We start from the raw sequence: 54,378 nt of genomic DNA, 5'->3' as shown, positions 1-54,378 counted from the left end.
CGCGTCCCTCGGCGGCGAAGGAAGTGTTCGCCATCAAGGCCATGCTGCGATGCACCAGATCCAGCTGCTGCACCAGAAAGCGGTTGTGGCTGGCCAGATGGATCTGCTTGTGGAACCGCTTGTTGGCCCGCGACAACGCCTTGGGATCGCCCCCCAGCAGCGCCCGGTCATCCGCCACCATGCCCTTCAGCACCCGCACCTCCTCGGGCGTCGCGTGCCGGGCTGCCAGCCTTGCCGCCAGACCCTCCAGTTCAGTCCTGACCGTATAAAGCTCCGCCAGCTGGTTGTGATCCAGCGACGCCACGATCAGGCTGCGCCCGTCGCGGGTCAGCATCGCCTGCGTCTCAAGCCGTTGTAATGCCTCGCGAACCGGCGTGCGGGAAACCCCCAGCCGTTCCGCCAGCTCGCTTTCCACCAGCCGGTCGCCGGGCTTGTAGACCCCGGCCTCGATCGCTTCCATCAGCAGCGTATAGGCGTCTTTCTGCACCGTACCGTCCCCCTTGCGCGGGGCGGACCCTAGCGCGCGCGCCGCCTTTCGATCAACCCTTCCCAATGCCGCAGCCCCGCACTACACCGGTCCCCATGCCGAAACAGGATTTCACCCACGTCACCACCTGGGTCTTCGACCTCGACAACACGCTCTATCCGCCGCACATGCGGCTCTTCGACCAGATCGAGGTCCGGATGACCGATTGGGTCATGCAGGCGCTGCAGGTCGACCGCGCGCGCGCCGACCATCTGCGCGCCTATTACTGGGCAACCTACGGCACCACGCTCGCCGGCCTCATGCGTGAACACAACGTCGACCCCGGCCCCTACCTGACCGACGTCCACGACATCGACTTCTCGGTCCTCTCGCCCGACCCCGACCTTGCCCGCAGCATCGCCGCCCTGCCCGGCCGCAAGATCATCTACACCAACGCCTGCGCGCCCTATGCCAAGAAAGTCCTTGCCGCGCGGGGGCTTGCAGGTCTTTTCGATGCGATCTACGGCGTCGAGCACGCCGAATTCCACCCCAAGCCCGACGCCCAGGCCTTCGCCACGGTCTTCGCGACCGACGGTCTGAACCCCAAGGCCGCCGCGATGTTCGAGGACGATGCCCGCAACCTTGCGGTGCCGCATACGCTGGGGATGAAGACCGTCCATGTTGCGCCCCGGCCCCAGCCCGCGGACCACATCCACCACCACACCGACGACCTTGCCGCCTTCCTCGCCCGTCTTGTGGGGTGACACTCCGCCGCATCGCCCCGGCGCGCCATTGCCCTAAATGACCGGCATCCCCTGCGCGAGGCCGCCGATGACCACCACCACCCTTCCCGCCCCCAGTCCCCTTGGCCGCCTTGTCCGCGCCATCCCGATCGTCGGCCGGGTCATCCGCGATGTCGAACGCGAGGTCGACAGCGTCTACTACCTCCTCACCATCTTCGTGACCGCCGTCGTCCTGGCCGTCCAGACCTGGGGCCTGCCCGCCCTTGTCCTGACCGCACTCGCGCTTGTCCCGGTGATGTTCATCCTCCTCGTCATCCTCGCGCGGCCCTGAGACGTCCTGCCCTCTGGTCCCGGCCCGCACCCCGCCCTATGCTGGAGTCCGGAGGCCCGACGATGCGCGAAACCACCGACATCCTGATTTCCGGCGGCGGAGTCGCCGGGCTGACCACCGCTTGTGCCCTCGGCTCGGCCGGGTTCCGGGTGATCTGCGTCGACCCCGCGCCCCCCGTGACGGAGGGCGAGGCCGAGGGCGCCGACCTGCGCACCACCGCCTTCCTGCAGCCGTCGATCCCTGTCCTTGAAGCCGCCGGCCTCTGGTCGCGCCTTGAACCCCATGCCGCCGCCTTGCAAATCATGCGGATCATCGACGCGGGCGGCCCGGATCCCGTCGCGCGCCTCACCAGGGATTTCGACGCCGCCGATATTTCCGAGGCGCCCTTCGGCTGGAACCTGCCCAACTGGCTTCTTCGCCGCGAGATGGTGGCCCGCATCGCCGAACTGCCCAACGTCGACTTCCGCCCCGGCACAGGTTTCGCCCGGATGCTGGCGCGCGAGACGGAAGCGCTCGTCACCCTTACCGACGGCAGCCAGATCGCGGCTAAACTGGTGATCGGCGCCGATGGCCGCGCCTCACCGGTGCGCGAAGCCCTTGGCATCGCAGCGAAAACCATCCGCTACGGCCAGAAGGCTCTGGCCTTCGCCGTGACGCATGATATCCCGCACGGCAATGTCTCGACCGAGGTGCACCGCAAGGGCGGCCCCTTCACGCTGGTGCCGCTGCCCGACCGCGATAGCAGGCCTGCCTCCGCCGTGGTCTGGATGGAGACCGGCCCGGAAATCGCCCGCCTCGCCGCCCTGCCCGTGCCGGAGTTCGAGGCCGAGATGACCGCCCGCTCCTCCGGTATCCTCGGCCCGCTGACGCTGCTGACCCGCCGTTCGGTCTGGCCGATCATCAGCCAGATCGCCGACCGGATGTCCGGGCCCCGAACCGTGCTGATGGCCGAGGCCGCGCATGTCGTTCCGCCCATCGGCGCGCAGGGGCTGAACATGTCGCTGGCCGACCTTGCCGCGCTTCTCGACCTGACCGAACGGCACCGTCAGGATCCCGGCGCCCGCTCCGTGACCGAGACCTTCCACTGCAGCCGCCACCTGGACGTGCAGGCCCGCGTGACCGGGATCGACATCCTGAATCGTGCGTCGATGGCCGAGACGCCGATGCTGCGCGATCTCAGGGCACGCGGGCTGGAGGCGCTCTATTCGACGCGCGCGGTGCGGCAGATGCTGATGCGGGCGGGGCTTGGGGTCGGGCGCAACGACACATCGCCTCCGTCCCGGGCCTGACCCGGGACCTCCCGATCCGACAGCATAAGCCCAAGAATTTTCTGGAAAATTCTTGGGCTGCCACGGAGTACCCCGTTTCCAGGAACCGTCATTCCGCCTTCACAACACCGCATCTACCGCGCGCTTAAGCCGCGCGACGGTCCCCTCCACATCCTTCAGCTTGTCCAGCCCGAAGAGCCCCAGCCGGAAGGTGCGGAACTCCGGCCCCTCGCCCACCTGCAACGGCACGCCCGCCGCAATCTGCAATCCCTCGGCGCGGAACTTCGCCCCGTTCTGCACCTCGGGGTCGGTGGTGTAGCTCACCACCACCCCCGGCGCCTGGAAGCCCTCGGCAGCGACCGACGGAACGCCCTTCGCCGCCAGCAGCGCCCGGACCGCCCGACCAAGCGCCCATTGCGCGGCCTTGGCCTCGGCAAAGCCCATGTCCCTGGTCTCGACCATCGCGTCGCGGAAGCCCAGGATCGCATCGGTCGGCATCGTCGCGTGATAGGCATGGCCGCCCTTCTCATAGGCCTCCATGATCGCGCGCCATTTCTTCAGGTCCAGCGCGAAACTGTTCGAGCTCGTCTCCGCCAGCCGCGCCTCGGCGGCCGGGGACAGTACCACCACCCCAGCAGCGGGAGAGGCGGACCAGCCCTTCTGCGGCGCCGAGATCAGCACATCCACGCCGGTGGCGCCCATATCGACCCAGACGCAGCCACTAGCGATGCAGTCCAGCACCATCAGCGCGCCGACCTCATGCGCCGCCGCCGCCATCTGGGTGATGTAGTCATCCGGCAGGATGATCCCAGACGAAGTCTCGACATGCGGCGCGAAGACGGCATCCGGCTTCACCTCGCGAATCTTCGCCACCACGTCTTCGATGGGCGGCGGCGCGTAAGGCGCGCGGGCATCGTTCCCCGCCTGTCGGGCCATGATCACGGTCGTCTCCGCCGCGAACCCGCCCGCCTCGAAGATCTGCGTCCAGCGATAGCTGAACCAGCCGTTCCGCACGATCAGCGCCCGGCCGGTCCCGAACTGCCGCGCCACCGCCTCCATCGCATAGGTCCCGCCCCCCGGCACCAGCGCCACCGCGCTGCCCCCGTAGACTTCCTTCAGCAGGCCCGAGACATCGCGCATCACCCCCTGGAACCGCGCCGACATGTGGTTCAGCGAGCGGTCGGTGAACACCACCGAGAATTCCTGCAACCCCTCGGGGTCGATATGCGCGTGCGGCAAAGTCATCTGGGCCTCCCTTTTCCCGCAAGCCTAGCCGCAGCGCGGAGGGGGAGCAATCCTGCCCAAGCACGTCCGGGTTACCCCAGCGGCCCCGGTCGCCGCTCCTCGGTCAGGAGCACGTTCGCCTCGACGTTGCCCACCCCCGGAAGCGTCATGATCCTGCGGCGCAAGACCCGCTCGAAATCGGCGATGTCGCGGGCCACCACCCGCAGGCGATAGTCGAAAAGCCCCAGCACGTGCTGCACCACCTGCACTTCCGGGATCGCCTGCACCGCCCGCTCGAAATCCTCCAGGCTGACCCGCCCCTTGGTTGCCAGCTTCACCCCCAGGAAGACCGTCACCCCGAAGCCCAGCTTCTCGCGGTCCACCTCGACGGCAAGCCCCTTCAGCACCCCCGCCTCGGTCAGCCGCCGGACCCGCCGCCAGGCCGCCGGCTGCGACAGGCCCAGCCGCCGCCCCAGTTCCCCTGCCGAAAGCGTCCCCTCCGCCGACAGCGCCCGCAGGATCGCCCGGTCCAGGTCATCGAGGTCGATCACAGCGGTAGCCCCCCCGTCTCCTTGATGGTAGCGACCAGCATCAGCGCCTCGACCTCGGCGATATGCGGCAGGGTCAGGATCCGGTCGCGGTAGATGCCGGTCCAATGGCCCATGTCGCGCGCGATGACGTTCAGCCGCACGTCGACCCGGCCGAGGAAGGTCTCGATCCCGATCACCTCCGGCACCTCGCGCGCGGCCTGGATGAATTCGTCGAAGGCGCGCGGCTCGGTCTTGTCCAGCGTGAAGCGCAGGCTGACCTCCACCGCGTAGCCCAGGGCCCGCCAGTCGATCACCGCCCCTTCCGCCCGGATCACCCCCCCTTCGCGCAGCCGGTCCAGCCGCCGCCAGAGCGTGGCCCCCGTCACCCCCGCCCGCTCGGCCAAAACCGCACGCTCCAGCCCTGGCTCGGCCAGCCAGTGCCGCAGGATGCGGCGGTCGGTATCGTCGATCTGCATGAAAATCTCACGAATAGCCGTCTATAAGAATGATCCTTCGCACAACGCGTCAATATCGTCAAAGATTGCACGGTCCTTGCGCCACAAATCCCTATCGTGCCGTCATCAACAGCAAGGAGACGCCAAATGCGCGTTTACTACGACCGCGACTGCGATGTGAACCTGATCAAGGACAAGAAGGTCGCCATCCTCGGCTATGGCAGCCAGGGCCATGCCCATGCGCTGAACCTGCGCGATTCGGGGGCGAAGAACCTGGTCGTGGCGCTGCGCGAAGGCTCGCCTTCCGCCAAGAAGGCCGAGGCCGAGGGCCTGAAGGTGATGGGCATCGCCGAGGCCGCCAAATGGGCCGACCTGATCATGTTCACCATGCCCGACGAGCTGCAGGCCGCGACCTACAAGCAATATGTCCACGACAACCTGCGCGAAGGCGCGGCGATCGCCTTCGCCCACGGCCTGAACGTGCACTTCGGCCTGATCGAGCCGAAACCCGGCGTCGATGTGATCATGATGGCGCCGAAAGGCCCCGGCCATACCGTGCGCGGCGAATACACCAAGGGCGGCGGCGTGCCCTGCCTCGTGGCCGTGCATCAGGATGCGACCGGCAAGGCGATGGAAATCGGCCTCTCCTATTGCTCGGCCATCGGCGGCGGCCGCTCGGGCATCATCGAGACCAACTTCCGCCAGGAATGCGAAACCGACCTCTTCGGCGAACAGGCCGTGCTCTGCGGCGGTCTGGTCGAACTGATCCGCATGGGCTTCGAAACCCTGGTCGAAGCCGGCTACGAGCCGGAAATGGCCTATTTCGAATGCCTGCACGAGGTGAAGCTGATCGTGGACCTGATCTACGAAGGCGGCATCGCCAACATGAACTACTCGATCTCGAACACCGCGGAATACGGCGAATACGTCTCCGGCCCGCGCATCCTGCCCTATGACGAGACCAAGGCCCGGATGAAAGCCGTGCTGCGCGACATCCAGACCGGCAAGTTCGTGCGTGATTTCATGCAGGAGAACGCCGTCGGCCAGCCCTTCTTCAAGGCGACCCGCCGGATCAACGACGAGCACCAGATCGAAAAGGTCGGCGAGAAGCTGCGCGCCATGATGCCCTGGATTTCCAAGGGCAAGATGGTCGACAAGTCGCGGAACTGACCGGAACGGTGCGTGAAACCACGCACCCTACCTAGATGAAAAGGGCCGGGAGACACCTCCCGGCCCTTCCCCGTCCAGCCTTTCACATTTGCCCAAATATCCCCGCCGGAGGCATCTTGTCTTGCGCCGATCCGCGCACCGCTGATGGTAGCAGGGTGGGCCCCGCCTGAGGGGGCAGCCCTGCCGCTTGACAACGCGCCCTCCGCCGCGCCACCCCTGACGGGCAAGAAGGAAGGGCCCATGACCACGCTTCTGATACTGATGCCCACCGGCGGGCAGATCGACACCCCCGCGGTCCACAGCCTCTTGGGCCTCACCCAGGCCCTGCCGCGCCGCGGCATCCCCTTCGCGCTCAAGACCTATGAATGGTCCGACCTCGTCATCTCGCGCAATTACCTCATGTCCTGCTTCCTGGCGGACAAGAGATTCACCCATGCGCTCCTCCTCGACAGTGACATGAGCTATCAGCCGCAGATCTTCTTCGACCTCCTCGCCTTCGACGCCGATTTCACCTGCGCCCCCTATCCGCAGCGCCGGATGCGCTGGTCCGCCTTCCGCGCCCTCATCGAACGCGAGGCTGCAAAACCGCCGGAGGATCGCGCCCCGACCGACCGGCTCCTCGCCGAATCTTTGCGCTACAACATCCCCCAGGTCTTCGAGCCCGGCCAACCCTGGCCCCATGAGATGCGGGACGGCTTCCGCAAGGTCCCCGGCGCGGGCACCGGCTTCATGCTGATCCGCCGCGCCGTCCCCGAGCGCATGGTCGAGAGCGGCGTCGCGAAACCCGTCCCGGATTTCAACGGCCCCGGCTACCCCGGCGCGGATTTCCACGATTTCTTCAGCCATCTGCGCGGCCGCGGTGGCGCGGTCCTGCATGGCGAGGACACCAGCTTCTGCCGCCGCTGGATCGAGGGCTGCGGCGGCGAGATCTGGTGTCATGAGACGGCAAGGATCACCCACCACGGCGACCTCGCCTATCCGGGCGACTTCGCGCTGGCCCCGAAGCCGCGCGGATAGCAAAGGCGCGTCGCAGACTTCGTTGCTCCTTGCAGCCGGGGGCCGTCGGGCGCCGAGGAGAAGACGAAGTCGCACGACGAGGGCAGACGCCGGCCCCGCCCTTACCCCCCGACCGCCACCCGCAGCGCCCCCAGCGCCTCGCCGGGCCAGCGGCTGGTGTCGGCCGGCCAGACATGCGGCTCGGCCTCGCCCTCGACATGCCAGGCAGCAAAGACCCCTTGGGTCGCCGGGTGCAGGTAGAGGAGCGCCCAGTCCGTCTCGCAGCTGTATTTCAGGCAGGCCTGCCCCAGATAGCCCTCGGCGGTCAGCCCGCCCGAGCCCAGGTCGGAAATCCGTTCGGCAAAGCCCGCGTAGTCCGCCCCAAGGCCCGCCTGCAGCGCCTGCAACACCGGGGCGAGCTTCATCGCCTCGACCGGATGCGCCTGCGCCAGACGCGGAACCGCCTCCCAGCCCTCCGCGGCATCGGCACCGAAGGCTTTCGGCGTGCCCTGTGCCAGACCGCCTGCCGGGGTCCAGACCCAGACCTCGCCCGGCTCGGACGGCAGGGGTTCGGTCGAGAACACCAGCGCCTCGGGTTGCACCTCAAGCGTGAATTCGCGGCAGCTGTCGACCGGGCCGTAAAGCGCCGCGGCCGCGCCTTCGGGCAGCGCCAGAACGAAAGGCGCCGCGCCGCAGGCATTGCCGCCCGACCCGGCGACGCCGGTCACGACCGCGACCCCGCCCAGGGTCTGCACCGCCTCGTCAAGGTAGATCACCCCGTTCTCGTGCAGGACTTCGCCATCGACCACCAGACCCGCGCTGCCCATGCCGTCGTCCTTGACAACAACCTGATGTCCCGCGACCGTCAGGTCCTGCGCCAGCGCCGTCGTGCCCCAGAGGGCGACCAGAACGCCCGCCACACCCGCCAGATTCCGCATCGCACACCTCGCTTCCTGTCCTGTCCGGGGCGCAGAATGCCCCCGTCGCACGACCCTGCGCCAGAGCGGAAAGCCTGACCCCTCGGCCCCGGCACTGGTTAACTCCGCATTAATGCGGCCAGGCAACCCTTTGGAAACATTGATCTTGCATATCTGCCCGCGCGTGGGCAGCCCTGTCAGACCGCCGCCTCCACCGCCCCCACGATCTCATCCACCACCGCGGCCAGCAAGGCCTCGTCCTCGCATTCCGCCATGACCCGGATCAGCGGCTCGGTTCCCGATTTCCGGATCAGAATGCGCCCCTGTCCCTCGATCCGCTGCTCGCTGGCCCGGATCACCTCCTGCACCGCCTCGACCTCCAGAGGCCGCGCCCCGGCCGAGAAACGGACGTTCTTCAGAAGCTGCGGGACCGTCTCGAAGGACCGGGTCAGCTCCGACGCCGGTCTGCCCGTCCGCACCAGTTCGGCTAGGAACTGCAGCCCCGCGACCAGCCCGTCGCCGGTCGTGGCATAGTCGGTCATCACGATATGCCCCGACTGTTCGCCGCCAAGGTTGAACCCGCCCTCGCGCATCCGCTCCACCACATAGCGGTCGCCGACCGCCGTCCGCTCCAGCCGCAGGCCCCGGCCTTGCAGGAACCGCTCCAGCCCCAGGTTCGACATCACCGTCGCCACCAGCGCGCCGCCGGACAGCCGCCCCTCCTCGGCCCACCGCGCCGCGAGGAGCGCCATGATCTGGTCGCCATCGGCCACCCGGCCCGCCTCGTCCAGGATCATGATCCGGTCGGCATCGCCATCCAGGCTGATCCCTACATGCGCGCCATGGGCCACCACCGCCTCGGCGGCGGTCTCGGTATGGGTCGATCCGCAGCGGTCGTTGATGTTGGTGCCGTTCGGCGCGACGCCGACCGGGATCACCTCTGCCCCGAGTTCCCACAGCACCTCGGGCGCGCACCTGTAGGCGGCCCCGTTGGCGCAGTCGATCACCACCTTCAGCCCGTCCAGCCGCAAGCCATTGGGGAAGCTGGTCTTGACGAATTCCTGATACCGCCCCCGCCCGTCCTCGATCCGTTTGGCCCGGCCGATGTTTTCCGGCTTCGCGGGCGTGATCTCGCCCTCCACCATCGCCTCGATCTCGGCCTCGGCGGCGTCGGACAGCTTGAACCCGTCCGGGCCGAAGAACTTGATCCCGTTGTCCTGGTGCGGGTTGTGGCTGGCCGAGATCATCACCCCCACATCCGCCCGCATCGAGCGGGTCAGATAGCCCACCGCCGGGGTCGGCACCGGGCCGAGCAGGAGCACGTTCATCCCGGTCGAGGTGAAGCCTGCGGTCAGCGCGTTTTCCAGCATGTAGCCGGACAGCCGCGTGTCCTTGCCGATCACCACCCGGTGCGCGGCTGAACCGTCCCGGCGGAAATAGCGCCCCGCCGCCGCGCCCAGCTTCAGGGCCAGCTCCGCCGTCATCGGCCAGCTGTTCGCCCGGCCGCGCACGCCATCGGTGCCGAAAAGCTTGCGGGTCATGCCCTGTCCTCCAGATGATCGGTGTTCAGCGCCTGCCACAGGCGCAGCGCCTGGCGGGTTTCGGCCACGTCATGAACGCGGATGACCTGCACCCCCTGCGCCACCCCTTGCAACGCCGTGGCGATGGAGCCCGGCGCACGGTCCTCGGGCCGGTCTGCCCCACCGATGGACCCGATGAAGCGCTTGCGCGAGGTGCCGAGCAGGATCGGGCAGCCGAGCCCGTGGAAAAGCGACAGGCCCCGCAGGAGCGTCAGGTTATGCGCCTGCGTCTTCCCGAAGCCGATGCCTGGGTCGAGCATGATGTGGGCGCGGCCGATCCCCAAAGCCTCGGCCCGCGCCAGCCGGGCAGCGAGCGCGTCGTAGACATCCAGCAGCACGTCGGCATAGCGCGGGTCGTCCTGCATCGTCGCAGGGACGCCCTGCGCATGCATCAGGATCACCGGCACGTTCGCCTGCGCCACCAGGGGGCCAAGCGTTGGGTCGAAGTCGAAGGCGGAAACGTCGTTGACGAGGGTGGCCCCTGCCTCCAAAGCCGCTTCCGCGACCGGGGCCTTGCGCGTGTCGATGGAAATGGGAGCGGTCTGGCCGCCCTCGCGCAGGGCGCGGATGACCGGGGCGGTGCGGGCGATCTCTTCCTCGACCGGGACCTCTGCCGCGCCGGGGCGGGTGCTTTCGCCGCCGATGTCGATGACCTCGGCCCCGAGCGCCATCGCACGGGCCTGCGCGACTGCGGCCTCGGCCGCGAAGAAATGGCCGCCGTCCGAGAAACTATCGGGCGTCACGTTCAGGATGCCCATCAGCCTGGGCCGGTCCAGCGCCAGCCCGGCGAAGGCGGCACGGGGGGCGGTCAGCCGATGCAACACCGGCGCGGGAAGCTCGGAGGCGGCGATGATCCGGCCCGCAGCGGCGCGGGACAGGACCTCGACCCGGTCGAACCAGCACCAGCCTCCGGCCAGCGTCAGCGCACCCGGGGGCCGGGCGGGATCGGTCATCGCGATCGGGCGGAAATACTCCATGGCCTTGGGAGTGGCCGATGCCAAACCGCTTGGCAAGGGGGAAGCCTCACGCCCGCCGCACCGGGACGCGGCTTCCCGCCGGGACTGCAACCTCGCCGTGAACAACCAGCGCCGTGGCCGACATTGTTTCCGCGAGCCACAGAGCGAGGCCCACCGGATCGCTGCCCTTCGGCCCGTCCACTGCATCCAGCACCAGTTTCGAGGGTGCCCAGACCACCGATTGCCCGCGCTTGATCGCCCAGTCGATCTCGGTCCGCGTCGCCACCACCACGCAGCGCGGGTCGCGGGCGGCAAGGGTCCAGGCGTTCTGCTCCATCGCGAGAAGATCGACCCGGCGTTGGGTCGGCTTGTGCCCCGTCACCGGACGCGGCAGGTCGGGCAGGCCCACGGTCAGGATCAGCGGCAGCCCTTCGGCCAGAAGCGCGTCGAGCCGGGTGGAGAGATCGGCGGCATGGATCGTCGCGTTGTCCAGGTAGACGACCAGCGGATGAACCGATTCCATCCCCTCGTCGCCTGCCTTCTGCACCGGATGTTCGGCGCGCGAACGGACGATCTCCACCCCCAAGGAATAGGGGCCGACATCCAGCTTCTCGATCCGGATGAAGATGCGCATGGCGGCGGGTTCGGCCAGGATGCGCTCGGCCACCCGTTCGGCCAGCGTCTCCAGCAGGTTCAGCCGTTCCGCCGCCAGTTCGGCCGCGATGGATTCGGTGATCCGGTCGTAGCTGAGGATGCGGTCGACGTCATCCTCCAGCGGCTCGGTCACGGGGCGGACCTCGACCACGACGTTGAAGCGCAGGCGCTGCTTGTGGCCGCGTTCCTTCTGGAAAGCGCCGATATCGGCCTCGACCACATGGTCGCGCAGGCTGATCCGGTCGCGCGGCGCCGCCCCAGCGGAAGCCTCTGCCCGGTCTTCGGGATGGGCGAAGGCCAATTCGATATCGGACATGATGGCCTCCCTGACGGCTTCGCCCCTCATAGCATGCGGGACAGGCGGGCCAAGAGAGAAGGCGCCAGGGAAATGCTGATAGGCGACATCAACCCTTGGGCTGGCGGTAGAAGAGATGCGAGCCGATCGAGGCGGTCCGGGCGAAACGCTTCGACCAGCTGGGCCGGACGCCCCTTGTGTGGAAATGCGTCGCCCCGTCGGTCAGCAGGCGCGGCGCGCCGTCCAGCATGGCCCGTGCGATGCGACCGGCAAGATCGGCGGCGTCCTTCTCGCGCATCTTGGTGGTGCCCCGGCAGACGTAGGAAAACTGGCATCCGCCGCCGCCGCGCTGCTTGACCACGCCGCAGACCGTGCGGGGGTAAAGCGGGCTGTCGACGCGGTTCAGGATCACCTCCGCCACCGCGACCTGGCCCTCCAGGCTTTCGCCGCGCGCCTCGAAATACAACGCTTCGGTCAGGCATTCCCACTGCGCGTCGCCCGTAGGCTCCGGGCGCGACATCAGCCAGTCCTCGGTGATGCCGTCGGTCAGGGCGATGGCGGGCAAGGGGCCGTTCAGATCGGGCACGGGCAGGCGCTTCAACTCGGGCGCATAGCTGGCGGGGGTCGGAGTCAGGCCGAACATGCCGTTCGCCCAGCTGGTATCTGCCGCAGCGGTAGTGGCTGCCAGCGCCATCGCCAGCGCGAGGGTCGCAAGGTCGCGTTTCATTCTGCTCTTCCGTCTTTGGTTTCCCGGCGGAAGTCTCCCCGCCTTGGCAAGCAGCGGCGAGGTAGGGGAACCGGCGGCAGGGGTCTACCGCTGTTGCAGAATTGTCACGAAAATGAGGTGGGTTTCGGCGAAATCTCGCCGAAAAATCGGGAAAATCTCTTAAGATTTTGTTGCAACTAACTGTTTCTAAATATCTTTCTTCCTGTCGTTGAGCGCGAGGTGCGCAGCCGCCAGCCGCGCCATCGGCACCCGGTAGGGCGAGCAGGAGACATAGTCGAACCCAGCGCGGCGGCAGAAGTCGATGGATTCCGGGTTGCCGCCATGCTCGCCGCAGATCGACAGGGTCAGGTCAGCCCTTGTCTTGCGGCCCCGGTCGGCGCCGATGTGCAGAAGCTCGCCCACCCCGTCGACGTCGAGGATATGGAACGGATCCTCGGGGAAGACGCCCTGCCGGACATAGGTGTTCATGAAGCGCCCGGCATCGTCGCGTGACAGGCCATAGGTCATCTGCGTCAGGTCGTTGGTGCCAAAAGACAGGAAGGCCGCATGCTGGGCGATCTCTCCGGCCCGGAGCGCGGCGCGGGGGGTTTCCACCATGACGCCCAGCTTGTAGTCGAAGCCCGCCCCCGCCTTGGTGCGGACCATGGCGGCCACCGCGTCGATCCGGGTCTTGACCAGTTCGACCTCGCGGCGGGCGGAGACGAGCGGGATCATGATCTCCGGCACCACGGGGGCGCCACGGCGGGCGGATTCCAGCGTCGCCTCGAAGATCGCCTGGGCCTGCATGTCGTAGATTTCCGGAAGGACCACCCCCAGACGCACCCCGCGCATGCCCAGCATCGGGTTGACCTCGGTCAGGGCCTCGGCGCGGCGGGTGACTTCGGACAGCGGCCGGTCCAAAGCCTCGGCCAGACCCCGCAGCCCCTCGCGGTCCTGCGGCAGGAATTCGTGCAGGGGCGGATCGAACAGGCGGATGCAGACCGGCAGGCCCTGCATGATCTCGAAAAGCTGCACGAAATCCGCCCGCTGCATCGGCAGAAGGCGGGCCAGCGCCGCCGCGCGGTCGCCGGGGCTGTCGGCGAAGATCATCTCGCGCATGACGACCAGACGGTCCTCGTCGAAGAACATGTGCTCGGTGCGGCAGAGGCCGATGCCCTGCGCCTCGAACTTCCGCGCGGTTTCGGCATCGGCAGGGGTGTCGGCATTGGCCCGGATGCCGATGTCGCGCACCTCGTCGGCCCAGGCCAGGAGACGGCGGAAGCTGTCGTCCAGCGCGGGCGGCAGCATCTCGGCCGCGCCAGCCAGCGCCTCGCCCTTGGAGCCGTCCAGTGTCACCATGTCGCCCTCGCGGAAGACGCGGCCATCCGCGGTGGTCAGCTTGCCGTCCCGCGCATCGAGCCGCAGCTCGGACGCGCCCACGACGCAAGGCAGCCCCAGCCCGCGCGCGATCACCGCCGCATGGGAGGTCACGCCGCCGCGCTCGGTCAGCACCGCCGCCGCCGAATGCATTCCCCGGATGTCTTCGGGCGCGGTTTCCCGGCGGACAAGGATGCAGGCCTCGCCCCGCGCCGCCGCCGCCTGTGCCGCGGTGGAGGAGAAGACCAGGATTCCCGTCGCCGCGCCGGGTGAGGCGGCGATCCCCCGGGCGATCACGTCGCGCGGCCCGCGCGGGTCGACCTGGTGGTGCAGAAGCTCGGACAGCGCGCGCGGTTCCACGCGCAGCACCGCCTCGTCGCGCGGGATGACGCCGTCCTCGGCCAGCGCGACTGCGATCCGCAAGCCCGCACGGGCCGAGCGTTGCACCTTCACCGCGTCCAGCACCGCCAGCCGGCCATCCTCGATGGTGAACTCGACCTGCATCTCCTCGCGCAGGCGGCTGCGGCAGGTGGCGCCGAACTCCACCAGTTTCTCGAATATCTCGGGCGCCGCATCCTCCAGCGACGGGCCTCGCGGGTCGCGGGTCAGATACAAGGCCTCGGTCGTCTTCAGCGCATCGCGGCCCTGGGACTGACCCAGATAGCGCCCGGTGATCTGCGGCTGGCCCGTGACCGGATCGACGAACTGGATCACGCCGGACCCGCTGATCCCCTGCCCGATCCCCTGCGCCATCTCCTGCACGACAAGCCCCAGCGCCGCCTCTTCCGGGGCACCCTTGGCCTGGCGGAGGAGCCGGGCCGAGGTTCCTTCCCAGGCGCGCGCCATGGACCGGAGCACTTCCGACAACTGCCGCGCGGGGTCCTGCGGGAAGGGTTCGTCGGTCTCGACCTCGTATTCGCGCAAGGCCTCGCGCAGCGCGCCCGGCCCCGGCTTCAGCCCGTCGAACACGTCGGGGTCCAGCCGCGCGACATGGATCGCATAGGCCTGAACGAAGCGGAGGTAGAGCGCATCCGCCGCCGCCTCGCCATGCGTCTCGGCCAGCCTTGCATGGCGCTTGGCGTTGAGCCCGATGTTCAGGATCGTCGCCGGGCCGCCCCAATCGGGGTTTTCCGGCGAGGGGCGGACGGAAATCAGCGGCCCGTCGCCGAAATGGTCAAGGATGCCCGCCGCGTCCACCCCATGCCCCGCCGCGATGGCGCGGACCGTGGTGGCGGAAAGAGCCACGGATTTCGGCACCGGCAGGTCAAGCCGCACCAGCCGCTGCAGGCATTTCGCCCGCCAGCCATGGCTTGCCGTCGCGATCTGCGCCGAAGGCGTGATCTGGACGAATTCCGCGATGGGGTCGTGTTTCTGCACTGCAGCACCTGATGTTCCGCTGCAGAATACGCCGAAAGACCCGTCGCGCAAGCGCGACATTGGGCGTCGGTGATGAATCTTTGGGCGCTATCAGCCCTCGATGCGGGTCAGATCGGCAACGCCGGAACAGATGCTGCGGATGCGGTGCAGAAGGTTCAGCCGGTTCCGCCGCACGATCTGGTTGTCGGAGTTCACCTGCACGGCGGTAAAGAAGGCGTCGATCGGCGCGCGGAGCGCGGCCATCGCGGCCATGGCGCGGGGGAAATCCTCCGCCGCCATCGCCGGCCCGATCTCGGCCTCGGCGGTGTCGAGCGCCGCGAAAAGGGCGCGTTCCTCGTCGGTCTCGGCGAACTTCGGGTCGGCGCCGAAGGAATATTCGACGCCATCCTTCGCCTCGGCCTGCGCCAGGATATTGGCGGCCCGCTTGTAGCCCTGGATCAGGTTCGCCCCGTCCTCGGTCTTCATCACCCCCGCCAGCGCCTCGGCGCGCTTGACCAGCAGCGTGAGGTCGTCGTTGCCCGGCATGGCGAGACAGGCGTCGATGATGTCGTGCCGGATGCCCTGGTCCTTGAGGTAGACCTTGAGGCGGTCGTGGAAGAAGGAGAGGAGGTCGGCGGGAGCATTGAGCATGACCAGAAGCTCGCTACTTGGAGTCGAGTCATCCCTAGGCATTTCTGCACTCATCTTTGCCGCCATAGCGGAACGGAAGTTCTCGATAGCAGGCTTAGCCGGGTCTAAGTCTTGGATTCTCAAGTGACGAGACATGCCAACGAGCAGCAGTTTCCAAAGAGAAAAGCCGCTCCCATTCCCCAGCACCAGCCGGATCACCCCCAGCGCCGCCCGCCGCAAGGCAAACGGGTCCTTCGACCCCGTCGGCTTCTCATCACTCGCCCAGAACCCGGTCAGCGTGTCAATCTTGTCGGCGAGCGCCACGGCGACCGAGACCGGCTCGGTCGGCACCCCGTCGCTCTCGCCCTTCGGCCGCCAGTGGTCCCGCGCCGCATCCGCCACCGCCGGTTTTTCCCCCGCCTCCATCGCGTAATACCGGCCCATCACGCCCTGCAATTCGGGGAACTCGCCGACCATCGCCGACCGCAGGTCCAGCTTCGCCAGCCGCGCGGCGCGTTCGGCGTCCTCGGCATCGGCCCCGACCAGGGGCGCGATCTCGCGGGCCAGCGCCGCGATCCGGTCGATCCGCTCCGCCTGGCTCCCGAGCTTGTTGTGGAAGGTCACGGATTTCAGCCCCTCGGCCCAGTCGTCCATGCCCGCCTTTGCCACCCGCAGGTCGTTCTCCCAGAAGAACTTCGCGTCCGACAGCCGCGCCGCGAGCACCTTCTGGTTGCCCTTCAGGATCACCTCGCCACCATCCGCCGCCTCGATGTTGGCGACCGTCACGAAGCCCTCGATCCGCCCGCTCTTTGGGTTCTGCACTGAGAAGAACTTCTGATGCTCCTTCATCGAGGTCTGCAGCACCTCCGGCGGCAGGCCGAGGAACTGCTCCGCGATCCGGCCCATCAGCGGCACCGGCCATTCCACCAGCCCCGCGACCTCGGTGAGGAGACCTGCGTCGGGAACCACCTCCATCCCCGCCGCGAAGGCCAGGTTCTGCGCCCCCTGCCAGATCGCCGCCTCGCGTTCGGCGGTGTCCAGCATCACCTTGGCCCGCTTCAGCTTCACCGCATAATCGTCGAAGCCGGTGACGGTGAAGCGCCCGTTGCCCATGAACCGATGCCCCTCGGTCACGTTGCCCGCGACGATCCCGTCCACCGAAAGCGGCACCACATGCGCGCCGCCCTCATCCGACAACAGGCAAAGGATCGACTGCAAGGGCCGCACCCAGCGCAAGCTGCCCGACCCCCAGCGCATCGACTTCGGCCAGGGGAAGGCGCGGATCGTGGCTTCTAGCACCTCGGCCACGATCTCAGCCGCCGCACGGCCGGGCTTTTCGATCACCGCATAGAAGGTCTCGCCCTTCTTCTCCGCCCGCCGCTCCAGCTGGTCCAGCGTCAGGCCGGTAGACCGCAGGAACCCCTCCACCGCCTGCGCGGGGGCGCTGGTCGACGGCCCCTTGCGTTCCTCGCGCACCGCGCGGCTCTCGCTGGTCAGCCCCTCCACCGACAGCACCAGCCGCCGTGGGGTGGAAAACGCCCCGGCAGAGGCATAGGTCAGCCCGGCCTCGACCAGCCCGTCCGTCACCAGCTTCCGCAGGTCCTCGCGCGCGCGGGCCTGCATCCGGGCCGGGATTTCCTCGGAGAAGAGTTCGATCAGAAGGTCGGGCATCGTGGGCTTCCTGAAGTCAGATCCAGTCGAGGTTGACGCGGGTCGGCGGGTAGGCTTCGGCAATGGCAGATCGCAGCGCGGCAAAGCGGGGGCGCAGGTCCTTGAACTTGCGCTCATGCGTCTCGGCGACGGTCAGCTGGACATGGTCGAAAAGCCGCTGGTCCAGCAGGGCCGTCAGAAGGTCCAGCTCGGCGCCCTCGATGTCCATCTTGACGAAGGCCACGCGCCCGTGATCGGCGACAAGGCCGCGCAGAAAGGCGGGGAAGTCGACCAGCGCGACGTCGATCCCGGCGCCTTCGGCGATGTTGTGGCCGCCTGTGACGACCGTGCTCTTCACCGAGGCGAGGTCGGGGTTCGCCTCCCAGTTCGCCGCACGCATCAGGCGGATGCTGCCCGCGACCGGGCCGACCGCAGCGGCATGGACCTGCACGTTGGGCGCCTCGGCGAAGCGTTCGGTCAGCTTGGCCACGTTGTAGGGATCCGGCTCGAAGGCATGGACTGTGGCACCGCTTGCCGCCAGCAGCGCCGTCACATCGCCTCGGTTCGCCCCGCAATCCACCGCCACATCGCCCGGCTGCAGCATCGAGGCGACGCCCTGCAAAAGCCCCTCGGCCCGCGCATGGCGCAGGTCGCGCTGGTGGCGGCGCTTGAGCTTCTTGAGGGGATCCTCGGCCTCGGCCACGGGGTCAGTCCTTGAATTCGGCGTTCAGCTGCTGCCAGGCATAGGCGCGGCCATCGGCAAAGACCGCGACTACCCGGTCGACGCCCGGATGGATGTCGGGCTCGGAGAGGAAAGCCAGCGCCTCGCCGGTCTCCAGCGCCTTGCCGATAGCGGCGGCGTCGAAACAGTCGAAGCCCGAGGGCGCGACCAGCGGCTCGGCGCCGGGGTAGTCCTTGTAGGTCTCGGTCAGCGTTGCCAGCGTCAGCGGCGTGGTGAAACAGGCGCGGAACTTGATGGGCGAGCTGTCGGCATCAATGCCCTGAATCCCCTCGGCGATGATCGCCTCGGGCTGGCCGCCCACCAGCGGCACCAGCCGGATTTCCGCGCCGGGCCGGAAGGCGACCGGCGTGTAATAGGCGCGCTCGGCGGTATACCACAGGAAGCCGCCGGCGATGGCCGCAACGATCACGATGGCCCCCACGATGGCTTTCCCTGCGTTGATCGGGCCCGCATTCACGCGTCCATCCCCGCCTCGGTCAGCCGGAAGGCATCGGCGCATTTCTTCGCCAAGGCCCGGACGCGGCCGATATAGGCCTGGCGTTCGGTGACGGAAATCACCCCCCGCGCGTCGAGGAGGTTGAAGAGATGGCTGGCCTTGATCGTCTGGTCATAGGCCGGATGCGCCATGATGATCCGCTTGCCGGACTTCGGGTCCTGCGGCTCGAAGGCGAGGAGACGCTCGCATTCGGCCTCGGCGTCCTGGAAATGTCGGAACAGCATTTCCGTGGTCGCCCCGTCGAAGTTGTGGCGGGAGTATTCCTCTTCCGTCTGGCGGAAGATGTCGCCATAGGTCAGCGGGATCGGGCTCTGCGGGTCGTTGAAGGCCATGTCCATCACATGGTCCACACCCATCACATACATCGCCAGCCGTTCCAGCCCATAGGTCAGCTCGCCCGAGACCGGCTTGCAGTCATGCCCGCCGACCTGCTGGAAATAGGTGAACTGGCTGACCTCCATCCCGTCGCACCAGACCTCCCACCCCAGGCCCCAGGCGCCGAGGGTGGGGCTTTCCCAGTCATCCTCGACGAAGCGGATGTCGTGCAGGCCAAGGTCGATGCCGATGGCGGCGAGCGAGCCGAGGTAGAGGTCCTGAAGGTTCGCCGGCGAGGGTTTGATGATCACCTGGTACTGGTAATAGTGCTGCAGCCGGTTCGGGTTCTCGCCATAGCGCCCGTCGGTCGGGCGGCGCGAGGGCTGGACATAGGCCGCGGCCCAAGGCTTCGACCCCAAGGACCGCAGCGTGGTGGCCGGGTGGAAGGTGCCCGCGCCCACTTCCATGTCATAGGGCTGCAGAACTGCGCAGCCCTGCGCCGCCCAGTAGTTCTGCAGCCGCAGGATGATTTCCTGAAAGCTTTTCGGCGTGGGGCTGGCGTCGGACATCGGTGGCCTCTGGCGGCGGCGGAACTCGCGCCTTCCCTATTCCCTGGGGGCCAGAGGGTCAATTCCGGAAAGAACCGGCGGAAACGTGACCGGTTTCGCCTTGCCGCCGCGCACGCACAGACTAATGTCGCGCGAACCGCTTCCGCCTTTCAGGACCTCTTCATGTTCAGACCCGTTGCCCTGCTTGCCCTGCTTCTCTCCGGCCTTTTCCTTTTGAACCCGCAGGCAGGCGCGGCCCAGGATGGCACCGCATGGGTGCAGGTCGAGGCGCTTCCCGATCTCGCCAGCGCACAGGACAGGGCGCAGGCCTATGCCTCGCTCTTCCCCGAAACCGCCGGGTTCCGGCTGCGGTCCGGCTGGTTCGGCATCGCCCTCGGCCCCTACCCCGCCGACGAGGCGGCGGTCCGCCTCAATGCCCTGAAGCGTGAGGGCCAGATTCCAGCGGACAGTTTCATCGCCTATTCCCGCGACTATGGTGACCAGTTCTGGCCCGAAGGCGGTGCCGCCGTCGCCCCCGAGGCGCCCGAGGCCGTGGCCACCGTCGAACCGGACCCCGTCATCGAACCCGAACCCACCGAAGCCCCGGACGAGACCAAAGCCGAGGCGCGCGACAGCGAGGCGATCCTGCTGCCCGAGGACCGCAAGGACCTGCAGACCGCGCTGCAATGGTTCGGCTTCTACACCGGCGGCATCGACGGCGCGTTCGGCCCCGGCACCCGCAACTCCATGGCGGCCTGGCAGGAAGCGCAGGCGCTGGAGCCGACCGGCATCCTGACCACCCGCCAGCGCCGCGCGCTGCTCGACGCCTGGAAGGGCGAGCGCGCCGCCTTCGGCTTCTCCGAGGTGGAAGAGCGCGAATCCGGCATCAGCGTCACCCTGCCGCTGGGCCTGGTCGAGTTCGACCATTACGAACCGCCCTTCGTCCACTACCGCGCCAAGACGCCAGACGCGCCCCGCATCCTGCTGATCTCGCAGCCCGGCGACCAGGCCGCGCTTTACGGGCTTTACGATGTGCTGCAGACACTGGAATCCGTGCCGCTGGAAGGCGCGCGCGACCGCGGCGACCGCAGCTTCCGCATCCGCGGCACCAGCGCCACCGCCGACACCACTGTCTTCGCCGCGCTGAAAGGCGACCGGATCAAGGGCTGGATGCTGATCTCCACCCCCGGAAACGAGGCGCGGGACGCCCGCATCCTGCAGGTGCTTGAGCAAAGCTTCAAGCCGGACGGGGACAGCGTGCTCGACCCCGGCATGGTCGCCATGGATGCAGGCACCAAGGCGGGGCTCCTCTCCGGCCTCGAAGTCAGGAAGCCGAAGTTCAGCCGCACCGGCTTTTTCGTCTCGCCCCAGGGCGCGGTGCTGACCACGGTCGAGGCGGTCGCGTCCTGTGGCCGCATCACCATCGACCGCGCGACCGATGCCAGCGTCAGCCTTTCCGACGCCGCCTCGGGCCTCGCGCTTCTTACCCCGAAATCCCCGCTTTCCCCACGTGCCGTGGCCGGTTTCGCCACCAGCCCCGCGCGGCCCGGCAGCGAAGTGACCGTGCCCGGCTATTCCTACGAAGACCGCCTGCCCGCGCCCACCCTGACCTTCGGCACGCTTGACGAGCTTGCCGGGCTGAACGGCGAGGCGGGGCTGAACCGGCTTTCCCTGCAATCCCTGCCCGGCGATGCCGGTGGCGCGGTGCTGGACACGTCGGGCTCGGTTCTGGGGATGCTGCTGCCGGCTGCGTCCGAAGGTGGCAAACAACTGCCCGCAGGCGTGGTCTTCGCGCTTCCGGCGGCCGAGATCGCCCGCCTTCTCACCCCCACCGGCGTCGCCCCGTTGCCCGCGACCAATACCAGCGCGCTCTCGCCCGCGGCGCTGGCCGACACCGCGATGGGAATGACCGCGCTGGTCTCCTGCTGGGAGTAATCAGGGATAAGCCCAAGAATTTTCTAGAAAATTCTTGGGCTTGCCGTGCCTGCCAAAGCCCCTATCGCCGCCAGAAGCTGGGCAGCACCAGCACCAGGATCGTGAGCAGGCCAAGGCGGCCAGCAACATGCAGAGCGACATGATCGCGATGGCGCCGGGCGGGAAGTCGACGAAGGTGCCGGTCCGCTCGACCAGCGGGCCGAAGCCGTAGCCGACATTGGCCAGCGCGGTCCAGACCGCGAAAAGCGCCGACATGGAATCGACGCCCAGAAGCGTCATCGCCACGCTCATCACCCCCAGGATCAGGATGTAGCCCGAGACGAAGAGGATCAGCGCGTTCAACACATCCTCGCCCACCGTCCGTCCGTCATAGCGGATCGGTTCGACGCTTGACGGGTTGCCGATCCGCCGCACCTCGCGCCGCACCACCGCCAGCACGAGCTGCACCCGGAACACCGTCAGCCCCGCCCCGGATGACCCCGAGCAGCCGCCGACGATCCCGATCACGAAGGCCACCACCAGCATGAAGCCGCCCCAGGTCGGGAAGGATCCGGTAAAGAACCCGCTCGACGACATGATCGAGGTCAGGTTGAACAGCGCCTCGCGGAAGACCGGCTCTACCGGGTCGCCGGTGGTCCAGACCCGCCAGGCGGTGACGGACAGGACCGCATAGGCCAGCCAGCGGACATAGGCGCGCGCCTGGCTGTCGCGCCACAAAGCCTGGGGCGCCCCGCTCATCATCTGCGCGTAGCGGATATAGGGCAGGCTGCCCAGGATCATGAACAGCGCGCCGAAATACTCGCCCGACCCCGCATACTTGTTGAACGAGTCATCCGAGGGCGAAAACCCTCCGGTGGCGATGGTGGAAAACCCGTTCACCACCGCATCCAGCGTCTCCATGCCGATGGCGGCATAGACCGCGATGCACAGGACCGTCAGGCCGACATAGACGCCGAGAAGCTGCATCGCGATATCGGCGGCGCGCGGCAGGGCCTTGCCGAAGGTGTCGAAACCCTCGGTGCGGAAGAACTGCATCCCCCCCACCCGCATCAGCGGCAGGAAGATCATCGCGATGAAGGCGATGCCAAGGCCCCCCAGCCAGTTGAGCATCCCCCGCCACAGGTTCATCCCCGCAGGCAGGTCGTCCAGCCCGTAGATGACGGTGGAGCCAGTGGTGGTGATCCCCGAGACCGCCTCGAAATAGGCGTTGTTGAGCGTGAGCCCCGGCTCGCCGATCCAGAACGGCAGGGCGGCGAAGAAGGGCACCAGGAACCAGATGCCCGCGGTCAGCAGATAGGCCTGCCGCGTATCCAGCGGCTTTCCCAGCGCATTGCCGGTCGACAGCGTCAGCCCGCCGCCGACCACACCGGTCAGCGCCGCCGAGGCGAAAAAGTCATAGCCGTTCTCCAGCCCCGCGCGCCAGTCGATGATGGCCGGGGCCAGCATCAGGATCGCCAGCACGATCAGGATGCGGCCGATGACATAGGCGACGGGGCGGAAGTCAACCATGGTCGGGCATGGCTACGCGGCCCCGCGTCCGCCGTCAATCCGGGCCGTCAGCGCCCCGTCACCGGCCGTGGATCAGCGTCTGGAAGAGATGCGGGTCGAGGCTCGTCCCGGCAAAGGTCTCGCCCTCGGTCAGAAGGCTGATCGCATCATGGCTGTGCAGGCTTTCCTGATGGCTTGCGACCACCCGGAAATCGCCGATCCGCGCGTCGGACCGCAAAGCCTCGCAGAAGAGCCGCGCCGCATCCTCGACGAAGATCGGGTTCGCGGCGTTCAGTTCCGCAAAGGCCTGCTCGTCCTCGCGCTTCACCATGACCTGCGTCTCGGTGACGACCGCGCCACGGGCCAGTTCGATCAGGTCCTCGAAGGCCATCTCGCCCGCCAGCACCACCGACAGCCGCGCGACCGAGCGCTGCGAATGCGGCGTCGCCAGTTGCCCCCGCGTGGCGCGGGCATGCTCCGACAGTTCCAGGCTGCAGGGGCAGGTCGAGGAATAGACGTAATCCAGATGCACGATCCGCGTGCGGACCCCGGCCTGTTCCACCAGTTCCAGCGCGATATCGTAGTACTGCCAGCCTGCCAGGCCCGAGCGCAGCGATTGAAGCTGCATCGGGAACGACAGCCGCATCTGGATGCGCGCGTCGAAGGAACCGAGGTCGGCCTTGTAATCGTCCAGCGCCGCCTCGATCACCCCGAAGGAGAATTCCTTCTCGGCATGGGCATAGAAGGACCGCATGATGCGGCTCATGTTGATGCCCTTCTTCTCGGCCTCCAGGCTGACCGTGCCGGTCACGCTGGTTTCCAAGACCAGCGCCGCACCCTCGCGGGTGGCATAGCGGATCGGCAGGCGGAAGTTGGAAATCCCGACATGCTGGATGCGCGACTTCGCGCCCCGGATCAGGCTGGACGGCCCGTTCTGAAGGTCGGGCATCGACGCGCGATAGGCCTCATCGGCGCGGAACGTATTGGGGTAGACGCGCGAAAGCGCTGGATAGCCCTGCCCCGGCACCAGCCAGCCCACCGCCGAATCCAGCCGCGAGATGTCCTCGTCCGAGGATTTGCCCGCCCATTGCCGCAGCACGGCCAGCGCCGCCTCTGCCTCTTCCCGCGTGGGAAGCCGGTCGATCTCGGGGGTATGGATGTTCATCGGGCTGGTCCTTTCGGTTCAGGCGGGCCATGGCCGCGCCGTCAATTTCCGGAATCTTCTACGTGAGGGGCCCGCCGCCGGATCACCCTGGTCCGGGGCAGGTCTCCATCACATAGGCATTCCGCCGCCCAAAGCAAGCGGCGATTGCGACGGTCACGCGACCGAAAGCGCCCGCGTCAGGTCGGCGATCAGGTCGTCCGCATCCTCCAGCCCCAGCGACAGCCGGATCAGGCCGGGGGTGATTCCCAGGATGTCCTTCTGATCCTGCGGCAGCCGCTGATGGGTCGTCGTCGCCGGATGGGTGGCGATGGTCTTGGCGTCGCCGAGGTTGTTCGAGATTTTCACGATCTCCAGCGCATTCATGAAACGGAAAGCCGCCTCCTTGCCGCCCGCCACCTCGAACGTGACCAGAGTGCCGCCCGACCCCATCTGCGCCATGGCCAGCGCGTGCTGCGGGTGGCTGGCGAGCCCCGGATAGATCACTTTCGACACGTTGGGGGTTCCGGACAGGGCTTTCGCCACTGTCAGCGCCGCATCCGCCATGGCCCGGCAGCGCAGGTCCAGCGTCGCCATGCCGTTCAGGTGCATCCAGGCGGTGAACGGGCTCATGCTGCCGCCGGTGTGCTTCATATAGGGTTCTAGCACCTTGCGCACGAATTCCTTCGTGCCGCAGACCACGCCCCCCAGCGCCCTGCCCTGGCCGTCGACATGCTTGGTGGTCGAATAGACCACCACATCCGCCCCTTGCTCCACCGCGCGGCTGAAGATCGGGGTGGCGAAAACGTTGTCGCAGATCACCAGCGCCCCCGCCGCATGGGCGATCTCGCTGACGCCGCGGATGTCCACCAGCTCCAGTGTCGGGTTCGACATGGATTCGAAGAACACCGCCTTTGTCCCCGGTGTGACGGCCTTGCGCCACTGGTCGAGGTCCGCGCCATCCACGAACGTCACCTTCACGCCGAAGCGCTGCAGCACCTCCTCCAGCACATAAAGACAGGACCCGAACAGCGCGCGGGAGGACACCACGTGGTCCCCCACCCTGAGGCACGACATCAGCGCGCCCGAGACCGCCGCCATCCCGCTGGCGGTGGCAAAAGCGTCCTCCGTCCCCTCCAGCGCGGCGATGCGCTCCTCGAACATCCGCGTCGTCGGGTTGCCGTAGCGGGCATAGATGAACTCGTCCTCGCCCGCCTTGACGAAACGCGCTTCCGCCGCCTCGGCGGTCGGATAGACGAAGCCCTGCGTCAGGAAGATCGCCTCGGCCATCTCGCCATACTGGCTGCGGCGGGTGCCTTCGTGCACCAGTTGCGTGCGGGTCTTCCAGTCCTTCGACGACATCGCGGGCCTCCCGGCCAATAAAAAACCCCGGCCCAAATCAGAGGTGCCGGGGCTGATGCCCTTCACCTCTTTAGCGGCTTGTTTAACGTGGCCCGCAATCCGGTAACAAATCGCCACGAAGGCCTGAATACGCCCGGTGCGGGGGACGGTCAACCCGCCATCGGCCCGCCTGTCACGCATCCGTCACCCGCCTGTCACGGCAGCGTTGCCGCGCCGCAGCATCCTCGCGGCAACAGGCAGCAGACCCCGAGCCGGCCATGACCGACGACCCCCGCCCGATCCGAGCCGATGTCGGCCCCGACGGCCTGCGGTTCGACCGCGACCGGCTGGCAAGGAAGCTCGATCTCCTTCCTCCCGACGCGCCCGTCGTGGTGATGATCCACGGCTGGCGCTACGCCCCGGGCTTCGCCCGCGATTGCCCGCACGGCTCGATCCTCTCGCTGGACCCGGCACCGCAAGACCGCCGTGCCGTCAGCTGGCCGCGTCACCTGGGACTCGACGGCAGGACCGGCCTTGGCATCGCCCTGGGCTGGAATGCGAAATGCGACCCGTGGCGCGCGCACCGTCGCGCCCTCGCCTGCGGTCCCGCCCTGGCCGAGATCGCCGAGACCGTCCACCGGCAAAGCGGCCGTCCCTGCCAGGTCTTCGCGCATTCCATGGGCGTGCGCGTCGCCCTGGCCGCCCTCCCGTACCTTCCCGCCGGGCGGATCAGCCGGATGATCCTGCTCGCGGCCGCCGAGACCCGGGGCCGGGCGCTGGCGGCGCTCGACACGCCCGCGGGCCGGACCGCCGAGTTCGTCAACGTCACCACGCGCGAGAACGATCTCTTCGACGCCGGTTTCGAATGGGGCATCCATCTGGGCCTGCGCACCTCGATCGGCCAGGGCCTGGGGCGGACCCGGGCCAACTGGCACGATCTGTGGATCGACCAGCCGCAAAGCCTGCGGTCGCTTGCCGCGCTCGGCCATCCGCTGCCCGACCTGCCACGCCGGATCTGCCATTGGTCGCCCTATCTGCGCCCCGGCACCATCGCGCTCTACCGGGCGCTCATTGACGGGCGGCTTTCGGCCCTGAACCTGCCGCGCCCCACGCCGTCGCGGCGCTGGTCCCGGCTGATCCTCGGCACCTGGGGCTTTCCTGTCGCACCCGGCCTGCCGCCCGATCTCGGCCCCATGGGCCGCACTTGATTTTTCCGGTCAGGTCATCGACGCTTCCCGCGATTGCCCGACCTTGCCGCAGGCCCCCATGCGCCCCTTTCTCTTCGTCCTAGCCGCCCTGATTCCCGCCGCCGCAGAGGCCCAGACCTGCGATGACCGCGGTCAGGATTATGCGGCCCGGATCGCGCTTTGTAATCAGGCCTTCGAGGCCGCCGAAACATCCGAGGCCGCCGCCCAGGCCCTGTCGCTCAAGGGCGAGGCGCAGCGGATGCTGGGCCAGTTCGACGAGGCCGCGGCCACCCTGCAACAGGCGCTTGGCTACACCCCGGAAAACGCCTGGGTCTGGGTCGAGCTCGGCAATGTCCGCTACGACCAGGGCGACAATGCCGGGGCTCTGGCGCATTACTCCGCCGCGCTGGCGGTCGACGACTACGTCGACGCCTGGGCCAACCGGGCCGAAAGCTGGTGGCAGTTCAACGCCGGCCAGCGCTGCTCCGACGACGCTGACAATGCGCTGCGCATCGACCCGCAATATGCCTATGCCAACGAGATCAAGGGCCGCTGCCTGATCGACCTTGGCCGGGCGGAAGAGGCGCTGTCCTATTTCGACACCGCGATCTCGCTGATCCCCGGCTACCAGAACGCCTATCGCAACAAGCTGGCCGCGCTGGCCGCCCTTGGGCGCTACCAAGACCTGGTCGCCGTCGCCGACGAGGCGCTCAAACCCGGCACCATCCCCGATTCCAACCCTGCGATCGAGGAGGATATCCTCGCCCGCCGTCTTCTGGCACTTGGCGAATATGCGCCCCCCGCGACGGTGGCCGCCGAGGCCGAGGCGCTTCTCAAGCGCTATCCGCAGAACCTCGCCGCGGTCAACATGCAGGGCGCGGCCCTTCTGGCCGATGGCAAGCCGGAAGAGGCCGACCGCGTGACCCAGATCCTGCGCCAGAATCCGAACGGCGCGCGGATGGACGCCACCTACCACGACACCCTCGCGCGGATCGACGCCGCCCTGGGCCGGATGGAGGACGCCTACACCAACTTCGAGACCGCCCTGAACCTCGACCCCGCGCTGTCGAAGACCTATGCCCGCAAGCTGTCGGAGCTGGGCTTCCTGCCCCTGTCGAACGCCCCCTCCGGGGTGCTGACCGCGCTCCGGCGCTGCATCGACGTGAAGAAGGCCGCCTGCGTCATCACGAAATGACAAGGGCGCCCTTGCGGGCGCCCGGAACGGTCAGGTTCACAGCCTCAGGCCGGGTTCGTCAGGCTTCGTGGCCAGCATCCAGGTTGATCACCGTCAGCACCATGGCGCGCAGCACCGTGTGGCCGATGATCGGCAGCACCGCCCAGAACAGCAGCCAGTGCGAAGGCTCCATCACGCGGATCATGGTTTCGTTCAGGAGGAGGAAGCCCGCGTTGTAGACCACCATCATCTTGGTCAGGTTCGGCAGGTGCTCGGCCATCTCGGCATCCGGCCAGAAGCTTGCGGCGGTCGAGACGCGTTTGTTCAGCACATCCTGCAGGAAGACGCCCGCGATCACCACATAGAACGCGCTCTGCATCCGCTGGCACCACAGCGGATCGTCGACCAGCGCCACGACCAAGAGCGGTATGCCCGCGAAGAGCAGGGCAAAGACCACCGCCTGCGCCACCGAATAGCGGGTCAGCATCCGCCGCACCATGCCCTCGAAGCCCATCCCGACCCGCACCGCCAGCGCCAGCAGGAAAGCCGTCGCGAAAGCCTGGCCGTGCTGATCGGGGCCCAGAAGCACCGACAGCACCGGATAACCGATCAGAAGCACCGCGCCCGGCAGGTATAGCGCCCGCGACAGCGGCGGCAGATCCTGGAACAGGCTGAGGAAGAGGCGGAGAAGATCGGATGGGCTGCGGTACATCGGTGAACCCCCTTGAAGCTCACCCTGAGGTTTAGCCACGCATCAAGGCAGAGCTGGGGCAGAACCCGGACCGGGAGGGGGCATTCCTGTGCAGCCTGTCAGGATTCGTCCTTCGGCTCTTCCAGGAAGTAGCGTTGCAGCGCCATGAAGTTGGCCATCAGGAACAGAAACAATGCCCCAGGCATCGCGAAGGTTTCAAGCTTGACCCAAAGCTCGGTCGACTGGGTGCGCCAGATCACCTCGTTCGCCACCGCCAGCGCGGCGAACATCAGCATCAAGCGCCGGGTCAGGATCATCCAACCCTCTGCTTTCATGGGCAAAGCATCGGCCATCACCCATTGCAGAAGGCTGCGCCCTCGCAAAAGCCCCGCCCCCAGGATCACCGCGAAAGTGCCGTAGACGATGGTGGTCTTCATCTTGAAGAACCGCTCGTCGTTAAACCAGGCGGTCAGACCGCCGAAGAAGATCACGATGACCGCGATGAAGATCTGCATCCGGCTGATCGTTCCTGTCAACAACCACAGGATGAGCGTTGCAACCAGAAGCAACGGAACCAGGATCAGTGCCGCCACAATGAAGCCAGAATACTCGGTCGCCCCCAGGGTGAAGGACTCGTCCTTGATCCGCATGTAGATCAGGAAGAAGACCAGGGTCGGCCCCAGCTCCAGCACCTGCTTGAGAATCGGGTTGATCTTCCGCCCCGCCATCGCCTACCCCGCCCGTTCCATGATCATCCTGCCCGCCGCAGGCGGCGCCATCAGCCCCGCCCGCACGGACGCCGCCTTCTCGCCCGGAACCGGCCGGCGGATCAAGGCGGCAAATACGGTCGAGCCCTCGCGCGGGACCGCCATGGGTGCAAAGCCTCCGCTCACGGGGTCAGACCCGGCGTCCAACTTGCCCCGATCCCTGACCCGGCGAAGACCCGCGCCAGGGCAGCAGGTCCCATCGGGTCCTCCGCCAGCGCCAGAAGCCCCAGCCGTGCCGCGCCGATCCCGTCCTCCGAGGCGAAGTCCAGCACCAGCCGGCCCCGCCCCTGCGGCAGTGCCGCGACGAACCGCTCCAGCGCCTCCGCCGTATCCTGCGGCAGGCTGTCCCCCGGCATCGCGTCGATCAGCCCCGACAGCAGGTCCCGCGCGGCCAGCACTGCCCTGGTGCCCTCTGCCTCCGGCTCAAGTTGCGCGCCCATCGCCTCCATGACCGGACGCAGGGTCCGTCCGTCGTTCTTCCACTCCAGATGCAGCCCCGTCACCCGCCCGGTCAGCAGCGAGGCCGCCGACACCCCGGCCCCCGCGATCTCGGCCGACAGGGCCAGCTCCGCTCCGCCAGACAGCAGCAGATGGCCGTCCTGCACCAGCAACCGGTCTGCCGCATCCTCCCTGCGGATCGACACCTGCATATCCGACGTCTGCAGACGCAGGAAATCCCGCAGCCAGGGCGCCGTCTTCCGGTCGTTCAGCGATGGCGCGACCCGCAGCCCCTTTCCCTCGACCTCCAGCGCCATCAGGCTGCCTTCCGCCATCTCGCCCCTGATCCGCAGCGTCTGAAGCGTGATCCGGGGCGCGCTTTCCCCTTCCAGCCGCACGCCATCCACGACGCACCAGCCCTCGGCCACCGGCGCAGGCGCGGTGCTCAGACGCAGGCCGAACGTGTCTTGCACCGCCCTGGCCAGCGCATCGCATCCCGCAGGCTCCGCCCCGACCGGACCGGCCAGCAGCGCCAGGAGAGCCACGAGTCTAAGGCACATCGGCATGGGTCCATCCGACATCGACCGTCACGCCCTGAAAAAGCGGCGCCGCCTCGGCCAGCGTCTCGGGCATTCCCGTCACCGCATAGCCCCCGAACCGCACGGGCCCAAGGCCCGGCTTTGCCCGCAGCGACACCGACAGATCGCCCGACGGATTCGGCAGTTCCGCCACCAGCGCCCGCAGCGCGTCCTTGCTGGCGTCCGAAACGCTCGTCGCCGGCAGGTCGCCCACCATCGCCGCCAGATCCGCCCGGATCGCCGCGGCGGCAGCCTCCATATCGCCCTCGGATGGCAGGACCACCGGCCCCAACGTCATCAGCACATACCATTCAAAAAGCCCGTGCGTGGTGATCCGCAGATCCGCATCGGTCAGTGCGAAACCCGCCAGCGACATCTGCATCGCGCCGGTCGAGGACAGGTCCACCCCCGTCACAACAGCCGAGGCTTCCACCGCATTCTCGCCGGGAAAGTCGATGCTCAATCCCTTCAGCCGCAGCACCTTCGCCCCCGCATCCCAGGCCAGCGCAACCTCTGCGTCGATCCGGTTCGGCCGGGCCTGCGCCGCGAACAGCCAGTCCATCTGCGCATTTCCGGTCTGGACCACCAGCCGCAACCCCTCGACCGCGACCTCCAGCCCCTCCGGCATCGAAGACCCGTCCGCGATCCAGCCCAGCGCCGCGCCGCGGAACCGCAGCCGGTCCATGTGCCAGTCCGGCACATACGGGCGCTCGACATCCACCACCGGCACCTCGACGACACACCAGTCGCCCTCCTGCGCCACGCCCGTCGCCGTCAGCGTGCCGAAACCGCCCAGCCCCTCCGACAGCTTTGCCCAGACCGCATCGCACAAGCCCGGTCCCGCCTCCACCGGCCCCGCCAGCAGCAACGCCAGAGCGCCTGTGCGGATCACTCCCCGGCCCCGACCAGCGCGCGGGCGAATTCCTCCGGATCGAAGGGCGCAAGGTCGTCGATCTGCTCGCCCACGCCGATGGCATGGATCGGCAAGCCAAACTTGTCGGCCAGCGCGACCAGCACGCCCCCCTTCGCGGTGCCGTCCAGCTTGGTCATGACCAGCCCCGAGACATCGGCGATCTTGCGGAAGATATCCACCTGCGTCACCGCGTTCTGCCCGGTGGTCGCGTCCAGCACCAGCAAAGTATTGTGCGGCGCCGTCGGATCGACCTTGCGGATCACCCGCACGATCTTCGCCAGTTCTTCCATCAGGTCCTGCCGGTTCTGCAACCGCCCCGCCGTGTCGATCATCAGAAGATCCGCCCCTTCGGCCCGCGCCTTGGTCAGCGCATCGAAGGCCAGGCTCGCGGGGTCCGACCCCTCGGGCGCGGTCAGCACCGGCACCCCCGCGCGCTTGCCCCAGATCTGCAACTGCTCGACCGCCGCCGCCCGGAAGGTGTCGCCCGCCGCGATCACCACCTGCTTGCCCGCCGCCTTGAACTGGCTGGCCAGCTTGCCGATGGTCGTCGTCTTGCCCGACCCGTTCACCCCCACCACCAGCACCACCTGCGGCTTCTGGGGATACAAGGGCATCGGCCGCGCCACCGGCTCCATGATCCGCGTGACCTCCGCCGCCAGCGCCTGCCGCAATTCGGCCGTGGAGACCTTTCGCCCGAACCGTCCCTCGGCGATGTTCGCCGTCACCCGCACTGCCGTGTCCACGCCCATGTCGGCCTGGATCAGCAGTTCCTCCAGGCTTTCCAGCATGGCGTCGTCCAGCACCCGCCGGGGCTCCTCGCTCCGGCCCATCAGCCGCCCGAAAAGCCCCGGCTTCTCCGCCGCGGGCTTCGGCTCGACAGGTTTCGGCGCGGCAGGCTCCCGCAGAGCGGGCTCCGGCACCTTTGCGACGGGCTCGGGGGCGGCCTCGGCCAGCGGCGCGACCGCCTCCGCGGGGCTCTCGGGCTCGGGCAGCGCGGCCTCCGCCCCCTCGGCCACCAGCGCCTCCAGCCCCTCGCCGATCTTGTCCGACGACCGGAACATCCGGTCCTTGAGCTTCTTGAAGAACGACATGGGCGGCACCCTAGGCTGGTTTCCCTTCACCTAGTCGCTTTGTCCCTGCATGGAAAGGCCATCAGCCCGTAGCCGCACCCCAGAACGCCAGCGCCCCCCAGCCGATCAGCGCCTGCCCGGCCCAATAGGCGGGCCACAGCGCCAGCGCCAGCCCGCGCCGCACGACCGGATCGCGGACGACGAAGATCTGCACCGCCAGCATCAGGTCCGACAGGATGAAGAGCGCCGCCCCCGACCGCAGCACCCCCTGCCCCTGAACCGCGGGCAACAGCACCGCCGCCACCCCCATCAGCCCGATCAGCGCCACATAGCCCCGCACCGGCCCGCGCAGGGCCCCCGTGCGCGGGGCGAGCCAGACCTCGGTCGACACGAGAAGCCCCACCAGACCCGCCAGCGCCAGCGCCTCGCCGGGGGAAACCCCGTCGAACCCCCGCTCGCCCGACCGCAACAGGAACCCGCCCGCATAGGCCAGATGACCCAGCCCGAAGGCCCCGACCCCCGCCAGGAAGGCCCGCTCCCCCTTCAGCGCCAGGCACAGATCGCCCAGCGCCCCCAGCGCAAGGCCCAGCGGCACCAGCCAGAACCAGCCCCCGCCGCCCTGCCCCGCCAGTGCCAGCGCGAGGAGTCCGGTTGAACCCGTCTTGACCGCCGCCGCCACCGGCCCCTTCTCCTCCCGCGCCGCGAACCGCAGCCCGTAGAGCACCGCCACCACCAGCGCCAGGCCCGCCAGCACGCCGCTTCCCCATGCCATCCCGCCCATCTCCCCGATGCCCCCGTCAAGCCGAGCGTGCCTCCGGCCCCGCCTGCCGACAAGCCCTCGTCCCGATTTCGCGAGTTCTCCTTCTGCCTTCATCCCCCTCCCATGGGAATGTCTGCTCCCCCTCGCGACGAAACGCCCTGTGTGGCGAAGAGCCCCACCTGCATCCCCAAAAGACCAACGCCCCGCGCCCGCTCACCGCCACCCCGACCCCTTCGCGACGAGAAGACGCAGTCGCACGAGGAGCCGCCCCGCGACACAAAACTCGGTTGCACCCCGCGCGATTTCCCCGAAAGCTGCCCGCACGCCCTTCAACCGGACCGCCTGCCCTGACCCGCCGCCCCCTCCCCCTCGCCGCCTTCGCCGCGGCCTCGCTTTTGCCGCTGGCCCTCCTCGCCCTCGGCCTCGCCCTCGGCGGCCCCTGGCTCTGGGCCGCCTTCCTCTACATGTCGCTCCTGACCCTCCTCCTCGACCAGCTCATCCCTCTCGTCCCCGGCCAGTCCGACGGCAGCGAGTTTCCCGTTGCCGACCTCCTGCTCCTCACCATCGGCCTCGGCGCCCTCGCGCTCCTCCCCGCTGCCACCTGGGCCATCGCCGGGCCTTCCGGCCTTTCCCCCGGCCAGCGCCTCCTCGCCTTTCTCGCCACCGGCTTCTGGCTCGGCCAGGTCGTCCATCCCGCCGCGCATGAGCTGATCCACCGCCCGAACCGCAACCTCTTCCGCCTGGGCGCCACGGTCTACGCGGCCCTCCTCTTCGGCCAGCACACCAGCGCGCATCGCCTCGTTCACCACCGCGCCGTCGCCACGCCAGAGGACCCGAACACCGCCCGCAGCGGAGAAAGCTTCTACCGCTTCGCCCGCCGCGCCTGGGCCGGCAGCTTCCGGCAGGGCGCCCGCGCCGAAACCGCCCTCCGCGCGGGCCGGTCCGGCCTGCATCCTTACATCTTCTACCTCGCCGTCAGCGCCGCCGCCCTGACCCTCGCCACCTTCATCGCGGGCCTTCCCGGCCTCCTCGCCTGGACCGGCCTCGCGCTTCACGCCCAAAGCCAGATCCTCCTTTCCGACTATGTCCAGCACTACGGCCTGACCCGCGCCCGCTTGCCCGACGGCAGATACGAGCCCGTCGGCCCCCGCCACAGCTGGAACACCGCGCACTGGTTCACCTCGGCGATGATGCTGAACGCCCCCCGCCATTCCGACCACCACCTGCATCCCTCGCGCCCCTTCCCCGCGCTCCGCCTGCCGGACGAGGCGCCCCGCCTGCCCTGGCCGCTCCCCTTCGCCTGCGCCATGGCGCTTGCCCCCCGGCTCTGGCGCCGGGCCATGGCGCCGCATCTCGCGCGCTGGCGGGAATCCGGACCTGCGGACACGGCGGCTTGACTGGCCAATCCCGCGCCGCTCTGGCACTCTCGCCCCAATTCCAACGGAGCTCCCGATGCGTACCCTGCTTCTCGCCCTGGTCCTTGCCGCCACGCCGGCGCTTGCCGAAACCCCGCTCGATGCCGAGGGTTTCGATAAGGCCACCAGGGGCGCGACCCTCACCTACGACTATGGCAACGGCCTCTTCGGCACCGAGGAATATCTCGACGGCCGCCGCGTCCGCTGGGCTTTCGAGGGCGATCTCTGCATCTATGGCGTCTGGTACCAGAAGGGCGACCAGATCTGCTTCGACTACGAAAACGACAACACCCCCGCCTGCTGGCTGTATTTCCTGGAAGACGGCAAGATCCGCGGCCGCTACATGGGCGAGGGCGGCGGCTGGGAAATCCTCGAATCCTCCCGCGATGGCGGCCCCCTGCCCTGTGCCGGGCCCGACGTGGGCGTCTGATCCCTTGCGCGCGGCCCTTTCCCTTGGCCTGATGGTGACCGGCCCCGCGCTGGCCGAACCGCCGATGACGGCGGCGGAATTCGCTGCCCATGTCGGCACCGATACGATCACTTACGGTTACGCCACCGGCATCGTCGGTATCGCCGACTACGGCCCCGACCAGACGCTTGTCTGGCGCTATGAAGGCGGTGCCTGCATGAAGGGTCGCTATCATCAGTCGGGCGACGCCCTCTGCTTCAGCTTCGAGGCTCAAGAACTCTCGCCCTGCTGGCATTTCGGGCTGCAATCCGGCCGCCTCTACGGCGTGACCATAAACCTCCCCGTCCGTGACCGTATCTTCGAGATCGGCCGCTCCGACCGCCCGCTCGACTGCTCCGACAACGAGACGGGCGTGTGACCCATGCGGACCGTGGCGATCATCACCCTCCTCCTCGCCGCCCCGGCGCTGGCCCAGACCCCGATGACGGGCGCAGAGTTCGACGCCTACGTCACCGGCAAGACCATGGGCTACTTCGCCGACGGCCAGGCCTTCGGACGCGAGGTCTACCTGCCCGGCCGCAAGGTCCGCTGGGCCTATACGGCCGACGAATGCAAGCTCGGCCACTGGTTCGCCGAAGGCGGGAACATCTGCTTCCTCTACGACGGCGACCCCGAGCCGAAATGCTGGACCATCTGGCCCGATGGCGAGGGGCTCGCCGCCAGCTACATGACCGATGCCCCCGGCGTCGCCCCCCGCACCGTGCGCGAGACGACCGAACCCCTGTCCTGTGCCGGCCCCGATGTGGGAGTGTGACCTGATGCGCCCGATCCTTGCCTTCCTGCTTTGCGTCAGCTCCGCCTTCGCCGAGACCCCGATCTCGGCCCAGGATTTCGAGGCCCATGTCACCGGCAAGACCCTGACCTACCGGCAATTCGACAGCCTCTTCGGGATCGAGGAATACCTTCCCGGCCGCAAGGTCCGCTGGAGCACGGCGCCGAACCAGTGCCTCTATGGCAGCTGGTATCCGCAAGGCGACGACATCTGCTTCGTCTACGAATACGACCCCACCCCCGCCTGCTGGACCTTCTGGCTAAAGGACGGTGCCTTGGTCGCCCTCTCCGTGGACGGCCTGCCCGGCGAGGAACTGCATGAGGTCGACGCCGGAACCCAGGGCCTGCCCTGTCCCGGCCCGGACGTGGGGGCCTGATGCTGCGCAGCCTCCTCTGCCTCGCCTGCCTCGTCCCGGCGGCCCATGCGGAAACCCCGATGACCGCCGCCGAATTCGAGGCCTGGTCCACCGGCAGGACGCTCGACTACGCCGCCGACGGCGCGCGCTGGGGCAGCGAGATGCATCTGGCGAACCGCGCCACAATCGACGCCGACGAGGGCGGGGTCTGCCGGTCGGGCCACTGGTATCCGCAGGGCGACGACATCTGCTTCGTCTACGAATTCAACCCCGGCCCCTATTGCTGGCGCTTCCTGAAGGAGGGCGATCAGGTGATCGCCGAATTCGTGGGCGAGGCCTTCGCCGAGCATATCACCGTCACCCTCTCCGACGCGCCGATCCCCTGCACCCCGGAAGTGGGGGTCTGACATGCGCGCCCTCCTCGCCCTCCTGCTCTCCGCCACCCCCGTCCTTGCCGAACCCGTCCTCACCGCCGACGAATTCGACACCCTCACCCGGGGCCGCATCATGACCTGGTCCGAATTCGGCGCGGTCTACGGGGTGGAGCAGTACCTGCCGGGCCGCAAGGTGCGCTGGACGGTCCTCGGCGACGATTGCAAGACCGGCCACTGGTATCAGGACGGCGCCGCGATCTGCTTCCAGTACGAAGACGACATCGACCCCGACTGCTGGGAGATCACCCGCTCGGGCGCCGATCTCCTCGCCCGCTATACCACCGACCCGCCGGGCACCGAGCCGGTGATCGTGGCCGAGACGACCGAACCCCTCGCGTGTTTCGGGCCAGAGGTCGGCGTCTGATGCGCAGGCTGGCCCTTCTCCTGACGTTTCTCCCCGGCCTCGCTTTCGCCGAAAGCACCGCCCCTCAACCTGCCGATCCCCCGATGACCGCCGAAGCCTTCGAGCGCTTCGTTCAGGGCCGCACCATGGACACTCACAACCAGACCGGGCGCTACGGGGTGGAAACCTTCCTCCCCGGCCGCCGCGCGATCTGGCGCGATGCCGAGCAATGCCTGGAAGGCAGCTGGCGTCCGCAGGGCGACCTGATCTGCTTCGACTACCGGGGCATCGACACCCCCTTCTGCTGGACCTACCACGACCACGGCGGCTGGCTGATGGCCTGGCTCGACGGCGACCTCTCGGGCGAGGCGATCATGCTGTATCCGGCGCAGGAGGTCGTGACCTGCGAGGGGTATTTCGGCGTCTGACGCGCAGTCGGGGCCGGCTGGTCACCCCATGCCCATGTGATTGTTCTCCTCGCAGGACAGCTCCCAGACCCGCAGCTCCAGCCGTCGGAGGCCCGACCGCACGAAAGGGTCGGATCGGGCGATGGCCTCGGCCTCTGCTGCGGTTTCCGCGCGCAGGATGACCATGCCGCCCGACCCGTCCGCGAAGGGGCCTGCCAGTTCCAGCGACCCCGCAGCCTGCAGGGACCGCAGCCAGGCCACATGGGCCCGGATCGCCTCGATGTCGGCCGTCCTTCCGGGGACGGGATGCAAGAACACGACGTATCGGGTGAATTCGCTCATATGCTTCCGTAGGGTGCGTGCTCGCACGCACCATCCTTTCACCACCGCATCAGAACAGGCTCCCCTGCCCGCTCTCTCCCTCGCCCTTCGCGCGCTTTCCGGCCCGGCCTCCGACCAGAAGCCGCCCATCCCGGAACTCGATCTCCAGCGCCAAGGCCTTCTCGGCCGCCGCCTTCGAGGTGACGACTGCCCCATCCCCCCGCACGACGGCGTAGCCCCGCTTCAGGGTGGCCGCATAGCCCAGCGTCGCCCGCGTCCGGTCCAACGCCTCCAGCCGGTCATTGAGCCGCGCCAGCCGTGCGCGGGGCGCCGCCTCCAGCCGGTCGGAAAGCGTGGCGAGCCGCCCCCGTCCCTCAGCCGTCCGCCGCGCCGCATCGCCCAGCATCCGCACCAGCGCCGGGGCCAATCGCGCCGCCAGCGCCTCCAGCCGCTCCCCCCGCCGCTCCAGCCGCTGCAGGACCGCCCGTCCCAGCCGCTCCGTGCGCGAGGTCAAAAGGTCCGCCTGCCGCGCCAGCCCGGCCCGCAGCGCCTGCGGCTGCAACCGCCCCGCCAGCCGGTCGAACTCCCGGTGCTTCTTCGCCACCGCCAGCCCCAGCCCCGCCGAAAGCCGCAGCGCCCCCGCATCCAGACGTTGCCGGGGGGTCGCGACCAGCGTCTCCACCCGGGGCAGCGCGCGGCTCAAGTCCCGCAGCCGCTGGCGCCGTTGCACCACCCCCTGCCCGATCCCGCGCACAAGCCGCGCCCCCAGCGCTTCCAGCGCCGCCAGAAGGTCCAGTCGCACCGGCACCGCCAGTTCCGCAGCCGCCGTAGGGGTCGGCGCGCGCAAGTCGGCGGCATGATCGATCAGCGTGGTGTCGGTCTCGTGCCCCACGGCGCTGATCAACGGGATCGCCGACCCCGCCGCCGCCCGCACGACCACCTCTTCGTTGAACCCCCACAGGTCCTCCAGCGACCCGCCGCCCCGCGCGACGATCAGCACGTCGGGCCGCGGGATCGGTCCGCCTTCGGGCAGCGCGTTGAACCCCCGGATCGCCGCCGCCACCTGCGCCGCGCAATCCTGCCCCTGCACCGCCACCGGCCAGACCAGCACATGCCGGGGGAAACGGTCGCGCAAGCGATGCAGGATGTCCCGGATCACCGCGCCACTGGGGGAGGTCACCACCCCGATCACCCGCGGCAGATAGGGGATCGGCTTCTTCCGCGCCGCATCGAACAGCCCCTCGGCCTGCAACGCCGCGCGGCGCTTCTCCAGCATCGCCATCAGGGCGCCCGCCCCCGCCGGGGCCACGTCCTCGACGATCAGCTGGTACTTCGACTGGCCGGGAAAGGTGGTCATCCGCCCGGTGGCGACGATCTCCATCCCTTCCTCCGGCCGGACCTGCATCCGTGCCGCCTGCCCCTTCCAGGCGATCGCCGCCAAAGAGGCGCGGTCGTCCTTGAGGTCGAAGTAGAGGTGCCCCGACGAGGGCCGCGACACCCGCCCCACCTCGCCCCGCACCCGGACAAGGCCGAACTCCCCCTCGATCACCCGCTTCACCGCGCCGGAGAGTTCCGAGACGGTGAATTCCGGCTGGTTGCCCTGCGGGGCGGGATCGTCGATCAGGTCCATGGCCCATTGATGCCCCGGCGCGGGCCGGGTTGCAACACGGGGGGCCGAGGGCGCGGTGGCTTCAACGGAAAGGACCGGTTAAACTTCGGTTAACAGGTGAGTCACGCTCCCGCCGAAAGGTCCGCGCCATGTTCCGCAGCCCTGCCCTTCCCGCGATCCTTGCGGCGCTTCCGGCCCTTGCCGCGCCCGCATCGGCCCAGGACTGCGACCCGAACTATTCCGGAAAATGCGTCCCCATCGCCTCGGACGTCGACTGCGCCGGGGGCAGCGGCAACGGGCCTGCCTATGTCGATGGGCCGGTCTATGTCGTCGGCAGCGACATCTACGGGCTGGATCGGGACGGCGACGGGATAGCCTGCGACAGATAGCCCCGCGGCTCAGTCGCCGCTGTCGCCCCCGATGCCATCGGGCCCGCCCTGCCCCGGCGGAAGCGGTGGAAGCGGGCCGTGCTTCCGGCGATACACCGCATAGCTTCCGACAATCATCGCCGCGCCGATCCCCGCCAGCCACAGGGGGCCCATGCCGATTCCCCAGGCAACCACCGCCATCCCCGCCGCCTCGGTCAGCCTGACCAGAGGCGACGGCTTCGGCCGGCCCGACGTGCCGGCGCCCAGCGTCACGGTGACATCCGGTTCCATGCTTGCCTCCCACACGCGCGCATCCTAAGAGGCCTTCACCTTCAGGCCAAGCGGGGGCGCGTCCATGAACATTCTGATCCTCGGGTCCGGCGGACGGGAACATGCGCTCGCCTGGGCGGTCAAGCAGAACCCGAAATGCGACCGGCTTATCGTCGCCCCGGGCAATGCCGGCATCGCCATGCTGGCGGAATGCGCCGACCTCGACATCCTCGACGGCGCCTCGGTGGTGACGTTCTGCGAAGAGAATGCCGTCGACTTCGTCATCGTCGGCCCCGAGGCCCCCCTTGCCGCCGGGGTCGCCGACGCCTGCCGCGCCGCGGGGATCCTGACCTTCGGCCCCTCCGCCGCCGCCGCGAAGCTCGAGGCCTCCAAGGCCTTCACCAAGGACATCTGCGACGCCTGCGGTGCCCCCACCGCGGCCTGGGCCCGCTTCACCGAAGCCGCCCCCGCCCGCGCCTATGTGAAGGCGCAAGGTGCGCCCATCGTCGTCAAGGCCGACGGCCTCGCCGCCGGAAAGGGCGTCGTCGTCGCGATGACCGAGGCCGAGGCGCTGGACGCCATCGACGACATGTTCGGCGGCAGTCTCGGCGCAGCAGGCGCGGAAGTCGTGATCGAGGACTTCATGGCGGGCGAGGAGGCGAGCTTCTTCGTCCTCACCGACGGCACCACCGCGCTGCCCATCGGCACCGCGCAGGACCACAAACGGGTGGGCGACGGCGACACTGGCCCGAACACCGGCGGCATGGGCGCCTATTCCCCCGCCCCCGTCCTGACCCCGGCCCTCCAAGAGCAGGCGATGGAGCACATCATCCGGCCCACCATCGCCGAGATGGCCCGGCGCGGCACGCCCTATCAGGGCGTCCTCTATGCCGGGCTGATGATCCAGGACGGCAAGACGCGACTGGTCGAATACAACTGCCGTTTCGGCGACCCGGAATGTCAGGTGCTGATGATGCGCCTCGGCGCGCAGGCGCTGGACCTGTTGCTCGCCACCGCCGAGGGGCGCTTGGCCGAGGCGCGGGTCAACTGGGCCGACGACCACGCCCTGACCGTGGTCATGGCCGCGAAGGGTTATCCCGGGACCTATGAGAAAGGCAGCGTGATCAACGGCCTCGACCGGATGCCCGAGGACAGCCGCCACATGGTCTTCCACGCCGGAACCCGGCAGCGCGACGGGGTGATCGCCGCTGACGGCGGGCGCGTCCTGGCCTTCACCGCCCGCGGCGCGACGCTGGAAGAGGCGCATCACCGCGCCTATGCGATGATCGACCTTCTGGACTGGCCGCAGGGTTTCTGCCGGTCCGACATCGGCTGGCGGGCGCTGCCGAAATGATCATTCGCGACAAGCCGGGCATTCTCGCGCTTCTCCTTGCGGTGCGCGGTTCCGTCCTGCCGCATATCGCGCCGCAGCTACTGTTCGTCGGCCTCTTCTCGGCCGCCATCGTCGCCATCGACCGCCACCTTGTGACCCTGCCGCATGTGCAGGCCGCGCCCCTGGCCGTCTTCGGGGTCGCCCTCTCGCTCTTCCTCGGCTTCCGCAACAATGCCGCCTATGACCGCTGGTGGGAGGCCCGCCGCCTCTGGGGTGGCCTTCTCGCCGATGCCCGCAGCCTCGCACGCGAGGCCGACACCTTCCTTGCCGATCCCGGCGACCGCCGCCGCCTCCTGACCGCGATGCGCGGCTTCCTGCACCAGCACCGCTGTGCGCTGCGCGACCTTCCCCCCGACGCCGCCGCGCTGCGCGATGCCCCGGCGGCGCCCGACCCGGATGCCACGCTCGACGCCATGGGCGTGCAGCTTGGCGAAGCCCTGCGCGCCGGGCGGCTGGACGGGTTCGGCGCCCGCACGCTCTCCACCCGCCTCTCCGCCATCGCCCTGGCCCAGGCGGGTTGCGAGCGCATCAAGCTGACGCCGCTGCCTTACGTCTATTCCCTGCTGATCTTCCGCACCTCGTGGCTCTACTGCCTGCTCCTGCCCTTCGCGCTTCTGGAACCGACCGGCTGGCTCACCCCCCTCTTCGCGGTGATCGTCGCCTATACCTTCTTCGGGCTCGCCGAAGTGACCGAGGAACTGGCGCATCCCTTCGGCCCGACGGCCAACGCCCTGCCGCTGGACGCGATCTGCCGCGCCGCCGAAATCTCGCTCGCGCCCCATCTGGGCGAGGTCCCGTCCCCGCCGCTGCAACCCGTCGGCTACCGGCTGGACTGATCGTTCCGCCCCTTGCGCCCAATCCGGCCCCCGCATAAGAAGCGGGCGTTTTCGGAAGGCCCAAGGGGGAGCCGCGAATGCCGCTTCTGGTGATGAAATTCGGCGGGACCTCGGTCGCCGACCTGTCGCGGATCGAGAATGCCGCGAAGAAGGTGCAGGCCGAGGTCGAGCGTGGCTATGACGTGATCGTCATCGTCAGCGCCATGTCGGGCAAGACCAACGAACTGGTCGGCTGGGTCGAGACCACCTCGAAGCTGTATGACGCCCGCGAATACGACGCCGTGGTCGCCAGTGGCGAGAACGTGACGGCGGGCCTTCTGGCGCTGCGCCTGCAAGAGATGGACGTGCCCGCGCGCAGCTGGCAGGGCTGGCAGGTGCCGATCAACACCACCTCGGCGCATTCCTCGGCCCGCTTCGTCTCGATCCCGCGCGACCATATCGACGCGAAATTCGCCGAGGGCTTCAAGGTCGCCGTCGTCGCGGGCTTCCAGGGCGTCAGCGCCGAGGGGCGGATCACCACCCTTGGCCGGGGCGGCTCGGACACCACCGCCGTCGCCTTCGCCGCCGCCTTCGGGGCCGAACGCTGCGACATCTACACCGATGTGGACGGCGTCTACACCACCGACCCCCGCATCAGCCCCAAGGCCCGCAAACTGCCAAGGATCGCCTTCGAGGAGATGCTGGAACTGGCCTCGCTCGGCGCCAAGGTGCTGCAGACGCGGTCGGTGGAACTGGCGATGCGCTACAAGGTGCGCCTGCGCGTGCTGTCCTCCTTCGAGGACACCGACGAGAATTCTGGAACCCTGGTCTGCGACGAGGATGAAATCATGGAATCGAAAGTAGTCTCCGGCGTCGCCTATTCCCGCGACGAGGCGAAGATGACGCTTCTGAAGGTCGAGGACCGCCCCGGCGTGGCGGCGGCGATCTTCGGCTCGCTGGCCGATGCGGGCGTGAACGTCGACATGATCGTGCAGAACATCTCGGAACAGGACGACCCGGCCGACAAGCGCGCCCATACCGACATGACCTTCAGCCTGCCCACCAATCAGGTGGACCGCGCCAAGAACGCCATCGACGCGGCGGCTTCGGCAGGCAAGTTCGCCTTCACCTCGCTGGTGACGGATACCGACGTGGCCAAGGTCTCGGTGGTGGGCATCGGGATGCGCAGCCAGGTGGGCGTCGCCGCCAAGATGTTCGCGGCCCTGGCGGCAGAGAACGTGAACATCAAGGTGATCACCACCTCCGAGATCAAGATCAGCGTGCTGATCGACCGCAAGTACATGGAACTTGCCGTCCAGGCGCTGCACGACACGTTCGAGCTGGAAAAGGCCTGACGGCCGGGCCGGGCTCACGCCCCGTCAAGGGGGCAGAAGTCCCGCCAGATCCATGTCGCAGCCCAGTCCTGCCGTGGCGCCAGAGGCGGTGGCGAAGACCGCCGCCGGCATCCCGCTAGCCAGATCGCCCGCCGCATAGATCCCGGGAACGCTGGTGCGCTGATGGCGATCGGTCTTCACGAAGGGGCCGGTCGGGCCGTCGGCCATCTCGCAGCCCAGATCGGCCGCGAAGGATGACGCAGGCACGCTGCGGCTGGCAAGATAGAACGCCCGCAGCGGTATAGGTCGACCCGCGACCCAGACCGCGCCCAGCTTGCCGGCGTCATGCTCGAACAGCTCGACAGGACCGCTGACATGGTCGACCCCGAGCGTCGCGATCAACTCCAGCGTCTCCGGGGCCAGCACCGCGCCATTGTCGAAGACCGTAAGCGGCCCCGCCCAGCGCCGGATCTGGCGCAGATATTGTCCGGCATGGGGATGGTCGCCCAGCAGGACGCCCGTCGGCAGGTCCGCCAGCTCATAACCGTGGCAATAGGGGCACTGGTTCGCCGTGATCCCCCAGCAGGCCGCCAGCCCCGGCAGGTCCGGCAGGATGTCGCGCTGCCCCGTCGCCAGGATCAGCCGCCGCGCCTCGGCCCGCCCCCCATCCCAGTCCAGCCGAAACCCCTGCTCTACCGACGTCACCCGCGCCTCCACCACCGTCAGCGTCGGATAGGCCCGCAGCTGCGCCAGAGCGTTCGCCTTGATCGCCGCCGGTTCCATGCCGTCATGACCCAGGAAACTGTGCGAATGGGCGGCAAAGCGGTTGCGATGCTGCCCGTCGTCGAACAGCACCACCCGCCGCCGGGCCCGCAGCAGGTAAAGCGCCGCTTGCAGCCCTGCGAAATTGCCGCCGACGATTGCCGCGTCGAACGGCTGGTCAAATCCCGTGTGCATTGCCATAGTCTCCGTGGATAAGTATCGTAACCAATATAGTTACATGAAACGCGACAGCAAGCTTTCTCTGGCCCTGCATATCCTCGGGCACATGGGCGCGGCCCCTGACCGCCCCTTGCAGTCCGAGGTTCTGGCGGGGTTCCATGCCACCCACCCCGTCGTGGTGCGCCGCACGCTGGGCCAGCTGCGCGAGGCCGGGCTGGTCCTCTCTGCCAAGGGCCATGCCGGGGGCTGGCGGCTCGCGAAACCCGCCGCTGCGATCACCGTCGCAGATGTCTACCGCGCGCTTGGCGAACATCTCGACCCCGCCCCCGGCTCCGGTCCGGAGAACCCGCCCGGCTGCGCCATCGAACGCGCGCTGCACGGGCACTGGAACCGCGCCGTCGCCGAGGCCGAAGCCCTGTTGCTTGACCGCCTGTCCCGGATGAGCATCGCCGATCTTTCGGCCAGCATGACCGAAGGCCCGGCCCATCCGCATGGGCAGAGCTCCGGAGGCCCCACGGAATAGGTCGTGGCAGAACCGCGCAATCCTCCGCACGTCAGACTGTGCCTTTTCGGATGAGCCGACCTTCCGCCCCGCTCAATCCGTCGGAAGCAGCCCCAGCAGATCCTGATGGCAGGCCGCGCCCGCCGTGTTCCCCGTCGCCGCAGCCTGGGTGGCGCTGGGATAGGGCCGCGCCAGATCGCCTGCCGCGAAGACCCCCGGCACCGTGGTCCGCTGGTGCTCATCGACCTTCAGATGGCGGCCCATCGGCGTTTCCTCCAGCACGCAGCCGAGATCTTCGCCCAGCGCCGAGGCCGGTTCCTGCCAGGTCACAAGATAAAGCGCCCGCATCATCACGTCGCGGCCGTCTTCCAGCTCCACCGCCTCGATGGCCCCGTTCGTATGCCGGACCCCGACCACCCGCCCCGCCTCGCGCGCAAGGCCGGGCCGGTCCAGCGCCGCCGCCTCCTCCGGCGTCACCGCAACCCCGTTTTCCAGCAGGACCAGATCGTCGGTCCAGTCCCGCAGCTGCGTCGCATGGTGCATCGGGATCGCCTCCACCGCCAGAAGGCCAGTCCTGCGGTCCGCCAGTTCATAGCCGTGGCAATAGGGGCATTGCACGACCGTGCGGCCCCAGCATTCCGCAAGGCCGGGAATATCCGGCAAAACGTCGCGCTGCCCATAGGCCAGGATCACCCGCGCGGCCTGCACCGACTCCGTCCCCTCCAGCACGAAGGCCCCCGCTTTGCCGCTGATCCGCTCCACCCGCCCCTCGATCAGCCCCGCGGTCGGATAGGCCAGCACCTCGGCCAGCCCCTTCCGGCGGATCGCCTGCGGCGCCGCGCCGTCCTGCCCCAGGAACCCGTGCGATGCGCTGGCGAAGCGGTTCCGCGTCCGCCCTTCATCCAGGATCACCACCCGCCGCCGCGCCCGCGCCAGCATGATCGCCGCCGAGACCCCGGCGAAACTGCCCCCGACCACCGCCACATCGACCTTCCGCATCCGCGTTCCCCTCGTTGCCCGCCGGGGCTACGCTTCGCCGCGCGGATCAGTTCCCGCTGCCCGATCCGCAGGCACCGGGACAGCACCGGGACAACGCGCCGCAACCCGCACGCGCAAATCCGTTTTCTTCCTGTCGCGGCGCTCCTATAGAGAGAGGAAGACCGGAAGGACGCCACATGCCCGAACGCAGCGAAAGTGACAGCCGCAAGCTTCTGCGCCGTCTGCGCGACATGCTGGCCATCCCCGGACGCGGTCAGGACCGGCTGGACCAGATCACCCATCTCATCGCCGACAGCATGAAGACCGAGGTCTGCTCGATCTACCTCTTCCGCGACCCCGAGACGCTGGAGCTGTGCGCGACCGAAGGCCTGAAGCCCGAGGCGGTCCACCAGACCCGGATGAAGCTGGGCGAAGGGCTGGTCGGCCGCGTCGCCCGCACCGGTCAGCCGGTCAACACCGCCGACGCCCCCAGTGAAAAGGGTTTTCGCTTCATGCCCGAGACCGGGGAGGAGATCTATTCCTCCTTCCTCGGCGTGCCGATCCAGCGGGTGGGCGAGAAGCTGGGTGTCCTCGTCGTCCAGTCCAAGACCGCCCGCGAGTTCTCCGAGGACGACATCTACGCCCTGGACGTCGTCGCCATGGTGCTGGCCGAGATGACGGAGCTTGGCGCCTTCACCGGCGAGGAAGGCGGCATGAAGGCGCTGCACAAGCAGCCGGTCCTGATCCGCGCCACTTCAGGTCAGGAAGGCGCGGCGGAAGGCCGGGTCTGGCTGCACGAGCCCCGCGTCGTCGTCACCAACCCCGTCGCCGACGACCCGCTGACCGAGATCGACCGCATCCGCGGCGCCGTGGGAGAGCTTCGCGTCTCCATCGACGACCTTCTGGAAGCCGAACAGCTCGACAAGGAGCAGAAGCAGGTCCTCGAAGCCTACCGGATGTTCGCCCATTCCCGCGGCTGGCTGCGGCGGATGGAGGAAGACATCATGCGTGGCCTCTCCGCCGAAGCGGCGGTGGAAAAGGAACAATCCGCCGCCCGCGCCCGGATGGAACAGGTGCCCGACCAGTATCTGCGCGAGCGCCTGCAAGACCTCGACGACCTGTCGAACCGGCTGCTGCGCATCCTCACCGGCCAGGGCCGCGACACCGGGGCGGAAATGCCGGAAAACCCGATCCTCGTCGCCCGCAACATCGGCCCGGCCGAGCTTCTGGATTATGGCCGCAAGCTGAAGGGCGTGGTGCTGGAAGAAGGCTCGGTCGGCAGCCATGCCGCCATCGTCGCCCGCGCGCTGGCGATCCCCCTGGTGATCAGCGCCAACCGTGTCGTGGCCGAGGCGCTGAACGGCGACCATATCCTTGTCGATGGCGACCAAGGCGTCGTCCACCTGCGGCCCGAGGAAACCATCGCCCGCGCGTTCCGCGACAAGATCGCCATGCAGGCCGAGGCGCAGAAGCGCTACGCCTCCCTGCGCAAGCTTCCCGCGACCACGCTCTGCGGCACGACCATCGGGCTGCACATGAACGCAGGGCTGATGGCCGACCTGCCCAGCCTTGAAAACTCGGGTGCCGACGGGGTCGGCCTCTTCCGCACCGAATTGCAGTTCCTCATCCGCTCGAAGATGCCGCAGCGGGCCGAGCTTGCCGCGCTTTACGCCCGCGTGATGGATGCCGCCAAGGGCAAGCGCGTCGCCTTCCGCACCCTCGACATCGGCTCGGACAAGGTGCTGCCCTACATCAAGGCGCCCGAAGAGCCCAACCCCGCGATGGGCTGGCGCGCGGTCCGCGTCGGCCTGGACAAGCCGGGCGTCCTCAGGATGCAGTTGCAGGCGCTGATCCGCGCCGCCAATGGCCGCCCGCTCACCGTGATGTTCCCGCTCATCACCGAGATGAGCGAATTCCAGGCCGCCCGCGCCCATGTCCTGCGCGAATTGCACCGCGAGAAGTCGCTGGGCCACCCGGTGCCCGAGCGGGTGGAGATCGGCGCGATGATGGAGACGCCGAGCCTCGCCTATGCGCCCAGGGCCTTCTACGAGCTGACCGATTTCATCTCGGTCGGCGGCAACGACCTGAAGCAGTTCTTCTTCGCCGCCGACCGCGAGAACGAGCTGGTCCGCCGCCGTTACGACACGCTGAACCTTACCTTCCTCGCCTTTCTGGAACAGGTTGTCGCGCGCTGTGCCGAGACCGGAACCGCGCTGTCCTTCTGTGGCGAGGATGCCGGCCGCCCGATCGAGGCGCTGGCGCTGGCCGCCATCGGCTTCCGCACCCTCTCGATGCGCCCCGCCTCGGTCGGCCCGGTCAAGGCGCTCCTGCGCAAGGTGACCCTGACCGAAGCGCGCGCCGTGATCGACCGGGCGCGGGACGAGGGGGCAGAATCCGCGCGACCCGCGCTGATGGATTGGCTGGCGACGGTGGGGGCTTAAGGTATGAGTTGGACGGCAGTGCCCGCGCGGGGTCTCCGAGCCTCCCGTATACACAATTTGCTTGATTTCCTTGAGGCAAATCGTATATACGGACATTCAGATCGAATTTGATCCGGCCAAAGACGAAGCCAATATCGCCAAGCACGGCGTGACGCTTGCCCGCGCGGCTGACCTCGACATGCTGGCCGTCAAACAGGACGAGCGTTTCGACTACGGCGAAATGCGGTTCCGGGCTTGGGGGCTGATCGACGGGTTGGCCTACTGCCTCGCTTTCACGACCCGGGATGATCGCGTCCGGGCCATCAGCCTGCGTCGTGTCCGCGCCAAGGAGTTGAAACGCCATGCCTCGTAAAGTGATCTTCGACGACGACAACCCGGAATGGACCGAGAAGGACTTTCGGGACACCCGCTCCCCCCATGAAGTTCTGCCGCCCCATATCCTCGCGGCGTTCCCCCGGACCCGTGGTCCGCAGAAGGCCGCGCTCAAGGTTCCCGTCTCGATCCGCCTTTCTCCCGAGGTGGTCGACTACTTCAAGGCCGGCGGCCCCGGTTGGCAGAGGCGGATTGATGAAGCGCTGCGAAAGGTCGCGGGGGTTGACACTCCTTGACCCGCCGCTGAGGGGATGGAGTCGCGTATCCGGGGTCCGACCACGCCATTCTTGCCGCCGCCGAAACGATCTGTCCGCCGAACCCGCCGCAAAGGCTTGACCCAAGTCAAACGCCGCAAGGACCATGCTGGCTACACTCGGCGCTGATTTTTCAGTGCTGTCAGGTGCCCCCATGGAATTCGGTCTGTTCTTTTTCGCCAACGACACCTCCGGCGCCGGTCAGACCGGCAAATACGACCTGATCTTTCAGGCCGCCCGCTGGGCCGACCAGAACGGCATGGCGCGCCTCTGGGTGCCCGAACGCCACTTCCACAGCTTCGGCGGCCTCTCGCCCAATCCCTCGGTGCTGGCCGCCGCGCTGGCCGGGGTGACAAGCCGCATCCAGATCTGCGCGGGCAGCGTCGTCCTGCCCCTGCACGACCCGATCCGCGTGGCCGAGGAATGGTCTATCGTCGACAATGTCTCGGGCGGGCGGGTCGGCCTTGGCATCGCCAGCGGCTGGGTGCCGAACGACTTCGTCATTTCCGGCCGACAGGACGATTTCCGGAACCGCAAGCAGCTGTTCCGCGACCGCACCGAGACCCTGCGCCGTCTGTGGCGGGGCGAGCCGCACCGCGTGCAGAACCCGCTTGGCGAAGAGGTCGACATCCGCGTCATGCCGCGCCCGGTTCAGGCGGAGCTGCCGATCTGGATCACCGCCGCCGCCAACCCGGAAACCTTCGTCGAGGCCGGTGCGATGGGCGCGAACGTGCTGACCCATCTCCTCGGCCAGACGGTCGAGGATCTGGCGCAGAAGATCACCGCCTATCGCGAGGCCCGCGCCGCCGCCGGGCATCCGGGGCGCGGCCTCGTCACGCTGATGCTGCACACGCTGGTCGGGGATGACGACGAGGAAGTGCATGATCTGGCCCGCAAGCCGATGATGGACTATCTCGGCGCCTCCTTCGACCTGGCGTCGAAGCACCTCGCCTCGGTGCCGTTTCTCAAGGACCCCGGCAAGATCGACGTGACGCAGCTGACGCCCGACCTTGCCGAGGCGGCGCTGGAAGCCTCGTTCGAGAAGTATTTCTACATGGGCAGCCTGCTCGGCTCCTACGACAAGTGTCTGGCGACGGTGGACCGGCTGGCACAGCTCGACGTGGACGAACTGGCCTGTCTGGTGGATTTCGGGGTCGAGCCGCAGGTGGTCCTGAAGGGCTTGGAGAACCTGAACGTGCTGCGCAAGCTGGCCAACCCCGAACCCCTGCGCGCTGCCTGATCAGGTTTGCCGGACGCTCCTCATGCGCCTTCGGCTTTTCGTCGCAAGTGAGCGAGGAGTGCCGAAGACATCGACGAGCCGGAGCCCGGAAACTGCCCGAATTCCATATCTTACCAAATCCTGAACGCCCACGCGCAAGTCGTTGATTTTGCTTGTGGTCAAAATCTGCCCGCGCGCGGGCAGCCGACTCACTCGCCTTGGAACAGCCCCGCATGCGCCCGCCGCAGCTCGGCCTTCTGAACCTTCCCCATCGCATTCCTCGGCAGTTCCTCCACGACCAGCACCCGCTTCGGAATCTTGAACGCCGCCAGCCTCTCCCGCAGCGCCGCCCGGACCGCCCCCTCCTCCGCCGACCCCACCACGCAGGCCACCACCGCCTCGCCGAAGTCAGGGTGCGGCACCCCGATCACCGCCGAAGCGGCGATCCCCGGCAGGTCGTCCAGCGCCGCCTCCACCTCCGCCGGGTAGACGTTCAGCCCGCCGGTGATCACCAGATCCTTGGCCCGGCCGAGGATCGACAGGTACCCCTCGGCATCGAAGGCCCCCATGTCGCCGGTCACGAACCAGCCCTCCCGGAACTCCTCCGCCGTCTTCTCCGGCAGTCGCCAGTAGCCCTTGAAGACGTTCGGCCCCCGGACCTCGATCGCCCCCGCCTCGCCCGGCGGCAGCGCCCCCTCCGGCCCGGCGATCCGCACCTCCACCCCCGGCAGCGGCATCCCGACGGTCCCGGCCTTCCGCTCGCCGTCATAGGGGTTCGAGGTGATCATGTTGGTCTCGGTCATCCCGTAGCGTTCCAGGATCGCGTGGCCGGTCCGCTCCCTCCATTCCGCGTGGGTGGCGGGGGAAAGCGGCGCCGAGCCGGAGACGAAGAGCCGCACCCTGGCGCAGACCTCGCGCGTCAGGCCGGGGTCGGAAAGGAGGCGGGTGTAGAAGGTCGGCACCCCCATCATCACCGTCGCCCCCGGCAGCGCGGCCAGCACGGCGGAGGGCTGGAAAGCGCGGTGGAAGATCATGCTGGCCCCGGAATAGAGGACGCAGTTGGTCGCGACGAACAGCCCATGGGTGTGGAACACCGGCAGGGCGTGGAGGAGGACGTCGTCTTCGGTGAACCGCCACAGCCCCACCAGCGCCTCGGCATTCGAGGCGAGGTTCTCGCGGCTGAGCATCACCCCCTTCGACCGCCCGGTGGTGCCGGAAGTATAGAGGATCGCGGCAAGATCATCCGATCCGTGGGCGGGATCGGCGAAGCCCGCATCCTGCCCCTCGGCCAGCGCCAGAAGGTCGGGCAGCGCCATCACCCGCGCGCCCACGGCACTCAGGCCCGCCACCCGCTCGGGGTCGGTCACGGCCAGGGCGGGTTCGGCGTCGGTCAGGAAATGCGCGGTCTCGGCGACGGTATAGCCGGGGTTCACCGGCAGGAAGACCACCCCCGTCCGCAGGCAGGCGAGGTAGAGCGAGAGCACCGCCTCGCATTTCTCGACCTGGAGGAGGAGACGGTCGCCTTTCTTCAGGCCGAGGGAGAAGAGTGCATTCGCCAGCCGCCCGGTCTCCTCCAGAAGCCCGGCATAGCTGGCCCCACCCACCATCCAGACCCGGTCCGGATCGGCGGCCATCTGTTTCAGTCTCGCGATGACATCGGTGCTCATGCCGCTCTCCCCTTGCTTGGATCATTTATCCAAGCCCCGCGGCGAACCGCAACAGGATCAGGCGCGGATCACCTTGGGCGGGGTCACGGCGAGGCGGAACTCGGCCTCCACCGCCTCGGCCCCATGGACTCTCGCCAACTTCGCCAGCTCGAAGCGGACGCGGGCGACCTCGCGGTAATACGACAGGAAAGCGGCGTTCAGCGCGGCCCCGGAGACGGCGCCGATCACCGGGACGGCCTGCGCGGCCAGTTTCTGGCCCAGCACGGCGGCAAGCCTTGGCGCAATCGTCCGGATCAGGTTCTGCGCCGTCGAGCCGGTCAGCGCCAGACGCGAGGCGAGGAAGGAGGTATTGACCCCATCATCCTGCGCCAGCGGGCTGCCGGCGGCGAAGACCTGCAGACATTCGGCGCGGACCCAATCCTCGTCGGGGTCAAGGCCCGCCTCGCGCGCCACGCTGCGGATCGTGTTCAGGAACAGGGTTACGGTCACGGGCAGTTCGGCCACCGCCGTCGCCAGCCCCCCGGACCCGCCCGCGGCACCTGCCGCCACGGCGACCAACATCGGGGCGCGGGTGCCAAGGTCGGGAGTGCGGGAGGCAATGCCGTAGGAGGCCTCCAGCGCCTGGGCCGTCAGCTTCTCCAACTGGCTGCGCAGGCTGTCGGGCAAGGCGGAGAGCTGGTATTCCAGCGTGCCGCCAACGCGGTTCACCAGCCGGATCACCGGGCCATTGGCACGCTTGTAGCGGCGGGCGAGCGGGGCGATTTTCGCGGCAAGATCGGTCGTCGAGAGAACGGGCAGGGTCTGGTCCATGCTGAGTCATATGGGGACCCCTGCCCCCCGTGCAATGGGATCAGGTCGCCTTGGTCACGACCCCGGTCACGCCATTCCACGCCCCCGCCTTCAGGTCCAGCCCCAGCACGCGGTCGGGGTTGGTCGGGGGCGGCATCTCCACCCCGTCGAGCCTCCTGAAGCCGAAGCGGGCGTAATAGGGCGCGTCGCCGACCAGCATCACCCGTTCCCAGCCCAGCCGTCGGGCCTCGCCCAGGCTTTCGTTGATCAACAAGGCCCCCAGCCCCTCGCCCTGATGGGTGGGGTGGACGGCGATGGGGCCGAGAAGAAGGACGTCATGCTCGCCGATCAGCGCGGGCCAGTAGCGGATCACGGCGGCCAAAGCGCCGGTGTCGTCGCGGAGCGTCAGGCACAAGGGCGCGACCGTCGGCACACCGTCGCGCAGGCGGTAGGAGGAGAGCGCGGTACGGCCGGGCGCGAAGCAGAGGTCGTAAAGCGCCTCGACCTCCCACCAGTCGTCTTCTGTCTCTTCCTCAAGCCGATACACGCCGCTGATTTCCCCCTGACGCCTTGATCCGAATCCGCTGGCACCGGGCCGTAACATGGCGCAGTCTCACGATCAATTTGTGAAAAGGCTACCCGATGTTCTATCGCCCCGCCGAGGGCCATGGCCTGCCGCACAGCCCGTTCTCGGCCATCGTCTCACCCCGTCCGATCGGCTGGATTTCCACCCGTGCGGCAGCGGGCGACAATCTTGCACCCTATTCCTTCTTCAACGCGGTGGGCTACACGCCGCCGCAGGTGATGTTCGCGGGCGACTACCGCGACAGCATGGCGAATGCGATGGAAAGCGGCGTCTTCGCGGTGAACATCGTGGCCGAGGCGGCGCTGGAGGCGATGAACGCGACCTCGGCCCGTTTCCCGCGCGGGACGGACGAGTTCGTGGCGGCGGGCGTGGCGAAGGCGGAATGCGTGGCCATCGACTGCCCGCGCGTGGCCGATGCGCCCGCGACGCTGGAATGCCGGGTGGTGAAGCTGGTCGACCTGATCGGCCCCGAGAAACTGCTGATCGGCGAGGTGGTTGGCATCCACCTGCGGGACGATTGTCTGGTCAACGGGCGGCTGGACCCCGCACGCTATGTCCCGGCGGCGCGGCTTGGCTATCACGACTATACTTTCGTCCGCGAGCTACGCGAGTTGCGGCGCCCCAAGGACCCGGCCTGAATGACCCCTGCCCGCCGCAAGATCGTCTATGCCGTCACGTTCGAGACGCTGGGGACGCTGGTCGCCTCGGCCTATCTCTGGATCGTCTCGGAAGCGAGCGCGGGGTCGTCGCTGGCGCTGTCGGTCTTGACGGCAACCATCGCGCTGAGCTGGTCCTACATCTTCAACACCGGCTTCGAGGCCTGGGAGGCGCGGCAGCCGGTCAGGGGCCGGTCCCTGAAACGCCGCGCCGCCCATGCCCTGCTGTTCGAGGGCGGGCTGGTGCTGATCTGCATCCCCGTGATGGCATGGTGGCTTCAGGTCGGCTATCTGGAGGCGCTGGTCTACGAGGCCGGGTTGATCGCCCTTTTCATCGCCTATACCTATGCCTTCACCTGGGGGTTCGACCGCATCTTCGGCCTGCCCGCCTCGGCGAGGTAGGGGTTGCGCGGACCCGGGCAATCTGTATAAGGCCGCATCCTTTCCGCTTATCCATGAACCGGCGATGCCTCTCGTGGACGGGCTGCGGAAAAGGTCTTGCCCGTCCTATGAAGCCGCCCCGAAACGAAGGAAGCCCGCATGCCTCTTTACGAGCATGTCTTCATCTCGCGCCAGGACCTGTCCAACGCGCAGGCCGAAGGCCTTATCGAACATTTCTCCACGGTGCTCTCGGACAATGGCGGCAAGGTCGTCGAAAACGAGTACTGGGGCGTCAAGACGATGGCCTACAAGATCAACAAGAACCGCAAGGGGCATTATGCCTTCCTGAAGTCGGACGCGCCCGCCGCGGCCGTGCAGGAAATGGAACGCCTGATGCG

60 protein-coding genes and 1 riboswitch (1 of these 61 only partly in view) are annotated in these 54,378 nt (G+C 68.3%); of the genes, 28 read left to right on the top strand and 32 right to left on the bottom strand.

Annotated elements, in window-relative coordinates; translation table 11 throughout:
- On the bottom strand, positions 1–487 hold the 5' portion of the coding sequence (locus V7Q39_RS02340; protein WP_333814689.1) for a GntR family transcriptional regulator. The gene continues 149 nt to the left of window position 1, outside the view; the window shows 487 of its 636 coding nt (coding positions 1–487); the start codon lies at positions 485–487; its stop codon lies beyond the left edge, outside the window.
- 95 nt (positions 488–582) lie between these two features.
- Here V7Q39_RS02340 and V7Q39_RS02335 point away from each other — a divergent pair, with 95 nt between their 5' ends.
- The 3 genes from V7Q39_RS02335 (at position 583) to V7Q39_RS02325 (ending at position 2,829) form a co-directional block, all read left to right on the top strand.
- Positions 583–1,230, top strand: a complete 648-nt coding sequence (locus V7Q39_RS02335) for a pyrimidine 5'-nucleotidase (protein ID WP_333814688.1) — start codon at positions 583–585, stop codon at positions 1,228–1,230.
- Between the two features lie 67 nt (positions 1,231–1,297).
- A complete protein-coding gene (locus V7Q39_RS02330; protein ID WP_333814687.1) occupies positions 1,298–1,540 on the top strand; it encodes a hypothetical protein in 243 nt (80 codons plus the stop codon).
- Positions 1,541–1,602: 62 nt separating this feature from the next.
- Positions 1,603–2,829, top strand: coding sequence for a UbiH/UbiF family hydroxylase (locus V7Q39_RS02325; RefSeq protein ID WP_333814685.1), 1,227 nt, complete (start codon positions 1,603–1,605; stop codon positions 2,827–2,829).
- Positions 2,830–2,928: 99 nt separating this feature from the next.
- On the opposite strand, the gene V7Q39_RS02320 is transcribed toward V7Q39_RS02325, so the two are convergent.
- The 3 genes from V7Q39_RS02320 to V7Q39_RS02310 form a co-directional block, all read right to left on the bottom strand.
- Positions 2,929–4,053: an aminotransferase class V-fold PLP-dependent enzyme gene (locus V7Q39_RS02320; protein ID WP_333814683.1), complete on the bottom strand. Its 1,125-nt coding sequence runs from the start codon at positions 4,051–4,053 to the stop codon at positions 2,929–2,931.
- 71 nt (positions 4,054–4,124) lie between these two features.
- Positions 4,125–4,583, bottom strand: a complete 459-nt coding sequence (locus V7Q39_RS02315; RefSeq protein WP_333814681.1) for an Lrp/AsnC family transcriptional regulator — start codon at positions 4,581–4,583, stop codon at positions 4,125–4,127.
- Complete coding sequence (locus V7Q39_RS02310) at positions 4,580–5,038, bottom strand: Lrp/AsnC family transcriptional regulator (RefSeq protein WP_333814680.1); 459 nt, start codon at positions 5,036–5,038, stop codon at positions 4,580–4,582. The genes V7Q39_RS02315 and V7Q39_RS02310 overlap by 4 nt, the downstream gene beginning before the upstream one ends.
- A 126-nt stretch (positions 5,039–5,164) precedes the next feature.
- Between V7Q39_RS02310 and ilvC the strand changes: the two genes are divergently transcribed.
- Complete coding sequence (ilvC, locus tag V7Q39_RS02305; RefSeq protein WP_333814678.1) at positions 5,165–6,187, top strand: ketol-acid reductoisomerase; 1,023 nt, start codon at positions 5,165–5,167, stop codon at positions 6,185–6,187.
- Between the two features lie 240 nt (positions 6,188–6,427).
- Positions 6,428–7,204, top strand: a complete 777-nt coding sequence (locus V7Q39_RS02300) for a hypothetical protein (RefSeq protein ID WP_333814676.1) — start codon at positions 6,428–6,430, stop codon at positions 7,202–7,204.
- Between the two features lie 101 nt (positions 7,205–7,305).
- On the opposite strand, the gene V7Q39_RS02295 is transcribed toward V7Q39_RS02300, so the two are convergent.
- From V7Q39_RS02295 to V7Q39_RS02250, 10 genes are all read right to left on the bottom strand, one after another.
- Positions 7,306–8,121, bottom strand: a complete 816-nt coding sequence (locus V7Q39_RS02295) for a hypothetical protein (RefSeq protein ID WP_333814674.1) — start codon at positions 8,119–8,121, stop codon at positions 7,306–7,308.
- Positions 8,122–8,297: 176 nt separating this feature from the next.
- Positions 8,298–9,641, bottom strand: a complete 1,344-nt coding sequence (gene glmM / locus V7Q39_RS02290) for a phosphoglucosamine mutase (protein WP_333814673.1) — start codon at positions 9,639–9,641, stop codon at positions 8,298–8,300.
- Complete coding sequence (gene folP / locus V7Q39_RS02285) at positions 9,638–10,657, bottom strand: dihydropteroate synthase (protein WP_333814672.1); 1,020 nt, start codon at positions 10,655–10,657, stop codon at positions 9,638–9,640. The genes glmM and folP overlap by 4 nt, the downstream gene beginning before the upstream one ends.
- Positions 10,658–10,703: 46 nt before the next feature.
- Positions 10,704–11,609 carry a dihydroneopterin aldolase gene (locus V7Q39_RS02280; protein ID WP_333814709.1) on the bottom strand — a complete coding sequence of 302 codons (906 nt, stop codon included), beginning with the start codon at positions 11,607–11,609 and terminating at the stop codon, positions 10,704–10,706.
- 85 nt (positions 11,610–11,694) lie between these two features.
- A complete protein-coding gene (locus V7Q39_RS02275; RefSeq protein WP_333814671.1) occupies positions 11,695–12,312 on the bottom strand; it encodes a cell wall hydrolase in 618 nt (205 codons plus the stop codon).
- Between the two features lie 186 nt (positions 12,313–12,498).
- Positions 12,499–15,045, bottom strand: a complete 2,547-nt coding sequence (locus V7Q39_RS02270; protein WP_333814669.1) for a putative PEP-binding protein — start codon at positions 15,043–15,045, stop codon at positions 12,499–12,501.
- 90 nt (positions 15,046–15,135) lie between these two features.
- A complete protein-coding gene (gene glyS / locus V7Q39_RS02265; RefSeq protein ID WP_333814667.1) occupies positions 15,136–17,325 on the bottom strand; it encodes a glycine--tRNA ligase subunit beta in 2,190 nt (729 codons plus the stop codon).
- A gap of 16 nt (positions 17,326–17,341) precedes the next feature.
- The gene (locus V7Q39_RS02260; protein WP_333814665.1) at positions 17,342–18,007 is read right to left on the bottom strand and encodes an FkbM family methyltransferase; all 666 of its coding nucleotides are present in this window, start codon (positions 18,005–18,007) and stop codon (positions 17,342–17,344) included.
- 4 nt (positions 18,008–18,011) lie between these two features.
- Complete coding sequence (locus V7Q39_RS02255; RefSeq protein ID WP_333814663.1) at positions 18,012–18,503, bottom strand: DUF6446 family protein; 492 nt, start codon at positions 18,501–18,503, stop codon at positions 18,012–18,014.
- Positions 18,500–19,426, bottom strand: a complete 927-nt coding sequence (locus V7Q39_RS02250) for a glycine--tRNA ligase subunit alpha (RefSeq protein ID WP_333814662.1) — start codon at positions 19,424–19,426, stop codon at positions 18,500–18,502. Before V7Q39_RS02250 ends, V7Q39_RS02255 begins: the two co-directional genes overlap by 4 nt.
- 162 nt (positions 19,427–19,588) lie before the next feature.
- On the opposite strand from V7Q39_RS02250, the gene V7Q39_RS02245 reads away from it, so the two are divergent.
- Positions 19,589–21,340 (top strand): peptidoglycan-binding protein, encoded by a 1,752-nt coding sequence (locus V7Q39_RS02245; protein WP_333814661.1) that lies wholly within the window; start codon positions 19,589–19,591, stop codon positions 21,338–21,340.
- Here V7Q39_RS02245 and V7Q39_RS02240 read toward each other — a convergent pair whose 3' ends face one another.
- The 3 genes from V7Q39_RS02240 to metZ form a co-directional block, all read right to left on the bottom strand.
- The gene (locus tag V7Q39_RS02240) at positions 21,341–22,849 is read right to left on the bottom strand and encodes a TrkH family potassium uptake protein (protein WP_333814659.1); all 1,509 of its coding nucleotides are present in this window, start codon (positions 22,847–22,849) and stop codon (positions 21,341–21,343) included.
- A 58-nt stretch (positions 22,850–22,907) separates the two neighbouring features.
- Positions 22,908–23,993, bottom strand: coding sequence for a GTP cyclohydrolase FolE2 (folE2, locus tag V7Q39_RS02235; RefSeq protein ID WP_333814658.1), 1,086 nt, complete (start codon positions 23,991–23,993; stop codon positions 22,908–22,910).
- A 153-nt stretch (positions 23,994–24,146) separates the two neighbouring features.
- The gene (gene metZ / locus V7Q39_RS02230) at positions 24,147–25,331 is read right to left on the bottom strand and encodes an O-succinylhomoserine sulfhydrylase (RefSeq protein ID WP_333814657.1); all 1,185 of its coding nucleotides are present in this window, start codon (positions 25,329–25,331) and stop codon (positions 24,147–24,149) included.
- A gap of 49 nt (positions 25,332–25,380) precedes the next feature.
- Positions 25,381–25,458: riboswitch (SAM riboswitch) on the bottom strand.
- 130 nt (positions 25,459–25,588) lie between these two features.
- Between metZ and V7Q39_RS02225 the strand changes: the two genes are divergently transcribed.
- Complete coding sequence (locus V7Q39_RS02225; protein ID WP_333814656.1) at positions 25,589–26,518, top strand: hypothetical protein; 930 nt, start codon at positions 25,589–25,591, stop codon at positions 26,516–26,518.
- A 58-nt stretch (positions 26,519–26,576) separates the two neighbouring features.
- A complete protein-coding gene (locus V7Q39_RS02220; RefSeq protein WP_333814655.1) occupies positions 26,577–27,692 on the top strand; it encodes a tetratricopeptide repeat protein in 1,116 nt (371 codons plus the stop codon).
- A 58-nt stretch (positions 27,693–27,750) separates the two neighbouring features.
- On the opposite strand, the gene V7Q39_RS02215 is transcribed toward V7Q39_RS02220, so the two are convergent.
- The 7 genes from V7Q39_RS02215 to V7Q39_RS02185 form a co-directional block, all read right to left on the bottom strand.
- Positions 27,751–28,383, bottom strand: a complete 633-nt coding sequence (locus tag V7Q39_RS02215) for a hypothetical protein (protein WP_333814653.1) — start codon at positions 28,381–28,383, stop codon at positions 27,751–27,753.
- 98 nt (positions 28,384–28,481) lie between these two features.
- Entirely contained in the window at positions 28,482–29,090 is a 609-nt protein-coding gene (locus V7Q39_RS02210) for an inner membrane-spanning protein YciB (RefSeq protein ID WP_333814651.1), read from the bottom strand.
- Between the two features lie 3 nt (positions 29,091–29,093).
- Entirely contained in the window at positions 29,094–29,234 is a 141-nt protein-coding gene (locus V7Q39_RS02205) for a hypothetical protein (RefSeq protein ID WP_333814650.1), read from the bottom strand.
- Between the two features lie 17 nt (positions 29,235–29,251).
- A complete protein-coding gene (locus V7Q39_RS02200; RefSeq protein WP_333814649.1) occupies positions 29,252–30,127 on the bottom strand; it encodes a hypothetical protein in 876 nt (291 codons plus the stop codon).
- Positions 30,117–31,037, bottom strand: a complete 921-nt coding sequence (locus tag V7Q39_RS02195; protein WP_333814648.1) for a hypothetical protein — start codon at positions 31,035–31,037, stop codon at positions 30,117–30,119. The genes V7Q39_RS02200 and V7Q39_RS02195 overlap by 11 nt, the downstream gene beginning before the upstream one ends.
- Complete coding sequence (gene ftsY / locus V7Q39_RS02190; protein ID WP_333814647.1) at positions 31,034–32,149, bottom strand: signal recognition particle-docking protein FtsY; 1,116 nt, start codon at positions 32,147–32,149, stop codon at positions 31,034–31,036. The genes V7Q39_RS02195 and ftsY overlap by 4 nt, the downstream gene beginning before the upstream one ends.
- Positions 32,150–32,210: 61 nt before the next feature.
- Positions 32,211–32,900: a lysoplasmalogenase gene (locus V7Q39_RS02185; RefSeq protein ID WP_333814645.1), complete on the bottom strand. Its 690-nt coding sequence runs from the start codon at positions 32,898–32,900 to the stop codon at positions 32,211–32,213.
- A 383-nt stretch (positions 32,901–33,283) separates the two neighbouring features.
- Between V7Q39_RS02185 and V7Q39_RS02180 the strand changes: the two genes are divergently transcribed.
- The 8 genes from V7Q39_RS02180 to V7Q39_RS02145 are packed head-to-tail and all read left to right on the top strand — an operon-like array spanning position 33,284 to position 37,104.
- Positions 33,284–34,285 carry an alkane 1-monooxygenase gene (locus V7Q39_RS02180; RefSeq protein WP_333814644.1) on the top strand — a complete coding sequence of 334 codons (1,002 nt, stop codon included), beginning with the start codon at positions 33,284–33,286 and terminating at the stop codon, positions 34,283–34,285.
- 55 nt (positions 34,286–34,340) lie between these two features.
- Positions 34,341–34,733 (top strand): hypothetical protein, encoded by a 393-nt coding sequence (locus tag V7Q39_RS02175; RefSeq protein ID WP_333814643.1) that lies wholly within the window; start codon positions 34,341–34,343, stop codon positions 34,731–34,733.
- A 31-nt stretch (positions 34,734–34,764) separates the two neighbouring features.
- The gene (locus tag V7Q39_RS02170; RefSeq protein WP_333814641.1) at positions 34,765–35,130 is read left to right on the top strand and encodes a hypothetical protein; all 366 of its coding nucleotides are present in this window, start codon (positions 34,765–34,767) and stop codon (positions 35,128–35,130) included.
- A gap of 3 nt (positions 35,131–35,133) precedes the next feature.
- Entirely contained in the window at positions 35,134–35,526 is a 393-nt protein-coding gene (locus V7Q39_RS02165) for a hypothetical protein (RefSeq protein WP_333814639.1), read from the top strand.
- A 4-nt stretch (positions 35,527–35,530) separates the two neighbouring features.
- A complete protein-coding gene (locus V7Q39_RS02160) occupies positions 35,531–35,920 on the top strand; it encodes a hypothetical protein (protein WP_333814638.1) in 390 nt (129 codons plus the stop codon).
- On the top strand, positions 35,920–36,306 hold the full coding sequence (locus tag V7Q39_RS02155) for a hypothetical protein (RefSeq protein ID WP_333814637.1): 387 nt from the start codon (positions 35,920–35,922) through the stop codon (positions 36,304–36,306). Before V7Q39_RS02160 ends, V7Q39_RS02155 begins: the two co-directional genes overlap by 1 nt.
- 1 nt (position 36,307) lies before the next feature.
- The gene (locus V7Q39_RS02150; protein WP_333814636.1) at positions 36,308–36,697 is read left to right on the top strand and encodes a hypothetical protein; all 390 of its coding nucleotides are present in this window, start codon (positions 36,308–36,310) and stop codon (positions 36,695–36,697) included.
- A complete protein-coding gene (locus V7Q39_RS02145; RefSeq protein ID WP_333814635.1) occupies positions 36,697–37,104 on the top strand; it encodes a hypothetical protein in 408 nt (135 codons plus the stop codon). The genes V7Q39_RS02150 and V7Q39_RS02145 overlap by 1 nt, the downstream gene beginning before the upstream one ends.
- A 21-nt stretch (positions 37,105–37,125) precedes the next feature.
- Here V7Q39_RS02145 and V7Q39_RS02140 read toward each other — a convergent pair whose 3' ends face one another.
- Positions 37,126–37,425: a YciI family protein gene (locus tag V7Q39_RS02140; RefSeq protein ID WP_333814633.1), complete on the bottom strand. Its 300-nt coding sequence runs from the start codon at positions 37,423–37,425 to the stop codon at positions 37,126–37,128.
- Positions 37,426–37,474: 49 nt separating this feature from the next.
- Positions 37,475–39,034, bottom strand: coding sequence for an exodeoxyribonuclease VII large subunit (gene xseA / locus V7Q39_RS02135; RefSeq protein WP_333814632.1), 1,560 nt, complete (start codon positions 39,032–39,034; stop codon positions 37,475–37,477).
- 128 nt (positions 39,035–39,162) lie between these two features.
- On the opposite strand from xseA, the gene V7Q39_RS02130 reads away from it, so the two are divergent.
- Entirely contained in the window at positions 39,163–39,402 is a 240-nt protein-coding gene (locus tag V7Q39_RS02130) for a hypothetical protein (protein ID WP_333814630.1), read from the top strand.
- Between the two features lie 9 nt (positions 39,403–39,411).
- On the opposite strand, the gene V7Q39_RS02125 is transcribed toward V7Q39_RS02130, so the two are convergent.
- A complete protein-coding gene (locus V7Q39_RS02125; RefSeq protein WP_333814628.1) occupies positions 39,412–39,672 on the bottom strand; it encodes a hypothetical protein in 261 nt (86 codons plus the stop codon).
- 64 nt (positions 39,673–39,736) lie between these two features.
- Between V7Q39_RS02125 and purD the strand changes: the two genes are divergently transcribed.
- The 3 genes from purD (at position 39,737) to V7Q39_RS02110 (ending at position 43,214) form a co-directional block, all read left to right on the top strand.
- Positions 39,737–41,005: a phosphoribosylamine--glycine ligase gene (gene purD / locus V7Q39_RS02120; protein WP_333814627.1), complete on the top strand. Its 1,269-nt coding sequence runs from the start codon at positions 39,737–39,739 to the stop codon at positions 41,003–41,005.
- On the top strand, positions 41,002–41,880 hold the full coding sequence (locus V7Q39_RS02115) for a bestrophin family protein (RefSeq protein ID WP_333814625.1): 879 nt from the start codon (positions 41,002–41,004) through the stop codon (positions 41,878–41,880). The genes purD and V7Q39_RS02115 overlap by 4 nt, the downstream gene beginning before the upstream one ends.
- Positions 41,881–41,957: 77 nt before the next feature.
- Positions 41,958–43,214, top strand: coding sequence for an aspartate kinase (locus tag V7Q39_RS02110; protein WP_333814623.1), 1,257 nt, complete (start codon positions 41,958–41,960; stop codon positions 43,212–43,214).
- Between the two features lie 24 nt (positions 43,215–43,238).
- Here the strand turns inward: V7Q39_RS02110 and V7Q39_RS02105 are convergent, their stop codons facing one another.
- Complete coding sequence (locus V7Q39_RS02105; RefSeq protein WP_333814622.1) at positions 43,239–44,150, bottom strand: NAD(P)/FAD-dependent oxidoreductase; 912 nt, start codon at positions 44,148–44,150, stop codon at positions 43,239–43,241.
- 43 nt (positions 44,151–44,193) lie between these two features.
- On the opposite strand from V7Q39_RS02105, the gene V7Q39_RS02100 reads away from it, so the two are divergent.
- A complete protein-coding gene (locus V7Q39_RS02100; RefSeq protein ID WP_333814621.1) occupies positions 44,194–44,658 on the top strand; it encodes an RrF2 family transcriptional regulator in 465 nt (154 codons plus the stop codon).
- 72 nt (positions 44,659–44,730) lie between these two features.
- Here the strand turns inward: V7Q39_RS02100 and V7Q39_RS02095 are convergent, their stop codons facing one another.
- A complete protein-coding gene (locus V7Q39_RS02095; protein ID WP_333814620.1) occupies positions 44,731–45,636 on the bottom strand; it encodes an NAD(P)/FAD-dependent oxidoreductase in 906 nt (301 codons plus the stop codon).
- 176 nt (positions 45,637–45,812) lie between these two features.
- Here V7Q39_RS02095 and ptsP point away from each other — a divergent pair, with 176 nt between their 5' ends.
- The 4 genes from ptsP to V7Q39_RS02075 all read left to right on the top strand — a co-directional run bounded on the left by ptsP (position 45,813) and on the right by V7Q39_RS02075 (position 49,922).
- The gene (ptsP, locus tag V7Q39_RS02090; RefSeq protein ID WP_333814618.1) at positions 45,813–48,056 is read left to right on the top strand and encodes a phosphoenolpyruvate--protein phosphotransferase; all 2,244 of its coding nucleotides are present in this window, start codon (positions 45,813–45,815) and stop codon (positions 48,054–48,056) included.
- A gap of 70 nt (positions 48,057–48,126) precedes the next feature.
- Complete coding sequence (locus tag V7Q39_RS02085; protein ID WP_333814616.1) at positions 48,127–48,408, top strand: BrnT family toxin; 282 nt, start codon at positions 48,127–48,129, stop codon at positions 48,406–48,408.
- A gap of 1 nt (position 48,409) precedes the next feature.
- The gene (locus V7Q39_RS02080; RefSeq protein ID WP_333814614.1) at positions 48,410–48,664 is read left to right on the top strand and encodes a BrnA antitoxin family protein; all 255 of its coding nucleotides are present in this window, start codon (positions 48,410–48,412) and stop codon (positions 48,662–48,664) included.
- A 172-nt stretch (positions 48,665–48,836) separates the two neighbouring features.
- Entirely contained in the window at positions 48,837–49,922 is a 1,086-nt protein-coding gene (locus V7Q39_RS02075) for a MupA/Atu3671 family FMN-dependent luciferase-like monooxygenase (protein ID WP_333814612.1), read from the top strand.
- 188 nt (positions 49,923–50,110) lie between these two features.
- Here the strand turns inward: V7Q39_RS02075 and V7Q39_RS02070 are convergent, their stop codons facing one another.
- The 3 genes from V7Q39_RS02070 to V7Q39_RS02060 are packed head-to-tail and all read right to left on the bottom strand — an operon-like array spanning position 50,111 to position 52,904.
- A complete protein-coding gene (locus tag V7Q39_RS02070; protein ID WP_333814610.1) occupies positions 50,111–51,568 on the bottom strand; it encodes an AMP-binding protein in 1,458 nt (485 codons plus the stop codon).
- A gap of 57 nt (positions 51,569–51,625) precedes the next feature.
- Complete coding sequence (locus tag V7Q39_RS02065) at positions 51,626–52,378, bottom strand: EcsC family protein (protein ID WP_333814608.1); 753 nt, start codon at positions 52,376–52,378, stop codon at positions 51,626–51,628.
- Positions 52,379–52,418: 40 nt separating this feature from the next.
- Positions 52,419–52,904, bottom strand: coding sequence for a GNAT family N-acetyltransferase (locus V7Q39_RS02060; RefSeq protein WP_333814606.1), 486 nt, complete (start codon positions 52,902–52,904; stop codon positions 52,419–52,421).
- Between the two features lie 95 nt (positions 52,905–52,999).
- On the opposite strand from V7Q39_RS02060, the gene V7Q39_RS02055 reads away from it, so the two are divergent.
- From V7Q39_RS02055 to rpsF, 3 genes are all read left to right on the top strand, one after another.
- Positions 53,000–53,581, top strand: a complete 582-nt coding sequence (locus tag V7Q39_RS02055; RefSeq protein WP_333814605.1) for a flavin reductase family protein — start codon at positions 53,000–53,002, stop codon at positions 53,579–53,581.
- Positions 53,582–54,001: a PACE efflux transporter gene (locus V7Q39_RS02050; protein ID WP_333814604.1), complete on the top strand. Its 420-nt coding sequence runs from the start codon at positions 53,582–53,584 to the stop codon at positions 53,999–54,001. It abuts the gene before it with no gap.
- A gap of 138 nt (positions 54,002–54,139) precedes the next feature.
- Positions 54,140–54,378: 30S ribosomal protein S6 (gene rpsF / locus V7Q39_RS02045; protein ID WP_333814603.1), on the top strand; the 239-nt coding region annotated here is incomplete at its 3' end.

The organism is Tabrizicola sp. (assembly GCF_036781545.1).
Taxonomy (GTDB): Bacteria; Pseudomonadota; Alphaproteobacteria; order Rhodobacterales; family Rhodobacteraceae; genus Tabrizicola.
Note: the sequence above shows the minus strand (reverse complement) of the source record. Positions and strands in the feature narration are given on the sequence as shown.

Excerpts from the sequence above, each read along its gene's own strand:
- V7Q39_RS02140 (WP_333814633.1), bottom strand. The coding sequence starts at position 37,425 with ATGAGCGAATTCACCCGATACGTCGTGTTCTTGCATCCCGTCCCCGGA.
- V7Q39_RS02055 (WP_333814605.1), top strand. The coding sequence starts at position 53,000 with ATGTTCTATCGCCCCGCCGAGGGCCATGGCCTGCCGCACAGCCCGTTC.
- V7Q39_RS02205 (WP_333814650.1), bottom strand. The coding sequence starts at position 29,234 with ATGGCGGTCCCGCGCGAGGGCTCGACCGTATTTGCCGCCTTGATCCGC.
- purD (WP_333814627.1), top strand. The coding sequence starts at position 39,737 with ATGAACATTCTGATCCTCGGGTCCGGCGGACGGGAACATGCGCTCGCC.
- V7Q39_RS02150 (WP_333814636.1), top strand. The coding sequence starts at position 36,308 with ATGCGCGCCCTCCTCGCCCTCCTGCTCTCCGCCACCCCCGTCCTTGCC.
- V7Q39_RS02325 (WP_333814685.1), top strand. The coding sequence starts at position 1,603 with ATGCGCGAAACCACCGACATCCTGATTTCCGGCGGCGGAGTCGCCGGG.
- V7Q39_RS02105 (WP_333814622.1), bottom strand. The coding sequence starts at position 44,150 with ATGCACACGGGATTTGACCAGCCGTTCGACGCGGCAATCGTCGGCGGC.
- V7Q39_RS02245 (WP_333814661.1), top strand. The coding sequence starts at position 19,589 with ATGTTCAGACCCGTTGCCCTGCTTGCCCTGCTTCTCTCCGGCCTTTTC.
- V7Q39_RS02330 (WP_333814687.1), top strand. The coding sequence starts at position 1,298 with ATGACCACCACCACCCTTCCCGCCCCCAGTCCCCTTGGCCGCCTTGTC.
- V7Q39_RS02100 (WP_333814621.1), top strand. The coding sequence starts at position 44,194 with ATGAAACGCGACAGCAAGCTTTCTCTGGCCCTGCATATCCTCGGGCAC.
- V7Q39_RS02240 (WP_333814659.1), bottom strand. The coding sequence starts at position 22,849 with ATGGTTGACTTCCGCCCCGTCGCCTATGTCATCGGCCGCATCCTGATC.
- V7Q39_RS02335 (WP_333814688.1), top strand. The coding sequence starts at position 583 with ATGCCGAAACAGGATTTCACCCACGTCACCACCTGGGTCTTCGACCTC.
- V7Q39_RS02215 (WP_333814653.1), bottom strand. The coding sequence starts at position 28,383 with ATGTACCGCAGCCCATCCGATCTTCTCCGCCTCTTCCTCAGCCTGTTC.
- ilvC (WP_333814678.1), top strand. The coding sequence starts at position 5,165 with ATGCGCGTTTACTACGACCGCGACTGCGATGTGAACCTGATCAAGGAC.
- ftsY (WP_333814647.1), bottom strand. The coding sequence starts at position 32,149 with ATGTCGTTCTTCAAGAAGCTCAAGGACCGGATGTTCCGGTCGTCGGAC.
- V7Q39_RS02125 (WP_333814628.1), bottom strand. The coding sequence starts at position 39,672 with ATGGAACCGGATGTCACCGTGACGCTGGGCGCCGGCACGTCGGGCCGG.
- V7Q39_RS02070 (WP_333814610.1), bottom strand. The coding sequence starts at position 51,568 with ATGAGCACCGATGTCATCGCGAGACTGAAACAGATGGCCGCCGATCCG.
- V7Q39_RS02145 (WP_333814635.1), top strand. The coding sequence starts at position 36,697 with ATGCGCAGGCTGGCCCTTCTCCTGACGTTTCTCCCCGGCCTCGCTTTC.
- V7Q39_RS02225 (WP_333814656.1), top strand. The coding sequence starts at position 25,589 with ATGACCGACGACCCCCGCCCGATCCGAGCCGATGTCGGCCCCGACGGC.
- V7Q39_RS02160 (WP_333814638.1), top strand. The coding sequence starts at position 35,531 with ATGCGCCCGATCCTTGCCTTCCTGCTTTGCGTCAGCTCCGCCTTCGCC.
- V7Q39_RS02275 (WP_333814671.1), bottom strand. The coding sequence starts at position 12,312 with ATGAAACGCGACCTTGCGACCCTCGCGCTGGCGATGGCGCTGGCAGCC.
- folP (WP_333814672.1), bottom strand. The coding sequence starts at position 10,657 with ATGGAGTATTTCCGCCCGATCGCGATGACCGATCCCGCCCGGCCCCCG.
- metZ (WP_333814657.1), bottom strand. The coding sequence starts at position 25,331 with ATGTCGTCGAAGGACTGGAAGACCCGCACGCAACTGGTGCACGAAGGC.
- V7Q39_RS02210 (WP_333814651.1), bottom strand. The coding sequence starts at position 29,090 with ATGGCGGGGCGGAAGATCAACCCGATTCTCAAGCAGGTGCTGGAGCTG.
- ptsP (WP_333814618.1), top strand. The coding sequence starts at position 45,813 with ATGCCCGAACGCAGCGAAAGTGACAGCCGCAAGCTTCTGCGCCGTCTG.
- V7Q39_RS02295 (WP_333814674.1), bottom strand. The coding sequence starts at position 8,121 with ATGCGGAATCTGGCGGGTGTGGCGGGCGTTCTGGTCGCCCTCTGGGGC.
- V7Q39_RS02185 (WP_333814645.1), bottom strand. The coding sequence starts at position 32,900 with ATGGCATGGGGAAGCGGCGTGCTGGCGGGCCTGGCGCTGGTGGTGGCG.
- V7Q39_RS02130 (WP_333814630.1), top strand. The coding sequence starts at position 39,163 with ATGTTCCGCAGCCCTGCCCTTCCCGCGATCCTTGCGGCGCTTCCGGCC.
- V7Q39_RS02200 (WP_333814649.1), bottom strand. The coding sequence starts at position 30,127 with ATGTGCCTTAGACTCGTGGCTCTCCTGGCGCTGCTGGCCGGTCCGGTC.
- V7Q39_RS02165 (WP_333814639.1), top strand. The coding sequence starts at position 35,134 with ATGCGGACCGTGGCGATCATCACCCTCCTCCTCGCCGCCCCGGCGCTG.
- V7Q39_RS02115 (WP_333814625.1), top strand. The coding sequence starts at position 41,002 with ATGATCATTCGCGACAAGCCGGGCATTCTCGCGCTTCTCCTTGCGGTG.
- glyS (WP_333814667.1), bottom strand. The coding sequence starts at position 17,325 with ATGCCCGACCTTCTGATCGAACTCTTCTCCGAGGAAATCCCGGCCCGG.
- V7Q39_RS02320 (WP_333814683.1), bottom strand. The coding sequence starts at position 4,053 with ATGACTTTGCCGCACGCGCATATCGACCCCGAGGGGTTGCAGGAATTC.
- V7Q39_RS02065 (WP_333814608.1), bottom strand. The coding sequence starts at position 52,378 with ATGGACCAGACCCTGCCCGTTCTCTCGACGACCGATCTTGCCGCGAAA.
- V7Q39_RS02310 (WP_333814680.1), bottom strand. The coding sequence starts at position 5,038 with ATGCAGATCGACGATACCGACCGCCGCATCCTGCGGCACTGGCTGGCC.
- V7Q39_RS02220 (WP_333814655.1), top strand. The coding sequence starts at position 26,577 with ATGCGCCCCTTTCTCTTCGTCCTAGCCGCCCTGATTCCCGCCGCCGCA.
- V7Q39_RS02110 (WP_333814623.1), top strand. The coding sequence starts at position 41,958 with ATGCCGCTTCTGGTGATGAAATTCGGCGGGACCTCGGTCGCCGACCTG.
- folE2 (WP_333814658.1), bottom strand. The coding sequence starts at position 23,993 with ATGAACATCCATACCCCCGAGATCGACCGGCTTCCCACGCGGGAAGAG.
- V7Q39_RS02170 (WP_333814641.1), top strand. The coding sequence starts at position 34,765 with ATGGTGACCGGCCCCGCGCTGGCCGAACCGCCGATGACGGCGGCGGAA.
- V7Q39_RS02175 (WP_333814643.1), top strand. The coding sequence starts at position 34,341 with ATGCGTACCCTGCTTCTCGCCCTGGTCCTTGCCGCCACGCCGGCGCTT.
- V7Q39_RS02300 (WP_333814676.1), top strand. The coding sequence starts at position 6,428 with ATGACCACGCTTCTGATACTGATGCCCACCGGCGGGCAGATCGACACC.
- V7Q39_RS02095 (WP_333814620.1), bottom strand. The coding sequence starts at position 45,636 with ATGCGGAAGGTCGATGTGGCGGTGGTCGGGGGCAGTTTCGCCGGGGTC.
- glmM (WP_333814673.1), bottom strand. The coding sequence starts at position 9,641 with ATGACCCGCAAGCTTTTCGGCACCGATGGCGTGCGCGGCCGGGCGAAC.
- V7Q39_RS02250 (WP_333814662.1), bottom strand. The coding sequence starts at position 19,426 with ATGTCCGACGCCAGCCCCACGCCGAAAAGCTTTCAGGAAATCATCCTG.
- V7Q39_RS02155 (WP_333814637.1), top strand. The coding sequence starts at position 35,920 with ATGCTGCGCAGCCTCCTCTGCCTCGCCTGCCTCGTCCCGGCGGCCCAT.
- V7Q39_RS02050 (WP_333814604.1), top strand. The coding sequence starts at position 53,582 with ATGACCCCTGCCCGCCGCAAGATCGTCTATGCCGTCACGTTCGAGACG.
- xseA (WP_333814632.1), bottom strand. The coding sequence starts at position 39,034 with ATGGACCTGATCGACGATCCCGCCCCGCAGGGCAACCAGCCGGAATTC.
- V7Q39_RS02075 (WP_333814612.1), top strand. The coding sequence starts at position 48,837 with ATGGAATTCGGTCTGTTCTTTTTCGCCAACGACACCTCCGGCGCCGGT.